The 56,855-nt window shown below is 55.2% G+C and carries 56 protein-coding genes (2 of these 56 cut by a window edge); 20 read left to right on the plus strand and 36 right to left on the minus strand.

Annotation, left to right across the window (positions count from 1 at the left end; genetic code table 11):
* Positions 1–101: the end of an EAL domain-containing protein gene (locus tag FDW97_RS02005; RefSeq protein ID WP_085049639.1), read on the plus strand. 1,486 nt of this gene lie to the left of the window's left edge; the window shows 101 of its 1,587 coding nt (coding positions 1,487–1,587); its start codon lies beyond the left edge, outside the window; it ends in the stop codon at positions 99–101.
* A gap of 2 nt (positions 102–103) precedes the next feature.
* On the opposite strand, the gene soxS is transcribed toward FDW97_RS02005, so the two are convergent.
* Entirely contained in the window at positions 104–427 is a 324-nt protein-coding gene (soxS, locus tag FDW97_RS02010; protein WP_005132611.1) for a superoxide response transcriptional regulator SoxS, read from the minus strand.
* 86 nt (positions 428–513) lie between these two features.
* Between soxS and soxR the strand changes: the two genes are divergently transcribed.
* The 3 genes from soxR to FDW97_RS02025 all read left to right on the plus strand — a co-directional run bounded on the left by soxR (position 514) and on the right by FDW97_RS02025 (position 4,733).
* Positions 514–972 carry a redox-sensitive transcriptional activator SoxR gene (soxR, locus tag FDW97_RS02015; protein ID WP_003826630.1) on the plus strand — a complete coding sequence of 153 codons (459 nt, stop codon included), beginning with the start codon at positions 514–516 and terminating at the stop codon, positions 970–972.
* 608 nt (positions 973–1,580) lie between these two features.
* Positions 1,581–2,930 carry a guanine/hypoxanthine transporter GhxP gene (gene ghxP / locus FDW97_RS02020; protein WP_038636284.1) on the plus strand — a complete coding sequence of 450 codons (1,350 nt, stop codon included), beginning with the start codon at positions 1,581–1,583 and terminating at the stop codon, positions 2,928–2,930.
* A gap of 156 nt (positions 2,931–3,086) precedes the next feature.
* Positions 3,087–4,733, plus strand: coding sequence for a Na+/H+ antiporter (locus tag FDW97_RS02025; protein ID WP_038636287.1), 1,647 nt, complete (start codon positions 3,087–3,089; stop codon positions 4,731–4,733).
* A gap of 49 nt (positions 4,734–4,782) precedes the next feature.
* On the opposite strand, the gene FDW97_RS02030 is transcribed toward FDW97_RS02025, so the two are convergent.
* A complete protein-coding gene (locus tag FDW97_RS02030; RefSeq protein ID WP_038636290.1) occupies positions 4,783–5,673 on the minus strand; it encodes a LysR family transcriptional regulator in 891 nt (296 codons plus the stop codon).
* Between the two features lie 101 nt (positions 5,674–5,774).
* Here FDW97_RS02030 and FDW97_RS02035 point away from each other — a divergent pair, with 101 nt between their 5' ends.
* Positions 5,775–6,185: a CidA/LrgA family protein gene (locus FDW97_RS02035; protein ID WP_137350593.1), complete on the plus strand. Its 411-nt coding sequence runs from the start codon at positions 5,775–5,777 to the stop codon at positions 6,183–6,185.
* On the plus strand, positions 6,178–6,867 hold the full coding sequence (locus FDW97_RS02040; protein WP_038636296.1) for an LrgB family protein: 690 nt from the start codon (positions 6,178–6,180) through the stop codon (positions 6,865–6,867). The genes FDW97_RS02035 and FDW97_RS02040 overlap by 8 nt, the downstream gene beginning before the upstream one ends.
* 45 nt (positions 6,868–6,912) lie before the next feature.
* Here the strand turns inward: FDW97_RS02040 and actP are convergent, their stop codons facing one another.
* From actP to acs, 3 genes are all read right to left on the minus strand, one after another.
* On the minus strand, positions 6,913–8,562 hold the full coding sequence (gene actP, locus FDW97_RS02045; RefSeq protein ID WP_085049641.1) for a cation/acetate symporter ActP: 1,650 nt from the start codon (positions 8,560–8,562) through the stop codon (positions 6,913–6,915).
* A complete protein-coding gene (locus FDW97_RS02050) occupies positions 8,559–8,873 on the minus strand; it encodes a DUF485 domain-containing protein (RefSeq protein WP_006688274.1) in 315 nt (104 codons plus the stop codon). Before FDW97_RS02050 ends, actP begins: the two co-directional genes overlap by 4 nt.
* A 236-nt stretch (positions 8,874–9,109) precedes the next feature.
* Positions 9,110–11,068 carry an acetate--CoA ligase gene (acs, locus tag FDW97_RS02055; RefSeq protein WP_038636301.1) on the minus strand — a complete coding sequence of 653 codons (1,959 nt, stop codon included), beginning with the start codon at positions 11,066–11,068 and terminating at the stop codon, positions 9,110–9,112.
* Positions 11,069–11,501: 433 nt separating this feature from the next.
* Here acs and nrfA point away from each other — a divergent pair, with 433 nt between their 5' ends.
* The 7 genes from nrfA (at position 11,502) to gltP (ending at position 19,667) form a co-directional block, all read left to right on the plus strand.
* On the plus strand, positions 11,502–12,938 hold the full coding sequence (nrfA, locus tag FDW97_RS02060; protein WP_038636304.1) for an ammonia-forming nitrite reductase cytochrome c552 subunit: 1,437 nt from the start codon (positions 11,502–11,504) through the stop codon (positions 12,936–12,938).
* 44 nt (positions 12,939–12,982) lie between these two features.
* The gene (gene nrfB / locus FDW97_RS02065; RefSeq protein ID WP_038636307.1) at positions 12,983–13,549 is read left to right on the plus strand and encodes a cytochrome c nitrite reductase pentaheme subunit; all 567 of its coding nucleotides are present in this window, start codon (positions 12,983–12,985) and stop codon (positions 13,547–13,549) included.
* The gene (gene nrfC / locus FDW97_RS02070) at positions 13,546–14,217 is read left to right on the plus strand and encodes a cytochrome c nitrite reductase Fe-S protein (protein ID WP_038636309.1); all 672 of its coding nucleotides are present in this window, start codon (positions 13,546–13,548) and stop codon (positions 14,215–14,217) included. The genes nrfB and nrfC overlap by 4 nt, the downstream gene beginning before the upstream one ends.
* The gene (gene nrfD / locus FDW97_RS02075) at positions 14,214–15,170 is read left to right on the plus strand and encodes a cytochrome c nitrite reductase subunit NrfD (protein WP_006688269.1); all 957 of its coding nucleotides are present in this window, start codon (positions 14,214–14,216) and stop codon (positions 15,168–15,170) included. The genes nrfC and nrfD overlap by 4 nt, the downstream gene beginning before the upstream one ends.
* Positions 15,171–15,178: 8 nt before the next feature.
* The gene (nrfF, locus tag FDW97_RS02080; RefSeq protein ID WP_137350594.1) at positions 15,179–17,392 is read left to right on the plus strand and encodes a heme lyase NrfEFG subunit NrfF; all 2,214 of its coding nucleotides are present in this window, start codon (positions 15,179–15,181) and stop codon (positions 17,390–17,392) included.
* Positions 17,389–18,009, plus strand: a complete 621-nt coding sequence (gene nrfG, locus FDW97_RS02085; protein WP_137350595.1) for a heme lyase NrfEFG subunit NrfG — start codon at positions 17,389–17,391, stop codon at positions 18,007–18,009. The genes nrfF and nrfG overlap by 4 nt, the downstream gene beginning before the upstream one ends.
* Before the next feature lie 344 nt (positions 18,010–18,353).
* On the plus strand, positions 18,354–19,667 hold the full coding sequence (gene gltP / locus FDW97_RS02090) for a glutamate/aspartate:proton symporter GltP (RefSeq protein WP_038636320.1): 1,314 nt from the start codon (positions 18,354–18,356) through the stop codon (positions 19,665–19,667).
* A gap of 53 nt (positions 19,668–19,720) precedes the next feature.
* Here the strand turns inward: gltP and yjcO are convergent, their stop codons facing one another.
* Positions 19,721–20,410 (minus strand): Sel1 family TPR-like repeat protein YjcO, encoded by a 690-nt coding sequence (gene yjcO / locus FDW97_RS02095; protein WP_038636323.1) that lies wholly within the window; start codon positions 20,408–20,410, stop codon positions 19,721–19,723.
* A gap of 90 nt (positions 20,411–20,500) precedes the next feature.
* Positions 20,501–22,648: a formate dehydrogenase subunit alpha gene (fdhF, locus tag FDW97_RS02100; protein WP_079225655.1), complete on the minus strand. Its 2,148-nt coding sequence runs from the start codon at positions 22,646–22,648 to the stop codon at positions 20,501–20,503.
* Positions 22,649–22,936: 288 nt separating this feature from the next.
* Between fdhF and FDW97_RS02105 the strand changes: the two genes are divergently transcribed.
* The gene (locus FDW97_RS02105) at positions 22,937–23,668 is read left to right on the plus strand and encodes a response regulator (protein ID WP_042312951.1); all 732 of its coding nucleotides are present in this window, start codon (positions 22,937–22,939) and stop codon (positions 23,666–23,668) included.
* Positions 23,669–23,755: 87 nt separating this feature from the next.
* Here the strand turns inward: FDW97_RS02105 and FDW97_RS02110 are convergent, their stop codons facing one another.
* The 6 genes from FDW97_RS02110 to FDW97_RS02135 all read right to left on the minus strand — a co-directional run bounded on the left by FDW97_RS02110 (position 23,756) and on the right by FDW97_RS02135 (position 29,975).
* Positions 23,756–24,760, minus strand: coding sequence for a carbohydrate kinase family protein (locus tag FDW97_RS02110; protein ID WP_137350596.1), 1,005 nt, complete (start codon positions 24,758–24,760; stop codon positions 23,756–23,758).
* Positions 24,757–25,617 (minus strand): ketose 1,6-bisphosphate aldolase, encoded by an 861-nt coding sequence (locus FDW97_RS02115; protein WP_110496213.1) that lies wholly within the window; start codon positions 25,615–25,617, stop codon positions 24,757–24,759. The genes FDW97_RS02110 and FDW97_RS02115 overlap by 4 nt, the downstream gene beginning before the upstream one ends.
* A gap of 14 nt (positions 25,618–25,631) precedes the next feature.
* Positions 25,632–26,315 carry a D-lyxose/D-mannose family sugar isomerase gene (locus FDW97_RS02120; protein WP_085049648.1) on the minus strand — a complete coding sequence of 228 codons (684 nt, stop codon included), beginning with the start codon at positions 26,313–26,315 and terminating at the stop codon, positions 25,632–25,634.
* 118 nt (positions 26,316–26,433) lie between these two features.
* Positions 26,434–27,375, minus strand: coding sequence for an ABC transporter substrate-binding protein (locus tag FDW97_RS02125; protein WP_042312943.1), 942 nt, complete (start codon positions 27,373–27,375; stop codon positions 26,434–26,436).
* Between the two features lie 88 nt (positions 27,376–27,463).
* Positions 27,464–28,459 (minus strand): ribose ABC transporter permease, encoded by a 996-nt coding sequence (locus FDW97_RS02130; protein WP_137350597.1) that lies wholly within the window; start codon positions 28,457–28,459, stop codon positions 27,464–27,466.
* The gene (locus FDW97_RS02135) at positions 28,452–29,975 is read right to left on the minus strand and encodes a sugar ABC transporter ATP-binding protein (RefSeq protein WP_069325124.1); all 1,524 of its coding nucleotides are present in this window, start codon (positions 29,973–29,975) and stop codon (positions 28,452–28,454) included. The genes FDW97_RS02130 and FDW97_RS02135 overlap by 8 nt, the downstream gene beginning before the upstream one ends.
* Before the next feature lie 114 nt (positions 29,976–30,089).
* On the opposite strand from FDW97_RS02135, the gene FDW97_RS02145 reads away from it, so the two are divergent.
* Positions 30,090–32,354, plus strand: coding sequence for a hybrid sensor histidine kinase/response regulator (locus FDW97_RS02145; protein ID WP_137350598.1), 2,265 nt, complete (start codon positions 30,090–30,092; stop codon positions 32,352–32,354).
* A gap of 69 nt (positions 32,355–32,423) precedes the next feature.
* Positions 32,424–32,753, plus strand: coding sequence for a DDRRRQL repeat protein YjdP (yjdP, locus tag FDW97_RS02150; protein ID WP_069325126.1), 330 nt, complete (start codon positions 32,424–32,426; stop codon positions 32,751–32,753).
* Here yjdP and FDW97_RS02155 read toward each other — a convergent pair.
* From FDW97_RS02155 to FDW97_RS02240, 18 genes are all read right to left on the minus strand, one after another.
* A complete protein-coding gene (locus FDW97_RS02155) occupies positions 32,750–33,037 on the minus strand; it encodes a type II toxin-antitoxin system RelE/ParE family toxin (protein ID WP_085049650.1) in 288 nt (95 codons plus the stop codon). The genes yjdP and FDW97_RS02155 overlap by 4 nt on opposite strands.
* Complete coding sequence (locus tag FDW97_RS02160) at positions 33,034–33,285, minus strand: type II toxin-antitoxin system Phd/YefM family antitoxin (protein ID WP_006688247.1); 252 nt, start codon at positions 33,283–33,285, stop codon at positions 33,034–33,036. The genes FDW97_RS02155 and FDW97_RS02160 overlap by 4 nt, the downstream gene beginning before the upstream one ends.
* 82 nt (positions 33,286–33,367) lie before the next feature.
* Positions 33,368–34,126, minus strand: coding sequence for a phosphonate metabolism protein PhnP (gene phnP, locus FDW97_RS02165; protein WP_085049651.1), 759 nt, complete (start codon positions 34,124–34,126; stop codon positions 33,368–33,370).
* 8 nt (positions 34,127–34,134) lie between these two features.
* Positions 34,135–34,569: an aminoalkylphosphonate N-acetyltransferase gene (gene phnO, locus FDW97_RS02170; protein ID WP_038636367.1), complete on the minus strand. Its 435-nt coding sequence runs from the start codon at positions 34,567–34,569 to the stop codon at positions 34,135–34,137.
* Positions 34,556–35,110, minus strand: coding sequence for a ribose 1,5-bisphosphokinase (phnN, locus tag FDW97_RS02175; protein WP_038636371.1), 555 nt, complete (start codon positions 35,108–35,110; stop codon positions 34,556–34,558). The genes phnO and phnN overlap by 14 nt, the downstream gene beginning before the upstream one ends.
* A gap of 2 nt (positions 35,111–35,112) precedes the next feature.
* Positions 35,113–36,249, minus strand: coding sequence for an alpha-D-ribose 1-methylphosphonate 5-triphosphate diphosphatase (gene phnM, locus FDW97_RS02180; protein WP_137350599.1), 1,137 nt, complete (start codon positions 36,247–36,249; stop codon positions 35,113–35,115).
* Positions 36,246–36,926 carry a phosphonate C-P lyase system protein PhnL gene (gene phnL / locus FDW97_RS02185; protein WP_137350600.1) on the minus strand — a complete coding sequence of 227 codons (681 nt, stop codon included), beginning with the start codon at positions 36,924–36,926 and terminating at the stop codon, positions 36,246–36,248. The genes phnM and phnL overlap by 4 nt, the downstream gene beginning before the upstream one ends.
* A gap of 107 nt (positions 36,927–37,033) precedes the next feature.
* On the minus strand, positions 37,034–37,792 hold the full coding sequence (gene phnK / locus FDW97_RS02190) for a phosphonate C-P lyase system protein PhnK (protein WP_038636380.1): 759 nt from the start codon (positions 37,790–37,792) through the stop codon (positions 37,034–37,036).
* Positions 37,789–38,580 carry an alpha-D-ribose 1-methylphosphonate 5-phosphate C-P-lyase PhnJ gene (phnJ, locus tag FDW97_RS02195; protein ID WP_233638396.1) on the minus strand — a complete coding sequence of 264 codons (792 nt, stop codon included), beginning with the start codon at positions 38,578–38,580 and terminating at the stop codon, positions 37,789–37,791. The genes phnK and phnJ overlap by 4 nt, the downstream gene beginning before the upstream one ends.
* A gap of 46 nt (positions 38,581–38,626) precedes the next feature.
* On the minus strand, positions 38,627–39,694 hold the full coding sequence (locus tag FDW97_RS02200) for a carbon-phosphorus lyase complex subunit PhnI (protein WP_137350601.1): 1,068 nt from the start codon (positions 39,692–39,694) through the stop codon (positions 38,627–38,629).
* Positions 39,694–40,278 carry a phosphonate C-P lyase system protein PhnH gene (gene phnH / locus FDW97_RS02205; protein WP_137350602.1) on the minus strand — a complete coding sequence of 195 codons (585 nt, stop codon included), beginning with the start codon at positions 40,276–40,278 and terminating at the stop codon, positions 39,694–39,696. The genes FDW97_RS02200 and phnH overlap by 1 nt, the downstream gene beginning before the upstream one ends.
* Positions 40,275–40,727 carry a phosphonate C-P lyase system protein PhnG gene (gene phnG / locus FDW97_RS02210; protein ID WP_110496201.1) on the minus strand — a complete coding sequence of 151 codons (453 nt, stop codon included), beginning with the start codon at positions 40,725–40,727 and terminating at the stop codon, positions 40,275–40,277. Before phnG ends, phnH begins: the two co-directional genes overlap by 4 nt.
* Positions 40,728–41,453: a phosphonate metabolism transcriptional regulator PhnF gene (gene phnF, locus FDW97_RS02215; protein ID WP_121529854.1), complete on the minus strand. Its 726-nt coding sequence runs from the start codon at positions 41,451–41,453 to the stop codon at positions 40,728–40,730. It lies immediately after the preceding gene.
* A 20-nt stretch (positions 41,454–41,473) separates the two neighbouring features.
* Complete coding sequence (gene phnE, locus FDW97_RS02220; protein WP_038636402.1) at positions 41,474–42,253, minus strand: phosphonate ABC transporter, permease protein PhnE; 780 nt, start codon at positions 42,251–42,253, stop codon at positions 41,474–41,476.
* Positions 42,254–42,333: 80 nt separating this feature from the next.
* Positions 42,334–43,350 (minus strand): phosphonate ABC transporter substrate-binding protein, encoded by a 1,017-nt coding sequence (phnD, locus tag FDW97_RS02225; RefSeq protein ID WP_038636405.1) that lies wholly within the window; start codon positions 43,348–43,350, stop codon positions 42,334–42,336.
* A gap of 23 nt (positions 43,351–43,373) precedes the next feature.
* On the minus strand, positions 43,374–44,162 hold the full coding sequence (gene phnC, locus FDW97_RS02230) for a phosphonate ABC transporter ATP-binding protein (protein WP_137350603.1): 789 nt from the start codon (positions 44,160–44,162) through the stop codon (positions 43,374–43,376).
* A gap of 132 nt (positions 44,163–44,294) precedes the next feature.
* Positions 44,295–44,741, minus strand: coding sequence for a VOC family metalloprotein YjdN (gene yjdN / locus FDW97_RS02235; protein ID WP_038636411.1), 447 nt, complete (start codon positions 44,739–44,741; stop codon positions 44,295–44,297).
* A gap of 139 nt (positions 44,742–44,880) precedes the next feature.
* Complete coding sequence (locus FDW97_RS02240) at positions 44,881–45,216, minus strand: zinc ribbon domain-containing protein YjdM (protein WP_137350604.1); 336 nt, start codon at positions 45,214–45,216, stop codon at positions 44,881–44,883.
* 538 nt (positions 45,217–45,754) lie between these two features.
* Between FDW97_RS02240 and crfC the strand changes: the two genes are divergently transcribed.
* Together crfC and FDW97_RS02250 are read left to right on the plus strand one after the other, a co-directional pair.
* Positions 45,755–48,112: a clamp-binding protein CrfC gene (gene crfC / locus FDW97_RS02245; RefSeq protein WP_085049658.1), complete on the plus strand. Its 2,358-nt coding sequence runs from the start codon at positions 45,755–45,757 to the stop codon at positions 48,110–48,112.
* On the plus strand, positions 48,109–49,002 hold the full coding sequence (locus tag FDW97_RS02250) for a diguanylate cyclase regulator RdcB family protein (RefSeq protein WP_069325135.1): 894 nt from the start codon (positions 48,109–48,111) through the stop codon (positions 49,000–49,002). Before crfC ends, FDW97_RS02250 begins: the two co-directional genes overlap by 4 nt.
* Before the next feature lie 30 nt (positions 49,003–49,032).
* Here the strand turns inward: FDW97_RS02250 and kdgT are convergent, their stop codons facing one another.
* A complete protein-coding gene (gene kdgT / locus FDW97_RS02255; protein ID WP_051594499.1) occupies positions 49,033–50,031 on the minus strand; it encodes a 2-keto-3-deoxygluconate transporter in 999 nt (332 codons plus the stop codon).
* 699 nt (positions 50,032–50,730) lie between these two features.
* Between kdgT and proP the strand changes: the two genes are divergently transcribed.
* Complete coding sequence (proP, locus tag FDW97_RS02260) at positions 50,731–52,233, plus strand: glycine betaine/L-proline transporter ProP (protein ID WP_038636419.1); 1,503 nt, start codon at positions 50,731–50,733, stop codon at positions 52,231–52,233.
* 153 nt (positions 52,234–52,386) lie between these two features.
* Complete coding sequence (gene pmrR, locus FDW97_RS02265; RefSeq protein WP_038636421.1) at positions 52,387–52,476, plus strand: LpxT activity modulator PmrR; 90 nt, start codon at positions 52,387–52,389, stop codon at positions 52,474–52,476.
* Here pmrR and pmrB read toward each other — a convergent pair.
* From pmrB to adiC, 4 genes are all read right to left on the minus strand, one after another.
* The gene (pmrB, locus tag FDW97_RS02270) at positions 52,470–53,552 is read right to left on the minus strand and encodes a two-component system sensor histidine kinase PmrB (protein ID WP_038636424.1); all 1,083 of its coding nucleotides are present in this window, start codon (positions 53,550–53,552) and stop codon (positions 52,470–52,472) included. The two genes, pmrR and pmrB, sit on opposite strands and share 7 nt — an antisense overlap.
* Positions 53,553–54,221 carry a two-component system response regulator PmrA gene (gene pmrA, locus FDW97_RS02275; RefSeq protein ID WP_038636427.1) on the minus strand — a complete coding sequence of 223 codons (669 nt, stop codon included), beginning with the start codon at positions 54,219–54,221 and terminating at the stop codon, positions 53,553–53,555. It abuts the gene before it with no gap.
* 4 nt (positions 54,222–54,225) lie between these two features.
* Positions 54,226–55,863: a phosphoethanolamine transferase EptA gene (gene eptA, locus FDW97_RS02280; protein ID WP_137350605.1), complete on the minus strand. Its 1,638-nt coding sequence runs from the start codon at positions 55,861–55,863 to the stop codon at positions 54,226–54,228.
* Positions 55,864–55,980: 117 nt separating this feature from the next.
* On the minus strand, positions 55,981–56,855 hold the 3' portion of the coding sequence (gene adiC, locus FDW97_RS02285) for an arginine/agmatine antiporter (protein ID WP_038636433.1). It continues 463 nt past the right edge of the window; the window shows 875 of its 1,338 coding nt (coding positions 464–1,338); its start codon lies beyond the right edge, outside the window — the gene reads right to left on this strand; the stop codon is at positions 55,981–55,983.

The following is a 56,855-nucleotide window of genomic DNA, read 5'->3' on the forward strand; positions in this document are numbered from 1 at the left end:
AGTATTGCCAGGGCTGGTATTTTGCGAAGGCGCTGCCGCCGCAGGAGTTCATGCATTGGATAAAACGCTCGCCCGCCATACTGACGCAGAGCGGGCAATAATTTTACAGGCGGTGGCGGTAATCGCTGGGAGTACGATCAAACTCTCGGCGAAATACGCGCGAGAAGGTTTGCTGCGATACATAGCCAAGATCCATCGCAATATCGAATATAGGCCGTTCGGTCGTCCGTAGTTCAACGGCGGCCAGCAGAAGCCGACGTTGGCGGATGTAGTCACCCAGCGTCTGACGCATCACCGTGCGGAACATTCTCTGCAAATACCACTTTGAGTAACCTGATTTTTTCGCAACCGCCTCAATGTTCAGCGGTTGATCGATATGTTCATCAATCCATTCAATAAGGGTCTGAATAATCTGCTGATGGGACATAGAGTTGCCTCTTTCTCAGTGTTCGATTCGTCGTTTTGTCTGTGGGCGAGTATAATTCCTCAAGTTAACTTGAGGTAAAGCGATTTATGGAAAAGAAATTACCCCGGATAAAAGCGTTGCTCACGCCAGGTGAAGTTGCAAAGCGTAGCGGTGTGGCGGTATCGACCCTGCATTTCTATGAAAGCAAAGGATTAATCAGCAGTATGCGCAACAGCGGCAATCAGCGTCGATACAAACGCGATGTGTTGCGTTATGTCGCGATTATCAAGATTGCCCAACGTATCGGCATTCCACTGGCCACGATCGGCGACGCGTTAGGTGTATTACCTGAAGGGCATTCGCTCAGTGCCAAAGAGTGGAAGCAGCTCTCTTCGCAATGGCGCGAGGAGTTAGACCGACGCATTCATACTCTGGTGGCGTTACGCGATGAGCTGGATGGGTGTATTGGCTGCGGCTGTTTATCCCGCAGTGATTGCCCGTTGCGTAACCCTGGCGATCAGCTTGGCGAGCAGGGGACCGGGGCGCGCCTGCTGGAAGATGATTGATTGGTTTAAAGTATGTGGCGGATATAACGGGTATAAAACTAAAGCGCCACAGAGGGCGCTTTAGTTTGGTTCCGGTCTTTGTCTTTCACTCTATCCCGTTGGTTCACGGGAGGGTTTCCCCCGACATCAACACCCCTCAGTCGAGCACGTTTGGGGAGGTTCCGGTCTGTGTTGATAATGTAAGTGTAAGCCACCCCTCTCTATTTGCCAGTAAATTGATTGCTTTTTAGCCAAAAATTTTTCCGCATCTTCATGCATTTTTTGCGCGAGCAGGCGTGAAAAATAAATGCAAATCTTGTAATAACTCAGCGAAATTTGTTGCCAGATTGCGCATTGACGATAACGTTTGCGCATCGTCTGGCTATTTCTTGCGCATTATAAGAAGAAATGAGTAAAAAGCGGCAAAGTTCAGTTGAAAACCAACGTATGATCGCTGGATAATCGTTTGCTTTTTTTTATCACCCGTTTTTTATGCGCGGAGCTAAACGTTTGCTTTTTTGCGACACCCCTATTGACGCAAAGCTGGCACATGGAGAAATCGTTTAGCAGGCAGTGGATTGTCCACCACGCATAATGACGAAAAAATAAACTCTCAGGGGATGTTTTCTATGTCTACGCCTTCAGCGCGTACCGGCGGTTCACTCGACGCCTGGTTTAAAATTTCGCATCGCGGCAGTACCGTTCGTCAAGAAGTCGTTGCCGGATTAACGACGTTCCTGGCCATGGTCTACTCCGTTATCGTGGTTCCGGGGATGCTGGGTAAAGCCGGATTCCCGCCTGCCGCTGTGTTTGTGGCAACCTGTCTGGTTGCGGGCGTCGGTTCTATTGTGATGGGCCTGTGGGCGAACCTGCCGTTGGCGATTGGCTGCGCCATTTCGCTGACCGCGTTTACCGCATTCAGCCTGGTACTGGGACAACATATTAGCGTGCCCGTAGCGCTGGGCGCGGTGTTCCTGATGGGGGTTCTGTTTACCATCATTTCTGCGACTGGTATCCGTAGCTGGATCCTGCGCAATCTGCCGCAGGGCGTTGCGCACGGTACGGGGATTGGTATCGGCCTGTTCCTGTTATTGATTGCGGCCAATGGCGTTGGTCTGGTGATTAAGAACCCGCTGGACGGCCTGCCGGTTGCGCTGGGCGACTTCGATACCTTCCCGGTGATTATGTCGCTGGTTGGTCTGGCGGTGATTATTGGTCTCGAAAAACTGAAAGTACCGGGCGGCATCCTGCTGACCATTATCGGTATCTCCATCGTCGGCCTGATTTTCGATCCGGCCGTGCATTTCTCCGGTATTTTTGCCATGCCGTCGCTGAGCGATGAAAACGGCAACTCGCTGATCGGCAGCCTGGATATTATGGGCGCACTGAACCCGATCGTTCTGCCGAGCGTGCTGGCGCTGGTCATGACCGCGGTCTTCGATGCGACCGGAACCATCCGCGCGGTAGCCGGACAGGCGAATCTGTTGGATAAAGACGGACAAATTATCGATGGCGGCAAAGCGCTGACCACCGACTCCCTGAGCAGCGTGTTCTCTGGTCTGGTAGGGGCTGCACCGGCGGCGGTTTACATTGAATCCGCAGCGGGTACGGCGGCAGGCGGCAAGACCGGCCTGACGGCGATCACCGTTGGCGTATTGTTCCTGCTGATCCTGTTCCTTTCTCCGCTCTCTTATCTTGTTCCTGTTTACGCAACGGCGCCTGCGTTGATGTATGTGGGGCTGCTGATGCTGAGCAACGTGGCGAAAATCGACTTTGCTGACTTTGTCGACGCGATGGCGGGTCTGGTCACTGCTGTATTTATCGTCCTGACCTGTAACATCGTTACCGGCATTATGATTGGTTTTGCTACCCTGGTCATTGGTCGCATTGTCTCTGGCGAATGGCGCAAACTGAACATCGGTACGGTGGTAATTGCTATCGCGCTGGTGGCCTTTTACGCGGGCGGTTGGGCTATTTGATTTTTCTTCGATGACGCTCCTGAAAGCGGGTGGCCCAGGCCGCCCGTTTTTATTTTCAGAACACACTCGTTGTCTTTTGCGATACTCTCAAGTAGATAGAATTAAGGCACGACGCCTTTATCACCAATCATAAGAAACATCGCAAACAGGGAACGCATGGAAATCTTTTTCACCATACTCATCATGACCCTTGTGGTCTCGCTGTCGGGGGTATTTACTCGCGTATTGCCCTTCCAACTCCCATTACCCCTTATGCAGATCGCCATCGGCGCCTTGCTGGCGTGGCCGACGTTTGGTTTGCATGTGGAATTCGATCCTGAGCTGTTTCTGGTGCTGTTTATCCCGCCGCTGCTGTTTGCCGATGGCTGGAAGACGCCGACGCGTGAGTTTCTGGAGCACGGGCGAGAGATTTTCGGCCTTGCGCTGGCGCTGGTTCTGGTCACGGTGGTCGGGATTGGCTTTATGATTTACTGGCTGGTGCCGGGGATCCCTCTCATCCCTGCTTTTGCGCTGGCTGCCGTGCTGTCGCCAACCGATGCCGTCGCCCTTTCCGGTATTGTGGGTGAGGGGCGCATCCCGAAGAAAATCATGGGTATCCTGCAGGGCGAAGCGTTGATGAACGACGCGTCCGGCCTGGTCTCGCTGAAATTTGCCGTTGCCGTGGCGATGGGCACGATGGTGTTTACCGTCGGCGGCGCGACGCTTGAGTTCTTCAAAGTGGCGGTTGGCGGCATCCTGGCCGGTTTTGTCGTCAGTTGGTTATACGGACGCTCCCTGCGTTTTCTTAGCCGTTGGGGCGGTGATGAGCCGGCAACGCAAATCGTCCTGCTGTTCCTGCTGCCGTTTGCGTCTTATCTGATTGCGGAACACATCGGTGTTTCAGGCATTCTCGCGGCGGTTGCTGCCGGGATGACGATTACCCGCTCTGGCGTGATGCGCCGCGCGCCGTTGGCGATGCGTTTACGTGCTAACAGCACCTGGGCGATGCTGGAGTTTGTGTTTAACGGCATGGTCTTCTTGTTGTTAGGACTGCAGTTGCCGGGCATTCTGGAGTCATCTTTGGCGGCGGCGGAAGTCGATCCGAACGTTGAAATCTGGATGCTGTTTACCGATATCGTGCTGATTTATGCCGCGCTGATGCTGGTACGTTTTGGCTGGCTGTGGACCATGAAGAAGTTCAGCCTGCGCTTCCTGAAGAAAAAGCCGATGGAGTTTGGCTCCTGGACGACGCGTGAAATCCTGATTGCCTCCTTTGCGGGAGTTCGCGGGGCCATTACCCTCGCCGGTGTGCTCTCCATTCCTCTGTTGTTACCGGACGGGAGCGGCTTCCCGGCGCGTTATGAGCTGATCTTCCTCGCTGCGGGCGTGATTCTGTTCTCGCTGTTTGTCGGCGTGGTGATGCTGCCGATTCTGCTACAGCATCTGGAAGTTGCAGACCACTCGCAACAGCAAAAAGAGGAGCGCATTGCCCGTGCTGCCACGGCGGAAGTCGCGATTGTCGCGATCCAGAAAATGGAGGAGCGTCTGGCTGCGGATAGCGAAGAGAACATTGATAATCAGCTACTGACCGAGGTGAGCTCCCGTGTCATTGGTAACCTGCGTCGTCGCGCCGATGGGCGAAACGATGTAGAAAGCTCAATGCAGGAAGAGAACCTGGAGCGACGTTTCCGCCTGGCGGCGCTGCGTTCAGAACGCGCCGAGCTTTATCATCTGCGCGCCACGCGTGAAATCAGCAATGAAACGCTGCAAAAGCTATTGCACGATCTGGATTTGCTGGAAGCGCTGTTGATTGAGAACCAATAAAAGGAAGCTCGTTGTAGGCCGGATAAGGCGTTAAGCCGCATCCGGCATTTTACGACTCCTGCGTTAACCAAAACCCTTCGCAACATTTCAGCCATGCCTGGGCGCTGTGCGACAGATACACACCTTCGCGCCAAATCATGCCCAACTGCCAGCGTAAGTCGCTTTCCAGAGGGATCCAGCGCAGCGTTTGCTTATCCAACCGCTGGCAAATCGGCTCCGGTAAAATGGCGATCCCGACGCCGGCTTGCACCATTGCCGCCAGAAAATCCCACTGCCCGCTGCGCACAGCGATACGCGGTTTTACGTTGTGCTGGTTAAACAACTCAAGCAGTTGACGGCTCAACGCGAAATCTTCGTTGTAGATAAGCAGCGGATGCTCCGCCAGCGCTTCGGGGGAAATGGAGTCGCACGTTGTCCATTGACCGGAGCGGGGGACCAGCACGCAGAGCGGATGACTGAAAAGTGGTAAGGTCGCCAGACCGCTCTCTTCTTCAACCGGCAACGCGGTCATCGCAACATCCAGATCGCCGTTCATCACCGCCTGCTGGACGGTTAAACCGCCAAATTCAGACACTTTCAGTTCCACGCCGGGATAACGCTGGCGAAAAAGGCTGATGGGGCCAGCCATCAACATACCCACCATGGGCGGGATACCGAGGCGCAATATTCCCTTGTTGAGGTGATTAATGTCGCTGAGTTCTGCTTCGAGCTGGCGGAACTCGGCGAGGATCGCCAGGCCGCGTTCGAACACGACCTGGCCGGTATCGGTCAACAACAGCCGCCGTCCGTCGCGGATGAGCAACGTGCAATTAAGCTCGTCTTCAAGGTTCTTCAACATTTTGCTGATGGTGGGCTGGGTGACAAAGAGTTTCTCCGCTGCGCGGGTAAAGCTCTGCTGACGCACCACCTCAACAAAATATCGCAGCGTTCTGATATCCATGATTATTCCTTAAGACTATGCCTGCAATGATTTTAATTCATTTCAGTCCTGGACGGGGGCTCTCTATACTGGCGCTCTCTATTTTTTAAGGACATACCCTCATGGCTGTGGCGATAAGCCGCGTGACGCCTGCCGTTATTCATCGACTCCAGATCCCCGTTCAGGTTCTGTTGTACGCAGGTCTCTTTGTTTTTGCTCAATATCTTGTCTCCTGGCTGCATCTGCCGCTTCCTGCCAACCTGGTTGGGATGGTGCTGATGCTGGCGTTGATTGTCTGCCGGGTTATCCCGCTGAACTGGATCCGCGCAGGCGCTCGCTGGTTACTGGCTGAAATGCTGTTGTTTTTTGTCCCGGCGGTGGTCGCCGTCGTTAACTATACGCAACTGCTACTGGTTGATGGATGGCGTATTTTTGCCGTTATTGCGATAAGTACGATGATGGTGCTCGGCGCAACGGCATGGATCGTGGATAAAGTGTATCGCTATGAAATGAGCAGGTTAAACCGTGAGTAATTTCCAGTTAAGCGTGCTGTGTCTGGTGATTACGCTGGGCATCTATTTTGCCAACAAGCGCCTGTATCGCCGCTTTCGTAAATTACCGCTGATGCCGTTAGTGCTTACTCCGGCGCTGTTGGTGCTGATGTTGGTCTTTGGACATATCTCCTGGCAAAACTATATTGGTGAATCGCACTGGCTGCTATGGCTGCTAGGTCCCGCAACCATTGCCTTCGCCGTTCCGGTTTATGACAACCTTGCCGTGATTAAACGTCACTGGATGTCGCTGACGGCGGGTGTGGTGACGGCGACACTGGTGGCGGTCACCAGTTCCGTCTGGTTGGCGCGCCTGTTTATGCTGCCTGATGAAATTCAGCGCAGTCTGGCGGTGCGGTCCGTTACTACGCCATTTGCGCTGGCGGCGGCAGAGCCATTGGGCGGTCAGCCGGATCTGGTGGCATTGTTCGTGGTCGTGACGGGCGTATTCGGGATGGCGGTCGGCGATGTGCTGTTTTTGCGGCTCTCTATTCGCGAAGGGATGGCGAAAGGCGCAGGTTTTGGCGCAGCATCGCACGGCGCAGGCACGGCTCGCTCATATGAGCTCGGCCAACAGGAGGGCGTAGTGGCTAGCCTGGTGATGATGCTTTCCGGCGTGGTGATGGTGCTGGTATCGCCGCTGGTCGCAAGGCTGATGTTCTGAGAAAGGCAGTAATCCTCCGGCCCGGAAGCCGGAGGAGAGGGAAGATTAGTGCGCGCGACCTTGTTCTACGCCATACCCGGTCTGGGAACGGATGAACTGAGCACGGAACTGCTCGCGTTCGCGGTTACCTTCTTCTGAGTTATCGGTGGCAGAGAAGAACCAGATCCCGAGGAACGCTACGCTGATGGAGAACAGCGCCGGATATTCATACGGGAATATGGCTTTTTCGTGACCCAGGATTTGTACCCAAATTGTTGGGCCAAGCACCATCAGCACGACGGCCGTCAGCAGACCTAACCAGCCGCCCATCATTGCGCCACGCGTGGTCAGTTTTGACCAGTACATGGAGAGCAGAATGATGGGGAAGTTACAGCTGGCTGCGATAGCAAATGCCAGTCCCACCATGAAGGCGATGTTCTGGTTTTCGAACAGCACGCCGAGCACGATGGCAACCACACCCAGCACCAGTACGGTAATTTTCGACACCTTCAGCTCTTCGCGCTCGGTTGCGCCTTTGCGGAATACGTTGGCGTACAGGTCGTGAGAAACTGCCGATGCCCCCGCCAGCGTCAAACCAGCAACCACTGCCAGAATGGTGGCAAACGCCACTGCCGAGATGAAACCGAGGAACAGGTTCCCGCCCACCGCATTCGCCAGGTGTACCGCCGCCATGTTGTTACCGCCGATAAGCGCGCCAGCAGCGTCTTTATACACAGGGTTCGCGCCAACGAGCATGATCGCGCCAAAGCCGATGATAAAGGTCAGGATGTAGAAATAACCCATAAAACCGGTGGCATAGAATACGCTTTTACGCGCTTCGCGGGCATCGCTGACCGTGAAGAAACGCATCAGGATGTGCGGTAAGCCAGCCGTACCAAACATCAGGCCGAGACCTAACGACAGCGCGGAGATCGGATCTTTCACCAGCCCGCCCGGGCTCATAATGGCGGAACCTTTCGGGTGTACCGCCATCGCTTCGGTGAACAGATTGTTGAAACTAAAGCCGACGTGCTTCATCACCATAAAGGCCATAAAGCTGGCGCCGAACAGCAACAGAACGGCTTTAATGATCTGTACCCAGGTGGTTGCCAGCATGCCGCCAAACAGGACGTACATCATCATCAATACGCCAACCAGGACGACGGCAATGTGGTAGTTCAGGCCAAACAGCAGCTCAATCAGTTTACCCGCGCCGACCATCTGCGCGATCAGATACAGCGCGACCACCACCAGGGAACCACACGCCGAGAGAATACGAATCGGACCTTGTTTCAGGCGATAAGAGGCCACGTCGGCAAAGGTGTAGCGACCAAGGTTACGCAGGCGTTCAGCAATCAGGAACAGGATAATCGGCCAGCCGACCAGGAAGCCGAGCGAGTAAATCAGTCCGTCATAACCGGAGGTAAAGACCAGCGCGGAAATCCCGAGGAACGATGCAGCAGACATATAGTCGCCTGCAATCGCCAGCCCGTTCTGGAAGCCGGTGATGTTACCGCCAGCGGTGTAGTAGTCATTACGCGAACGCACGCGTTTAGACGCCCAGTAGGTAATACCAAGCGTAAAGATGACGAAAATCAGGAACATGATAATCGCCTGCCAGTTGGTTGGCTGGCGTTGGACTGCTCCGCTTATAGCATCCGCCGCGTTTGCGGCGAAGGGCAGCGTGGCGGCAAGCGCCGTCAGGACTCTCTTCATGATGCTTTAACCTCGTGCAGAACCGCATTGTTCAGGCGATCGAATTCACCGTTTGCCCGCCAGATATAGATCCCGGTCAGGATGAAGGAGATAAGGATCACGCCGACCCCAATCGGAATACCCCGGGTGACGCTGGTTCCCGCGTGCAGCGGAGTACCCAGCCAACCAGGCGCAAAGGCAATCAGTAAAATAAAGCTGATGTAAACTGCCAGCATGATGATGGACAGAATGGTGGCAAACCGTTGCCGTTTTTCAACTAACTCCCTGAAACGCGCACTGTCTTCTATCCGCTGATAAATATTGTCATTCATCACAGAGCTCTCCAGAGGTCCCCTGCGTCTTTCGCGCTACAGGTTCGTTGGCCGCACTCGCCCACCCCAGTCACATAGTGAACTATGCTCCTGGGGATGTGCTCGCTTGCCGCCTTCCTGTAACACGAAATCCTTTGGGGGAGGGTTTTTATATTTCCCTCCCGCTCAGGGGAGGGGTAGGGATAGGATTTGTAGGCCCGATAAGCAGCGCGCCATCGGGCATTTCACGGTTATGGTTATGATGGCATCGCGATGGCCTGCTTCTCTTCGAGCAGTTTCTCAACGACGCCTGGATCGGCGAGGGTTGAGGTATCGCCCAGATTGCTGGTATCGCCCGCCGCGATTTTGCGCAGAATGCGGCGCATAATTTTGCCGGAGCGGGTTTTCGGCAGTGAATCGGTCCAGTGCAGCACATCTGGCGTTGCCAGCGGGCCAATTTCTTTGCGTACCCAGTTACGAACTTCGGCATACAACTCAGGCGACGGTTCTTCGCCGTGATTCAGCGTGACGTAGGCGTAGATCGCCTGGCCTTTAATATTATGCGGAATACCGACCACCGCGGCTTCGGCAATCTTCGGATGCGACACCAGCGCCGATTCGATTTCTGCCGTGCCCAGACGGTGACCAGAGACGTTTAGCACATCGTCCACACGTCCGGTGATCCAGTAATAACCATCTTCATCACGGCGTGCGCCGTCGCCGCTGAAGTACATATTTTTGAAGGTAGAGAAGTAGGTCTGTTCAAAACGTTCATGATCGCCAAACAACGTTCTCGCCTGGCCTGGCCACGAGTCAATAATCACCAGGTTGCCTTCGGTTGCGCCTTCCAGCGGATTACCTTCGTTATCGACAATCGCAGGCTGCACGCCAAAGAACGGACGGGTTGCGGAACCGGCTTTCAGCTCGGTGGCGCCCGGCAGCGGGGTGATCATGAATCCACCGGTTTCGGTCTGCCACCAGGTATCGACGACCGGACATTTTTCGTTGCCGATCTTCTTCCAGTACCACTCCCACGCTTCCGGGTTGATTGGCTCGCCAACGGAACCCAGGATGCGCAGCGACGAACGGTCAGTACCTTCAATCGCTTTATCGCCTTCTGCCATCAGAGCGCGGATGGCGGTCGGCGCGGTATACAGAATATTGACCTGGTGCTTATCCACAACCTGCGCCATACGCGCCGGGGTAGGCCAGTTGGGCACGCCTTCGAACATCAGCGTGGTTGCGCCGCAGGCCAGCGGACCGTACAGCAGGTAGCTGTGCCCGGTCACCCAACCCACGTCAGCGGTACACCAATAGATATCGCCCTGATGGTAGTCAAACACGTACTTAAAGGTGGTTGCGGCGTAGACCAGATATCCGCCAGTGGTGTGCAGCACGCCCTTCGGCTTGCCGGTTGACCCGGAGGTATACAGGATAAACAGTGGATCTTCGGCATTCATCTCTTCCGGCTGATGTTCCGGGCTGGCTTTCTCGATAAGATCGGACCACCACAGGTCACGACCTTCCTGCCATTCCGTTTTTCCACCGGTACGTTTGAGAACGATAACGTGTTCGACGCTTTTCACGTTCGGGTTTTTCAGCGCATCATCGACGTTCTTTTTCAACGGGATAGCGCGTCCGGCGCGCACGCCTTCATCGGCGGTGATCACCAGCCGAGAATTGGAGTCGATGATACGTCCGGCGACTGCTTCCGGGGAGAAACCACCGAAGATGACCGAATGCACCGCGCCAATACGGGCGCAGGCCAGCATGGCGACCGCCGCTTCCGGCACCATCGGCATATATATGGCCACCACATCACCTTTTTTAATGCCTAAATCCAGTAACGTATTGGCAAAACGACAGACATCGCGATGCAGCTCGCGGTAGGTAATATGTTTGCTTTGGCTGGCATCGTCGCCTTCCCAGATGATGGCGGTACGATCGCCATTTGCCTGCAGGTGACGGTCAAGGCAGTTCGCCGCCAGGTTTAGCGTGCCATCCTCATACCATTTAATAGAGACGTTGCCTGGCGCAAACGAGGTGTTCTTCACCTGGCTGTACGGCTTGATCCAATCAAGAATCTTTCCCTGCTCGCCCCAAAATGTGTCGGGTTCGTTAACAGATTGCTGGTACTTCGCTTCGTACTGCTCCGGATTTATCAGGCAACGATCCGCAATGTTTGCGGGAATAGCGTGTTTATGTATTTGGCTCATGGCTTTTGTTCTCCTTGTAGGATGTTAATAATATGTCGCATAAACGTTAAATGTAGGGGCTTTGCGAGTTTTGTTTAGTATTTGGGCGGCAGATCACGCAATAAACGAATTGTGCAAATTAGCGACAAACTGAATTTTGAAGAGAACTAGCAAAAATTGATTAATTCTCGCGATAACATGGAGTTATCTGAGAATTGTTGAAAAGGTGATCTGTCTCAGAATTAAACAAAAGAGTGAGTGGTTTGAGGGGGTAACTAACTCTAAAGTGGTATTTTACATACACTTACAATTGATTAAAGACAACATTTTCAGTGTGGTTTCTTGTTACAAATTGGGGGGAGCAATGTCATGACAGTATTCGTGTGGTTGCTGTTATGGAAAACAATAAAAGAACCGCCATTGCAGATAATGGCGTCATCTGGATGAGACCCCTATGGCAAGGACAAAATCACGCGTACGCCGTTTCTTCAGCCTGTTATTACCTTTATTATTTATCTCTGCTGTTCACGCTGAACAAACTCCTGTACCCGCAAAGACCGTCACCGTTGAAGCGAAGAATGAAACCTTCGCCCCTCAGCATCCCGATCAATACCTCTCCTGGAAAGCCACGTCTGAGCAATCAGCCCGTGAAGATGCGCTGGCAGAAGATCCGCGTCTGGTGATCCTGTGGGCGGGATATCCATTCTCGCGCGATTACAACAAACCGCGCGGGCACGCGTATGCGGTGACCGATGTACGTGAAACCTTACGTACCGGCGCACCTAAAACGGCAGAAGACGGCCCGCTGCCGATGGCTTGCTGGAGCTGTAAAAGCCCGGATGTGGCGCGTCTGATCCAGAAAGACGGTGAAGATGGTTACTTCCACGGTAAATGGGCGCGCGGCGGTCCGGAAATTGTTAACAACCTCGGTTGTGCAGATTGCCATAACACCGCGTCGCCGGACTTCGCCAAAGGCAAGCCTGAGCTGACGCTGTCGCGTCCTTACGCTGAGCGCGCGATGGAAGCCATCGGCAAACCGTTTGAGAAAGCCGGTCGCTTTGATCAGCAATCCATGGTCTGCGGCCAGTGCCACGTGGAGTACTACTTCGACGGTAAGAACAAAGCCGTTAAGTTCCCGTGGGATGAGGGCATGAAAGTCGAGAACATGGAGAAATACTACGACACCATCGCCTTCTCTGACTGGACTAACTCTCTGTCCAAAACCCCGATGCTGAAAGCGCAGCACCCAGAATATGAAACCTGGAGCGCGGGCATTCACGGTAAGAACAACGTGACCTGTATCGACTGCCACATGCCGAAAGTGCAAAACGCGGAAGGTAAGATCTATACCGATCACAAGATTGGTAATCCGTTCGATAACTTCGCCCAGACCTGTGCGAACTGCCATACCCAGGACAAAGCGTCCCTGCAAAAAGTGGTCGCCGAGCGTAAACAGGCCATTCATGACCTGAAAATCAAGGTTGAAGATCAACTGGTACATGCGCACTTCGAAGCGAAAGCCGCATGGGATGCGGGTGCGACCGAAGCGGAAATGAAGCCGATTCTGGAAGATATCCGTCACGCACAATGGCGCTGGGACCTGTCTATCGCCTCACACGGTATTCACATGCATGCGCCGGAAGAAGGTCTGCGGATGCTGGGTAGCGCAATGGATAAAGCCGCCGACGCACGTACCAAACTGGTTCGTCTGCTGGCGACCAAAGGCATCACGCATGAAATCCCGTTACCGGATATCTCTACCAAAGAGAAAGCCCAGGCGGCGATTGGTCTGAACATGCAGCAAATCAATGCTGAGAAGCAGGACTTCATCAAAACGGTGATTCCGCAGTGGGAAGAGCAGGCGCGTAAAAACGGTCTGTTAAGCCAATAACCCCATTTCGCCCCGTAAGGGGCGGATAACTCAACGGAGTGAATATGAGCGTATTACGTTCGTTATTAACTGCTGGGGTGCTGGCGTCAGGCCTGTTCTGGAGCCTGAGTGGAATCACTGCCACGCCAACGCCGCAGGAGTCGGATCAACGCTGGACGGTTACTCAGCAGCGTAATCCGGATGCTGCCTGTCTGGATTGTCACAAGCCGGATACCGAAGGCATGCATGGTAAACATGCGCAAGTCATTAACCCGAACAACAAACTGCCGGTCACCTGCACCAACTGTCACGGCCAGCCGTCACCGAACCACCGTGAAGGGGTGAAGGATGTGATGCGCTTTAATGAGCCAATGTACAATGTGGAGCAACAGAACAGCGTCTGTATGTCCTGTCACCTGCCTGAGCAGTTGCAAAAAGCGTTCTGGCCGCACGATGTCCACGTCACAAAAGTGGCGTGCGCCAGCTGTCACTCACTGCATCCGAAGCAAGACACGATGCAGACGCTAAGCGATAAAGGACGGATCAAGATTTGCGTCGATTGCCACAGCGATCAGCGTAACAATCCGAACTTTAACCCGGCGTCGGTTCCGTTGCTTAAGGAGCATCCATGAGTTGCTCTCGTCGCCAGTTTATCACCGGCGTCGGCGCGCTGGTGGCAGTGAGCGGGACGGCGGGACGCGTTGTGGCGAAGACGCTAAATATCAATGGCGTACGTTACGGAATGGTACACGATGAGTCATTATGCATCGGCTGCACGGCCTGCATGGATGCTTGTCGGGAAGTCAACAACGTACCGGAAGGCGTATCGCGTCTGACGATTATTCGCAGCGAGCCGCAGGGGACGTTTCCTGATGTGAAATATCGCTTTTTCCGCCACTCGTGCCAGCATTGCGACCATGCCCCCTGCGTTGACGTCTGCCCGACGGGGGCATCGTATCGCGATGCCGCCAACGGCATTGTGGATGTGAACCCTGATCTTTGCGTTGGCTGTCAGTACTGTATCGCCGCGTGTCCTTATCGCGTGCGCTTTATCCATCCGGTGAGCAAAACGGCGGATAAATGCGATTTCTGCCGGAAAACCAACCTGAAAGCGGGCAAACAGCCCGCCTGCGTTGAGTCATGCCCGACGAAGGCGCTGACGTTTGGTAATCTGGACGATCCCAACAGCGATATCTCCCGTTTGTTGCAGCAGAAAACCACCTATCGTTACAAGCTGGCGCTGGGCACAAAACCGAAGGTCTACCGCGTTCCCTTTAAATATGGGGAGGTGAGCCAATGACACCCGCTTCTGCATTTCATTTTGAATCACTGGTGTGGGACTGGCCCATCGCCATCTATCTGTTCCTGATTGGCATCTCCGCCGGACTGGTTACGTTGGCGATTCTGCTGCGTCGCTTCCATCCTGAGGCGGGCGGTTCGGACAGCACGCTGCTGCGCACCACGCTGGTGTTAGGGCCGGGGGCGATTATCTTCGGTCTGCTGATTCTGGTATTCCACCTGACGCGGCCATGGACCTTCTGGAAACTGATGTTCCACTACAGCTTCACCTCGGTGATGTCGATGGGGGTCATGCTGTTCCAGTTGTATATGGTGGTCCTGGTGCTGTGGTTGGCAAAAATCTTTGAAAAAGAGGTGATTGCCCTGCAGCAGCGTTGGCTGCCGCGGTTAGGGATCGTGCAGAAAGCGTTGACGCTGATAACGCCGTTCCACCGTGCACTGGAGACGTTAATGCTGGTGCTGGCGGTTCTGCTTGGGGCGTACACCGGGTTTTTGCTGTCGGCGCTGAAGTCCTACCCGTTCCTGAATAACCCGATCCTGCCGGTACTGTTCCTGTTCTCCGGGATCTCCTCCGGCGCGGCGGTGGCGCTGATCGCCATGGCGTTACGCCATCGTAGCAACCCGCACAGCACTGAAGCGCACTTTGTGCATCGCATGGAGGTCCCGGTGGTATGGCTGGAGATCTTCCTGCTGGCGGCGTTCTTCGTCGGTCTGGCGCTGGGCGATGACGGCAAAATGCGCGCGCTGGCGGCGGCGCTGGGCGGCGGATTCTGGACCTGGTGGTTCTGGCTTGGCGTGGCTGGGCTTGGGCTGATACTGCCGATGCTGCTAAAACCCTGGGCCAACCGCAGTTCGACGTTTCATGGCGTATTGGCAGTCTGCGGCGCCAGCCTGACCGGCGTACTGTTGCTGCGCTTTTTCATTCTCTATGCGGGTCAGCTAACCGTTGCGTAAGGTGATATCTGGACGTTCTCCTTCCTGAAGCCGGTTTTCTGGCACTGTTATTAAGCCTCGGGGTCAACGTGTTGACCCCGCTTGCCGTGCTGGTGGGTGTCCGCCAGCGCTGGCAGGGCGTGATGCGCCTGGCAAGCGTGGGCGTATGGACGCAGTTTGCGCTGCTGCTGCTGGCTTTTGCCATTCTGGTATTCTGCTTTCTGACCAGCGACTTTTCGGTGGTCTATGTTGCTCAGCACAGCTACAGTCTGCTGCCGTGGGGATTAAAACTGGCGGCGGTTTGGGGCGGCCATGAAGGGTCGCTGCTGTTGTGGGTGCTGTTTCTTTCCGGCTGGAGCGCGCTGTTCGCTCTGTGCTATCGGCGTGATTCTGATCCACTGTTTCCGCTGACGCTCAGCGTCCTGTCAATGGTGACGGCCCTGTTACTGCTGTTTGTGGTGGTCTGGTCCGATCCCTTCGTGCGTATTTTCCCGCCTGCTATAGAAGGACGAGATCTTAACCCGATGCTGCAACATCTTGGGTTAATCCTCCACCCGCCGCTGCTGTACCTGGGTTACGGTGGTTTGATGGTAGCCGCGGGCGTGGCGCTGGCCTCGCTGCTGCGCGGTGACTTTAACGCGCAGAGCGCCTGGGTGTGCTGGCGCTGGGCGCTGCCCGGCTGGTGCGCGCTGACGCTGGGGATAATCCTCGGTTCCTGGTGGGCCTACTGCGAGCTGGGCTGGGGGGGGTGGTGGTTCTGGGACCCGGTCGAAAATGCCTCCTTATTACCCTGGCTCTCCGCCAGCGCGCTGCTGCATAGCCTGTTTGTCACGCGTCAGCGTGGGATCTTCCTCCACTGGTCGCTGCTGCTGGCGATCGTCACGCTGATCTTATCGCTGCTGGGGACGCTGATTGTGCGTTCCGGCATTCTTGTTTCGGTACATGCCTTTGCGTTGGATAACGTGCGCGCCGCGCCGCTGTTTGCGCTGTTTAGCGTATTGAGCCTGGCGTCGCTGGGGTTGTACGCCTGGCGAGGCCAGCAAATTCGCCAGAATGCGCGTTTTGGCGGCTGGTCGCGCGAGATGCTGATTCTGGTCGCGCTATTACTTTTTTGCGCGGTGCTACTGATTGTGCTGATTGGCACGCTCTATCCGATGATTTACGGGTTGTTCGGCTGGGGAAGGCTCTCCGTTGGCGCGCCGTACTTTAACCGCGCCACCCTGCCGTTTGGGCTGCTGATGCTGCTGGTTATCGTGCTGGCAACGATCAGAAGCCGCAAAGTCTCTTTGCGTTGTCAGCTTCCGGCACTGCTGGCGCATGCCGGGGTATTGGTATTTGCGGCTGGGATCGTTTTTTCCAGCGGTAGTCGTCAGGAGATAAGCCTGAATCTGAGCCCCGGGCAGCAGGTCGCGCTTGCGGGCTACATTTTCCGTTTTGAGCATCTCGACCTGGAAGCCAAAGGCAACTACACCAGTGAAAAAGCGCTGATCACGTTGTGGCAAAATGAGCAGCGTATCGGTAGCCTGCAGCCCGAAAGGCGCTTCTATGCCGCGCGTCGTCAACAGATGATGGAGCCGGGTATCCGCTGGAATCTGATGCATGACTGGTACGCGGTGATGGGCGAAAAAACCGGACCGGACCGTTACGCCATGCGCTTATACGTGCAGACTGGCGTGCGCTGGATTTGGGGAGGAGGATTGTTGATGGTGTTTGGCGCGCTGCTGAGCGCATGGCGAGGGAGGAAGTATCCTGAGTTATTGCCTGATGGCGCTGCGCTTATCAGGCCTACGAGTGAAAAGCAGGGTAGGCCGGATAAGGCGTTCAAGCCGCCATCCGGCAGAACGATGTTACTTGTGGCTTTACTGATTTTTCTCCCTTTTGCCACCCATGCCCAGGTGGTGGACACATGGACGTTTGCCAACCCGCAGCAGCAGGAGAAAGCGCTGTCTATTGCCAGTCAGTTGCGCTGTCCGCAGTGTCAGAACCAGAACTTGCTGGAATCCAATGCGCCCGTGGCGGTCAGTATGCGCCATCAGGTTTACAGCATGGTTGCTGAAGGTAAAAGCGAAGCAGAAATCACCGCCTGGATGACCGAGCGTTACGGTGATTTCGTGCGCTACAACCCGCCGTTGAATGAGCAAACGCTGCTGTTGTGGGCGCTGCCGTGCCTGCTGTTATTGCTGGTGGGCGTGGTGGTCTGGCAGGTGAGGAAGCGTCAGCACGCAGAAGAGGATGAGCAATGAGCCAGGCCGAACATTCCACTGCGCCGTTACGTCCCATGCCCGTGAAGCGGCTGGCTGCTGCGGCGGTGCTGATGGTGGTGGCCTGCATCGGCGGTTACCTGTTAACGCCAAAATGGCAGGCGGCACGTCAGGAGCAGGCGCGTCTGGCAGACCCCTTACATGCTTTTTCTGATGAAAATATTCAGGAAAAACAGCTATTTTCTCTGCAATCGCAAATTCGTGCGAATCCGCAGGACGCAGTGAAATGGGCGCAACTGGGTGAGTACTATCTGTGGCAAAACGCGTATCATAATGCGCTGCTTGCCTACGAGCAGGCGCTGCGTATACGCGGTGAAAACGCCGAAATCTATTCCGCGCTGGCGACGGTGCTGTACTATCAGGCCGGGCAACATATGACGCCGCCCACCCGCGAGATGATTGATAAGGCTCTGGCGCTGGACCCGACAGAGGTCACTGCGCTGATGCTGTTAGCTTCCGATGCGTTTATGCAGGCAGACTACGCTCAGGCTATCTCAGTGTGGCAAAAGGTTATGGATTTAAACTCGCCGAGGGTGAATCGGGCACAGCTCATTGACTCTATTAATATGGCGAAGTTGTTGCAGAATCGGCAAAAATAAATTTGTTTTATTTGTGATTTGTATCATTTTCCCTGTTTAAAAAACAGGCAAACGAACAAGCGAGCAAAAAAAACTCATGCCCTGACTTCTTCATTTTTGAACATATTAAAATTCTTTTATAACAAAAAGTTATTCATCATTACCCCGATAAAATTGCATTTTTATGCAAATAATCAGCGAAAGGCCCTGTTCTCAGAGGGTTGCGCTGAATGCCATGCAGATGATAATGATAATAAGCGTTAAAAAACTCCATAAACGAACGCAACACAAATCATACCCTTTCAGTATGTACTATTCCCACACGCTGCATGTGGAATAGCGCTTCATCGAGGAAGTCCGTTGTTATGAAAAATTTGAAAGTCAGCCTGGCATGGCAGATTCTAATCGCTATGGTGCTGGGCATTCTGCTAGGGAGTTACCTGCATTACCATAGTGACAGCCGTGAATGGCTGATTGTAAACCTGCTGTCTCCGGCGGGCGATATCTTTATCCACCTGATCAAAATGATCGTCGTGCCGATAGTCATCTCTACGTTGATTGTCGGCATAGCCGGGGTGGGCGATGCCAAACAGCTGGGCCGTATTGGCGCCAAAACGATTATCTATTTCGAAGTGATCACCACCGTGGCGATTATCCTTGGTATCACGCTGGCGAATGTGTTCCAGCCCGGTACCGGGGTTGATATGTCGCAGCTGGCAACCGTCGATATTTCGAAATATCAGAGCACCACCGCAGAAGTACAGAGCCACGCGCATGGCCTGATGGGCACGATTTTGTCACTGGTGCCGACCAACATCGTCGCGTCGATGGCAAAAGGCGACATGCTGCCGATTATCTTCTTCTCGGTACTGTTCGGTTTAGGTCTGTCTTCTCTGCCGGCAACTCACCGCGAGCCGCTGGTTACCGTGTTCCGCTCGATCTCCGAAACCATGTTTAAAGTGACGCACATGGTGATGCGTTACGCGCCAGTCGGGGTTTTTGCGTTGATCGCCGTTACCGTTGCGAACTTCGGTTTTGCCTCCCTGTGGCCGCTGGCGAAGCTGGTGCTGTTGGTGCATTTCGCCATCCTGTTCTTCGCGCTGGTGGTGCTGGGGATCGTCGCGCGCATCTGCGGTTTGAGCATCTGGATCCTGATCCGCATTCTGAAAGACGAGCTGATTCTGGCCTACTCGACCGCCAGTTCTGAGAGCGTGCTGCCGCGTATTATTGAGAAGATGGAAGCCTACGGCGCGCCGGCGTCAATCACCAGCTTTGTGGTGCCGACCGGTTATTCATTCAACCTTGATGGCTCAACGCTGTACCAGAGTATCGCCGCTATCTTCATTGCTCAACTGTACGGTATCGATCTGTCGCTGTGGCAGGAAATCGTGCTGGTGCTGACGCTGATGGTGACCTCAAAAGGGATTGCGGGCGTGCCGGGCGTATCGTTTGTGGTATTGCTGGCAACGCTTGGCAGCGTGGGGATCCCGCTGGAAGGTCTGGCGTTTATTGCCGGTGTTGACCGTATCCTCGATATGGCGCGTACTGCGCTGAACGTGGTGGGTAATGCGCTGGCCGTGCTGGTTATCGCCAAGTGGGAACACAAATTTGACCGCAAGAAAGCGCTGGCCTATGAGCGCGACGTGCTGGGCAAATTTGATAAGACTGCTAATCAGTAATTAATGACAGATTGCCGGATGGCGCTTGCGCCGCCATCCGGCAATGCAAACCATTAGCCGTTGGCTAACTTATCAAACTCTTCGCAGCCGGTATCGAATCCTTCCATACAGCTCAGATTCAACCAGTGCAGCGCTTTCTGTTTATTCTTCTCGATAAAACCCTGCTCGCCGTTTAAGAACATCATCCCGGCCCAGTATTCGGAATAACCGGTGCGGGAAATGGCTGAGCTACGTTTGAAATACCACGTCGCTTTCTCATCGTCAGCAGGAATGCCTACGCCGTTGGCGTAAATCAGCCCGAGCAGCATTTGCGCGTCGACGGCGGAGTCATTTTCCAGATCCTCGGAGGCGTTTTGCAGCAAGGTAATGGCTTTGGGGTAATCGGTGCGGCCTGCCTGGGTGTTCACCAGAATACGCGCCAGCGTAATTTCCCCCGCCTTACTGCCCGCCTGCGTCGCTTTTTCCGCCAGCGTTTTGGCCTGAGGGTAATCCAGACTGACCGGATTGGTTATCTTAATTTGCGCCAGCAAAGCATATGCATCTGCATCACCGTTGTCGGCAGCTTTTTGCGCCCAGTATTCGGCTTTGCTTAAATCGCCTGAACTGAACCAGGTATCGGCGAGAAAATACTGCGCGCGTCGGTCACCTGCCTCTGCTGCCTGTAGATACTGGCTTCCGGGTTCAGTATCACTGGCATGGGCAAAGAATGTCACGAAGAACATCAATGCAAGAAGTTGTTTCATTTTGAGTTTTATTTAGGGTACGGAGTAGACAGTATAAAGAGATCGCGTGCATAAAAAAACGGCCTCCGAATGGAGGCCGTAGGCTCAGGCTTAACCCATCGCGCTTTCGCGCAGGCTGGCTTTCAGCTTGGTGTACTCATCAATAACATACTGCTCGGCAGCGCGCTGATCGGCAATGCGTTCAACGTTAACGGCACAGTATTTGTACTCCGGCGTTTTGGTAATCGGGCTTAAGTTCTCGGTTACCAGTTCATTACATGCCCCAATCCACCACTGGTAGGTCATGTAAATCGCGCCTTTGTTTGGACGATCGCTGACTGCCGCGCGGGTAATAACCCGGCCTTTACGTGAGTTAACCCACACCAGATCTTCATCCTGAATACCCAGACGCTCTGCGTCAGCGGTGTTGATCTGGGCATAGCCCGGCTCATCCGCCAGCGCGGCCAGCGCCGCACAGTTACCGGTCATCGAACGGCAAGAGTAGTGGCCGACTTCACGCACCGTCGACAGTACCATCGGGTACTCTGGGGTGAGTTTGTCGATTGGCGCTACCCAGTCGCAGGTGAAGAACTGCGCCAGGCCGTTCGGGGTGTCAAACTTCTCTTTGAAGAGGTAAGACGTACCCTGGTCGGCATCTGAGGTGTCGCGGCAAGGCCACTGGATATAGCCCAGTTCGCCCATTTTCTCGTAAGTGGCGCCGTAGAAATCCGGGCACAGATGACGCAACTCGTCCCAGATTTCCTGGGTGTTGTTGTAGTGCATCGGGTAGCCCATACGGGTGGCGATTTCACTGATAATCTGCCAGTCCGTTTTCAGATCCCACTTCGGCTCAACGGCTTTAAAGAAGCGCTGGAAGCCACGGTCCGCCGCAGAGAAGACGCCTTCATGCTCGCCCCATGACGTAGACGGTAAAATAACGTCTGCGGCAGCGGCGGTTTTGGTCATGAAGATATCCTGCACGATGACCAGTTCCAGATCCTCAAAGCCTTTGCGCACAGCGGAGAGCTCAGCATCGGTCTGTAATGGATCTTCACCCATAATGTACGCCGCGCGCACTTCGCCATGCGCCGCACGGTGCGGCAGTTCGCTGATGCGATAGCCGGTATGCGCAGGCAGGCTTTCCACGCCCCAGGCTTTAGCGAATTTCTCGCGGTTTTCCGGGAATTTCACGTACTGATAGCCCGGATAGGTATCCGGCAGCGCGCCCATGTCGCATGCGCCCTGAACGTTGTTCTGGCCACGAACCGGGTTAACGCCCACGCTTGGCTTACCGAGGTTACCGGTCAGCATCGCGAGGCTGGTCAGTGAACGCACGGTTTCCACACCCTGATAGAACTGGGTCACACCCATGCCCCACAGAATTGCCGCGCTTTTCGCCGTGGCGTACATACGTGCAGCCTGACGAATATCGTGCGCGCTAACGCCCGTGATATCTTCGACGGACTCCGGCGTATAGCCTTCGACAATCTTGCTGTACTCTTCGAATCCTTCCGTACGGGAGGCGACGAACGCCTGGTCGTACAGTTTTTCTTCGATGATGACATGCCCCATGGCGTTGAGCAGCGCGATGTTCGAGCCGTTTTTCAACGCAATGTGCATGTCGGCAATACGCGCGGTTTCAATTTTGCGCGGATCGCAGACGATAATTTTCGCCCCGTTACGTTTAGCGTTAATCACGTGATTCGCCACGATCGGGTGGGAATCCGCCGGGTTATACCCGAAGATGAACACTAAATCCGTGTTATCAATTTCATTGATAGCATTACTCATTGCGCCGTTACCGACCGATTGGTGCAGACCTGCAACCGAAGGGCCGTGTCAGACGCGAGCGCAGCAGTCGACGTTATTGGTACCAATAACGGCGCGCGCGAATTTTTGCATTACATAGTTGGTTTCGTTACCTGTACCGCGAGATGAACCGGTCGTCTGAATAGCGTCCGGGCCGTACTTCGCTTTGATGGCGCTCAGGCGATCGGCGACGTAATTCAGCGCTTCATCCCAGGAAACAGATTCCAGTTTGCCGCCACGCTGGCGACGGATCATTGGGGTTTTCAGACGAGGGGTCAGGATCTGGGTATCATTAATAAAATCCCAGCCATAGTAGCCCTTCAGACACAGGGTACCCTGGTTGGTTTTCCCCTGCGCCGCCTCAGCCCGGACGATTTTGCCGTTATCGACCACCAGGTTGATTTTGCAACCTGATGCGCAATATGGGCAAACCGTGACGACTTTTTTCATCGGTCTCGCTCCAGTTAATCAAATCGCGCATACGCGCTTGTCGCTTTGCTTATGCATCTTTTATGCCATGTTTTTTTCAGGGGCATTAGTCGATATTACGGGCGATTTTTGGTCAAAACTCTGACGAAAAACAGGCTGTCGTCATATTTGACGTGACGAATCTCCAATACGTGACGGTCCGGCAGTGTGACCGAGGTTATGTTTCCCGCATATCCTTGTGCCTTATCGCTGTCACTCTGTGCAGAATCAATCACACTCATTTAAGTTGGCCAGAAATGGGGAAAAACAATGAAGCCAGCCATACTGGTTGTGGATGATGACGAGGCTGTCTGCACGCTATTACAGGATGTGCTGAGCGAGCACGTCTTTGCAGTGAGCGCGTGCCATAGCGGACAGGAGGCGCTGCGCTGCATTGAGACTCAGCCGGATATTGCTCTGGTATTGCTGGACATGATGTTGCCCGATATCAACGGTCTGATGGTGCTGCAGCAGGTGCAAAAGATGAGGCCCGGATTACCGGTAGTCATGCTGACGGGCTTAGGTAGTGAGTCGGATGTGGTGGTCGGGCTGGAAATGGGCGCTGACGACTATATTGGGAAACCGTTCAATGCGCGGGTGCTGGTGGCACGGGTAAAGGCGGTGCTCAGACGCGTGGGCGTGTTGACGCCTGAAAGCGGCAGCCCGCAAACCACGGGGCTTTCCTTTAATGGCTGGCATCTGGATACCGCCGGTTGCCAGTTACATAATCCTCAGCAACTGAAGGTGGAACTGACGCAGGGTGAGTACAGCCTGCTGCTGGCGCTGGCGCAAAACGCTCGTCGGGTGCTCAGCCGCGAGCAATTGCTGGAACTGACGCGCAGCGACAGCGTTGAGGTATTTGACCGCACCATTGATGTGTTAATCATGCGGCTGCGGCGCAAAATAGAGAACAACCCGCACCAGCCAATGCTGATCAAAACCCTGCGTGGGCTGGGCTACGTGTTTGCCGCCGATGTGCAGCATCACGATAAGGCGGCGTGAGCGTGCGCAGTTGCCCGATGCGGCGTAAACGCCTTATCCGGCCTACAAAAGCGATAACGGCCCCGTAGGCCAGATAAGCGCAGCGCATCAGCCATCAGCCATAGTCGCTTTTAACTCTGTCAGCGTTTTCGCGCCATCTATCGCGTTGGCGCACAGCAGGCTTGCGCGCGCACAGGCGTGTGCCAGTCTGATGCTGTCTGCCAGCGACCAGCGCTCATGACAGCCATACAAAAATCCGGCGCAAAACGCATCTCCTGCGCCGACGCTGCCGACAATCTCTTCTTGCGCCAGTAACTGTGACGGTATCCAGATGCCGGCTCGATCCGGTTCTTCACCCCAGGCGCCTTCCGGACAGTGAATCACCACCCGCTGGCGCACGCCTGCATCCAGCAGTTCGCGCGCGGCGGTAGCGATATGGGGAATATGCAGCTCGCCGTTGGGCTGGCGAATCTCCAGCCCGCTGAACTCTCCGGCCTCCAGCTCGTTAATCACCAGATAGTCGAGATGGCGCAGGGCCGGCATCACCAGAGGCTGGTAGCGCGGGTCGCCCTTACGCGACACCAGATCCAGGGACGTTTCAAAGCCGTTGTCGCGCATTTGCGCCAGCAGCCGTGCGCTACGCGTCCCGTACTCCTCATCCGGCATGTCCAGACTGTCGAGCAGCAGCAGATAGCCAAGATGGAAGATTTTCATCGAGGTATCCAGTTGCTCAAAGGCGGGTAAGTCCAGTAGTCGATTGGCGCCGGGCGAGTGAAAAAAGGTTCGCTGCCCGCTGGGGTCGGTCATCACCTGCGACATCGACGTGGGGGCGAATGTGGTGCGCTGCACATGCTGGCGATTAACGTGATACTGCTCCAGCATCGCCATGATGTAGTCGCCGTCGCTGTCCTGACCGATTAACCCCACCGCCTGCAGCGGCAATCCGGTGTGCATTTTCGCCAGCGTCAGCAGCACGTTCAGCGGCGCACCACCCGTGGCGCGTTCGCTTCGAGTGATTTCCGCCAGCCAGCCGCGTTCCGGCCATTGCACAATTTGATGGACATGATCGACCAGCATGTTGCCTGCGGCGATAACGCCTTTGCGTTCCATCAGACCTGCCCCGCGCTGCCAAAAATGCGCATTTGTTCTGAAACGGTATCGGTAATGGCCTCTTCAATAGCCAGCAGCAGTTCGGCAAACTCGTCGTACAGCGGCTGGCGATTGGCCATCCGTGACTCTACCGCTGTCAGCGCCGCCTGCGACATGCCGGTGTAGAAGTTGATTTTGTGAATACCGAGTTCAATTGCGCGCTTGAAATCGTCATTGCTGATGCCGGAGCCGCCGTGCAGTACCAGCGGGATCGCCGCCTGCTGGCGAATAGCGTCCAGACGCGGGAAGTCTAGCACCGGTTCGCCTTTATATTTGCCGTGCGCATTGCCAATGGCGACCGCCAGCGCGTCAATTCCGGTTCTGTCGACGAAATCACGCGCCATCATCGGGTCGGTAAACAACGATTCGTCAGCATGACCGTACAGCGCGCCGCCTTCATCGCCACCCACTGCGCCCAGTTCGGCTTCCACCGAGACGCCGATGGCGTGGCACATCTTCACCACTTCGCGGGTCTGGCGGATATTTTCTTCATACTCCAGCGTGGAGCCATCGAACATCACTGAACTGAAACCTAAGCGTAGCGCCCGCACCACTGACTCAAAGTGCAGGCCGTGGTCAAGGTTCAGCACCACCGGAATGTCGTGCCTGGCGGCTTCAAATTTGACCGCTTCGACCAGAGAATCCAGCGAGATATATTTAAAATGTACTTCGGCGATGTTGATAATGAACGGCGAACGTTCCTGTTTAGCCGCGGCAAACAGGGCGCGCAGGAAATGTGAGTCCAGAACGTTAAACGCGCCTAAAGCATAGCGGTGCTCGCGGGCATGGGCCAGGCCATCGGCGAGGGATATTAACGGCATAATGCGCTCCTTGGTTAGCGGAACAGGCGATACTCGTTACACAGCACCAGCTGCGCCGGTTCATCTTCTTCAATGTCGTTATAACGGGTGATAGGTTGCAGAAAATGGTTATCGTGGTCGTCGTCATTAACAGATGAGACCTCGCCAACCAGCACGTCGCCAAAACCTTTTTCCGCCCAGAAGCTGTGATACAGGCCCGGCGGCAGGCAGATGCTCTCCCCCGGCGTCAGGCGTAGTTGGCTGCCCGCGGCATGGGTTTGCCGACAGCCATCAATCACCACGTTCACGTCGCTATCCTCTGTTTGCTCCCGGAGCCCCGCATTCCACAGTTCCACAATTAAATTACCGCCGCCACGATTGATAATATCTTCGCGTTTGCGCCAGTGAAAATGCATCGGCGTGACCTGCGCCTCGCGAACATGCATGATTTTCTCGGCGTAGCATTTCTCGTAAGGCATACCTTTCGGCGAACCATTACGCAGGGTGAACAGCGTTAACCCTTGCGCGGCGAAATTGTTGCCGCCAAATGCGGTGACATCCCAACCGAGCTTAAGGTCGAAAACTTCGCTCCAGGCAGAGGCATCAAGCTTGCGCCATTGGGTCGGCGGGAAACTGGCGAAAGGGGGGAGGTGCACGTCGTGCAGAGAAAAAAACTGGCGCGTGTGGCCAAGGATTTCGTTTATTGCGGAGCGTTTCATCGCAGAATTCTCCTTAGAATAATGCCGGATGGCGCTGCGCTTCTCCGGCCTACAAATTGATACCGATCTTGTAGGCCGGAGAAGGCATTTTGCCGCTATCCGGCGTTGCTGTGGCGGGTTATTTCACCGTCCAACCTTTATAATTGGCAACGTTGTTTTTATCGATCATTGTCACCGGGATCAGCACGGGCTCTTTTGGGGCGGGTTTCCCCTGCAGTATGTCATAGCCGATTTCGACCGCTTTGGCAGCCATCACCTGCGGATCTTGTGCTGGCGTCGCCACAAATAATGAGTTTTCGCGCTTCAGCGCCTCTTCACCGTCTGGCGATCCGTCGACGCCGACAATAAAGAATTCGTTACGCTGTGCCTGTTTTGCCGCCAGATCGGCACCGATCGCCGTGGGATCGTTAATGGCGAATACACCGTCGATCTTCGGATTTGCCGCCAGCAGCGCGGTCATGATCTCCAGCCCGCCCTCGCGGCTGCCTTTGGCGTTTTGGTTATACGACAGCACTTTGATGTCCGGATGGCGTTTGAACTCGGTCTGGCAACCTTCCACACGGTTCTGGACGGCGGAAACCGGTGGTCCGTTGATGATGACGACGTTGCCTTTCCCTTTCAGACGGTCGGTAATGTATTTGCAGGCCATTTCACCCGCCTGAGTGTTATCGGAGGTGATGGTCGCGTCTGCGCCTTCCGCCGCCACGTCAACGGCCACCACCACAATCCCGGCGTCTTTCGCGCGTTTTACCGCCGGACCGATGCCTTTGGAGTCCGCGGCGTTAAGGATGATCATGTCGACTTTGGCGGCAATAAAGTTGTCGATCTGCGACACCTGTTGCCCGAGATCGTAGCCGCTGGAGACCAGCGTCACTTTGACGCTATCACCCGCCAGCTTGCGTGCTTCCAGCTCCGCGCCTTTGGTTATTTGCACGAAGAATGGGTTCGCCAGGTCGCCCACCGTAACGCCGATCGATTTCAGTTCTTTTGCCTGCACAAACGGAGCTGCAGCAAGCAGTGCGCCAGCACAGAGCGCGGTCACTAATGGCTTCAAACGCATACTCGTTTCCTCACGTAGGGTATTGTTGTTATACGCCTGATGGCGCTGCGCTTATCAGGCCTGCGAAGGGGTAGGCCAGTAAGCTTGTCTATGCACTTTGATGATGTCGGGTACGGTATTTGTCGATCAGCACCGCTATGATGATCACCGCCCCTTTGATCACCAGTTGCCAGAAATAGGAGACGCCCATCAGCGTCATGCCGTTGTTGAGCGTAGCGATGATCAGCGCCCCCACCAGCGTGCCGGTGATGGTGCCGATCCCGCCGACAAAGCTGGTGCCGCCGAGGATTACCGCCGCGATGGCGTCCAGCTCGTAACCCATACCTAAGTTGCCGTTGGCGCTGTACAGCCGCGAGGCGCTCATCACCCCGCCCAGACCTGAAAGCAAACCGCTGATGCCGTAGACGAACAGCAGCACCAGCCACACTTTGATCCCGGTTAAGCGTGCGGCCTGCATGTTGCCGCCGACCGCGTAGATATGAACGCCGAGCGTGGTGCGGCGCAGAATAAACCAGCACACCACCACCACCGCCAGCGCAATGATTACCAGCCACGGAACCGGGCCGAGATAGTTGTTGCCGATCCATTCAAAACTGATGTTGGAGTTAATCACCGTGGTGCCATCGGCCAACAGATAGGCCGCGCCGCGCAGCGCGGTATAGGTTCCAAGCGTGACGATAAACGGCGGAAGCCCGGCAAAAGCCACCAGCGCACCGTTAAACAGCCCCAGCACCAGGCCGAGCATCAGCGCCGCCGGAATCGACAGCATGGCAAACTCAGGAATAAGAGAAACGACCATCGCCGCAACGGCGGTGGTGCCGAGAATCGAGCCAACTGAGAGATCGATCCCGCCGGTCAAAATGATGAAGGTCATGCCAGCCGCCAGCACGATGTTGATCGAGGCCTGGCGGGTAATATTCAGCAGGTTGCTTTCGGTGAAAAAGTTGGGCGCGATAAAGCCAAATACCGCCACAATCAGGATCAAAATCGGCAAGATACCGACTGTTTGCATCAGATCGCTCATCAGCATCTTTTTTGCGGTGGTGGATTTCGCCACCTGCTGGGGAGTGGTTGGATTATTCATGGGGCACCGCCTGATGATGGGAGTCGTTCACGCCGGTCGCCAGCGTCATAATATTTTCCTGGGTAATACTTTGTCCGTTCAGCTCGCCGGCAATGCTGCCTTCGCGCATGACGTACACGCGATCGCTCATGCCAACGACTTCCGGCAATTCGCTGGAGATCATCAGGATCGCCACGCCTTTGCGCGCCATGTCGTTCATGATCCGGTAGATCTCGCTTTTCGCGCCAACGTCTACCCCACGCGTGGGTTCATCGAGGATCAAAATGCGTGGGCCGATCGCCACCCAGCGCGAGATCAACAATTTTTGCTGATTACCGCCGGACAGCCCACCTGCGCGTACCTGCGCGTGCGGAACGCGAATGTTGAGCAGTTTGATAGCGTCATCGGAAATGGCCTGCGCCTTTTTGCGATCGAGCATACCCCAGTTGGCATCGCGCTCCAGCGTCGCCATGGTGATGTTCTCTGCTGCCGCCAGTTCTAAAAACAGCCCTTGTTCTTTGCGGTTCTCGGTCAGAAAGCCGATGCCGTGATCAATCGCCTCGCGCGGGGAGTGGATCACCACCGGTTCACCGTCTACTTCAATCATGCCGCCGACGGCTTTACGCACGCCAAAAATCAGCTGCGCCAGTTCGGAGCGCCCGGCGCCAACTAACCCGGCGAGGCCGACGATCTCCCCGGAGCGCACCAATAAGCTGCACGGCTGGACTTTATGACCGTCGGTCAGGTGGTGGACGTTGAGGCGCGCTTTACCTAAGGGAATATCGCGCTCTTTGTTGAACAGATCGCTTAGCGGACGGCCCACCATCATGCGCACCAGTTCAGGGGCGTTGAGCTTGTCGCGGGTCAGGCTACCGACGTATTGCCCGTCGCGCAGGACGCTGACGCGATCGGAGAGTTCGTACACTTCGGCCATGCGGTGGCTGATGTAAATAATCGCCATCCCTTCATCGCGCAGGCGCATGATCAGTTCGAACAGGCGGTGGGTTTCACGTGAGGAGAGGGCGGCGGTGGGTTCATCCATCACCAGAATGCGGCTGTTACGGTGCAGAGCGCGGGCGATTTCCACCTGCTGCTGTTCGGCGATAGTCAATGTCATCACGCGATCGCTGGCCTTAAACTGGGCGCCGAGTCGGTCGATGACTTTCTGCGACTGCAGCACCATCTCTTTACGCTGGACCAGACCGCCGCGCGACAGCTCGCTGCCAAGAAAGATATTTTCCGCCACCGTCAGGTTGGGCGCCAGCTGCATCTCCTGGTAAATCAGCGTGATGCCCGCGCTGAGCGCATCTTTTGGCCCACGAATGTGGAACGGCTGACCGTCAATCAGGATCTCGCCGCTGGTGGCGGTGTAGGCGCCCGCGAGGATTTTCATCAGCGTGCTTTTCCCCGCGCCATTCTCGCCCATCAGGGCATGAATCTCACCCGGCCAGACGGTTAAATCGACCCCTTTCAGCGCGTAAAATTTGCCAAACGCTTTGGCAATGTTGCGCATCTCCAGAACCGGTGTCCTGCTCATAGCGGATCTCCTGTGGGGTGGCCGATATCAGCAGTCCATCACAGGAATGTAAATGCAAAATGTCAGAAGCCGTTCATATTTGTCATATTGCGATTTTTCTTCACGGAGCGTGATATGCCGCAACCGGGACGTCACTTTTTCGCCAGTGCGCGCGGACGATTACTGTTCTTCAATCTGCTGGTGGTGGCGGTCACGCTGATGGTGAGCGGCGTGGCGGTGCTGGGGTTTCAGCATGCCAGTCAAATTCAGGAGCAGGTACAGCAGCAAACCGTTGATGACATGACCGGCAGCATGAACCTGGCGCGTGATACGGCGAACGTAGCAACGGCGGCGGTGCGGCTGTCGCAGGTTGTCGGCGCGCTGGAATACAAAGGTGAAGCGGAGCGGTTGCAGGAGACCCAGCGGGCGCTGAAGCATTCGCTGCAACAACTGGCTGGCGCCCCGCTGGCGCAGCAGGAGCCGGTGCTGGTCGAGCGTATTATCCAGCGCAGCAATGAGTTACAAAGCAGTGTGGAAGGTATGTTGCAGCGCGGACAGCGGCGGCATCTGGAACGTAACGCGCTGCTCAGTTCGCTGTATCAGAATCAAAGCTATTTGCGCCATCTGCAAACGCTTACCGGCGCGCAGGATGACATGCTGCTGGGGCAAATAGACCGCTTGATCGTTGCCGCCATTGAGACTCCCACGCCGCGATCGGTAGTGAAACAACTCGACAGCGTGATGACCGCGCTGCCTTTACATCACTCCAGCCCGTTGATAAGCAGAATCCTCAACGATTTCAATCAGGAATTGCATAAGCTGGAGCCGCTTTCTTCCGCGCTGGAGCAGAGCGATCTGGCGATCAACTGGTATATGTTTCATATCAAAGCGCTGGTGGCGATCCTTAATAGCGATATCAATCAATATGCCTCGCAGGTGGCGCTGATTTCTGAGCAGCGGGTGGCGCAAAGCCATCAGGAACTGCAATCCGGCGCGTTGTTTATTATGGTGTTTGCGTTGCTGGCCGTAGTGATTACCGGTTTTGCCGGTTGGTATATCTATCGCAACCTCGGCTCTAACCTGACGGCAATTTCGCAGGCGATGACCCGGCTGGCGCACGGTGAATCGGACGTCAGCGTTCCGGCCCTGCAGCGGCGCGATGAGCTGGGCGAACTGGCCCGCGCTTTTAGTGTCTTTGCCCGTAACACCGCTTCGCTGGAGCACACCACCCGATTACTCAAAGAAAAAACCAGCCAAATGGAAATCGACCGCACCGAGCGCCAGGAACTGGAAGAGGCGCTGCTGCACAGCCAAAAGCTGAAGGCGGTGGGGCAACTGACGGGCGGATTAGCGCATGATTTCAATAACCTGCTGGCGGTGATTATTGGCAGTCTGGACCTGGTGAACCCAGACTCACCCGATGCGCCGCGGGTCAATCGGGCGCTTAAAGCCGCCGAGCGCGGGGCGCTGCTTACCCAGCGGCTGCTGGCCTTTTCGCGCAAGCAATCTTTGCATCCCCACGCGGTGGAGCTGAAAACGCTGCTGGAAAACTTGGGCGAACTGATGCGTCATTCGCTCCCGGCCACGCTGACGCTGGAGATTGAAGCCCAGTCTCCCGCCTGGCCCGCGTGGATTGACGTCAGCCAACTGGAAAATGCCATTATCAATCTGGTGATGAACGCCCGTGACGCCATGGACGGGCAGGCGGGCACGATTAAAATCCGTACCTGGAACCAGCGGGTCACGCGCAGCGATGGGCGTAAGCAGGATATGGTGATGCTGGAGGTCGCCGACCAGGGCTGCGGGATGTCGCAGGAGGTGAAAGCTCAGGTCTTTGAACCGTTTTTCACCACCAAACAGACCGGCAGCGGCAGCGGGCTGGGGTTATCAATGGTCTACGGCTTTGTACGTCAGTCCGGCGGGCGTGTGGAGATTGAAAGCGCTCCCGGGCAGGGAACGACGGTCAGGTTGCAGCTTCCTCGCGCCGTAGTACCGGTACAGGCTGAGGCAGAACCGATAGCGGAACACGCGGCTAATAGTGGTGAAAAACTGGTGCTGGTGCTTGAGGACGAGGCTGATGTGCGCCAGACGTTGTGTGAGCAATTACACCTGCTGGGCTACCTGACATTAGAAGCCGCCAACGGGGAACAGGCGATGCATATGCTGGCAGCTTCATCCGAGATTGATATTTTTATCAGCGACGTCATGCTGCCCGGTGGTTTAAGCGGCGTGGATGTGGTTAATCATGCCCAGGCACATTATCCGCAACTGAACATCCTGCTGATGAGCGGTCAGGATTTGCGTCCGGCCCATAACCCGGCGCTGCCGGATGTGGCGTTATTGCGTAAACCCTTTACCCGCACAGAACTGGCGCAAGCGCTGCGGCATTCGCGTAATTGAGATTCCTCCGCTACTCGCGCAAATTCGCTTTGATTACCGTGGAGTGAGTTTCTTGATGAGGCTGGTTTTATGCAACGCTCGGCGACATTCTTACTTTTCTCTCTGCTGATGATGACCACCGTTTCGGCGCAGGCGGATATTATCGATGATGCCATCGGCAATATTCAGCAGGCGATTAACGACGCATACAAACCGGACAACGGGCGGGATTATGATGACGCTCGTGATGAAAGCTGGCAGCGTCAGATGAGTGACGATCGGCGCAGGCAGTATGATAATCGCCGTCGCCAGTTTGAAGACCGACGTCGCCAACTGGATGACCGTCAGCGTCAGCTTGATCAGGAACGACGTCAGTTAGAAGACGAAGAACGCAGAATGGAAGAGGATTACGATCGTTAGCGCAATCTTTCGCTGGCAAGGTTATAGACTTCACTACGCTCGCGTTTACCGACGGCAACGACCGCGATGACCAGGGTGTCGTCAATAACTTGATAAACAAGACGAAACCCTGAAGTTCGTAGTTTGATTTTATAGCAATCTTTTATTCCCCTGAGCTTTGCTGAAGGGACATGCGGGTTTTCACAGCATTTCTTTAGTTTTTTGGCAAACTGCTGCTGAATAGCTTTATCAAGTTTTTGCCACTCTTTCAGCGCATCTTCCCTGAACTTTACCGTATAACTCATAAATAGCTGTCCAGGTCCACATCCACCAGGGGTTGTTGGCTACGTTCATGGACTAATTTAACCAGTTGCTGATCGTCCAGCGCATCCAGCATTTTTTCGTAAAGCTCTGCTGGCACACAATAAAATGCGGGCTGGTTACGGTTCAGGATGGCGACCGGAAAGCCATCTCCTGCGCTGACAGTTGCCATAGGATTTTTTTTCAACTCACTCACGCTGGCGGTGGTATCGCTTAAGATGATATGCGGCATAATGGCTCCTAAAGACCGTTTAACTGGTCTTAATATAGGACGCAAAAGACCTGTTAACAAGTCTTATTATGGTGTGTGATCGCTAATCCAGCACAATCTCCATCCCGTCATATCCTGCTTCGATGCCTGTCGGCAGCGGATTTTCCATCAGCCACAGATCAAACTGATGGCTGATATGCGTCAGGATAACCCTTGGACAGCGGATAACCTCGTTCAGCGCGATGACGGTATTGAGATCGCAATGATTGCGCGGCGGTTCGGCGCGCGGGGCATGGCTGCAGTCGATGATAATCACCTGCGGTGGGTTATTGTGGAGAAACTTCTGCGTCTTATCGGGAAGCCCGGCGGTGTCGGAGAACCACGCCACCCGGCTGTGCGCGGTCTCGAACAAATAGCCAAACGTCAGCTTTGAATGGTTGAGCGGCAGCGGCGTTACCTGCAACCCTTGCAGGTCAAATACCACGAACGGCGCAACGGTATGGCTAAAATCGAGAATACCGGGATGCTTAAACAGATCGTCGCAACCCTGCTCATCCGGTGGACCGTACACCGGGATGCTCGCCCCCACGCCCCAGCGCAACGGAAACAGTCCTTGCACATGATCCATATGATAGTGGGTCAGCAGAAATTGCTGAAAGCTGCCCGCTGGCCAGTCGTCCATCAGATGCGGGATCCCCGCGTCCAGCAGGGTTACCGCATGATTGAATTTGACCACCCCGCTACAGGGGCGTCGACGGTATTGCGCCTGTACGCGCGCCCGCTGACAGGCCGCGCAGCCGCAGCCAAATGCCGGCACCAACTGCGCGCCGCCGGTTCCCGTCAGCGTAATGGTCAGACTCATGGCTCCCCCTACAACGGTTTGGTGAAGCGGAAATGGCTCTGGGTATAGCCTTCGCGCTGGTAGAAACGGTGCGCGTTAAGGCGTTGGGTGCTGGTGGAAAGCTCAGTCATTTCTGCGCCAGCTTCGCGTGCGGTGGCTTCGGCCCAGGCCAGTAGCTGACTGCCTACCGTTAATCCTCGCGCCTGTGGCATCACCACCAGTTCCTGAATCTCGCCAATCCAGTTGGCGTGGTGCAGATGAAACTGCAGGTGCAGACCGATCAAGCCGACGACTTCTCCGTCGAGCAGCGCCAATTGGTAGTGCATATTAGGATCTTGCAGATTCGCGGCGTATCCGGCGCTAAAGGTCTGGCGATCGAATTGTCCCTGCTTGAGTTCACAGATAAGCGCGTAAACCGCATCGGTATCGTAGAGCGTGGCGCGGCGTAATTCACAGACAGACATGTTTCTTCTCCTTGCGTCCCATCAGGGCGAGCAGTGTATCGACAGACTGTAGCAAACTGCCATCATTGTTGAGGACGTGGCAGTCATACGGCGCGTAGCGGGCCGCGCGTTCAAGGCGGGCGGCGATTTCCGTTTCACTCTCCCGCCCACGCGCCTGCAGACGCTGGCGTAGAATCGCTGGGGAAACCTGTAAGCAAATAGGAAGTAACGACGCGCCATAACGAGCCTGCGCTTGGGGCAGATGGGCGCGCGATCCGTTGACCACCACATCAAAACCGGCGTGCAGCCAGAGGTCAATCTCCACGCCCACGCCGTAGTAGAAGCCGTTTGCATGCCAGCTCAGCGCCAGCAGATTCTGCCCGGCGCGGGTAAAAAATTCTTGTTCACTCAGCGCAATATGATTTTCATTCCCGGCGTTAGCGGCACGGGTGATGTATCGATGCGCCACCAGCAGTTGCGCGGGTTCCTGCAGGCGGAGTTCCGCCAGCAGACTGTCCTTACCAGAGCCGGATGGCCCCATCAGCCAGATCAGTTTCCCCATAGTCAGAATACCCTTTTGCCCTGACGCCAGACGTGGTCGATATGGATGTTGCCGCCTTTGCGATGTGCCAGCACCAGATCCGCCCGTTTACCTTCGGCAACAACGCCGCGATCGTCGAGATTCAATGCCCGCGCCGGATTGCGGGTCACCAGACGAATCGCCTGCGGCAGCGTAAAGCGGTTGGCGTCGTCATCCGCTACGCGAAATGCCGCGTCGAGCAGGCTGGCGGGGTAGTAATCGGAGGAGAGAATATCCAGTAACCCCAGCTCAGCCAGCTTATGCGCCGCCACATTGCCGGAATGAGATCCTCCGCGCACGATGTTTGGCGCGCCCATCAGCACGTTCATTCCGTGCTGGCGCGAGGCTTCAGCCGCCGCGAAAGTGGTAGGAAATTCGGCGATTACGCTGCCAAGTTGGTGCGATTCCAGCACATGTTCGCTGGTGGCATCGTCATGGCTCGCCAGCGCGATATTACGTTCGCGGCAAAGCTGGGCGATGGCGTTACGATTGGGCTGTGACCAGCGTGCGGCGAGGGCCAACTGTTCTTCTTCATAGCGGGCCATCTGCTCGTCGGTGAGCGAATATTTGCCCTGATAATACTCGTGGTACTTTTCTCGATTGGCGAACTGGCGCTGGCCCGGCGAATGATCCATCAGTGAAACCAGCGTCACCGGCTCGCGCCCGACCAGTTTTTCAAACAGCGGCAGGGTGGTGTGGTGCGGCAGTTCGCAGCGCAGATGCAGGCGGTGTTCGGCGCGATTGACCCCGCGTTTTTGCGTCTCTTCCACGGCGTTGATCATCTTCTCCAGATTTTCCAGCCGATCGCCGCCGTCGCGCACGTCGCCAATCGCCACCGCGTCCAGCACGGTAGTAATGCCGCTGGCGACCATAAGCGCGTCATGGCTGCTCATCGCCGAGTGGGCAGGCCAGTCGACCTTCGGGCGCGGGGTGAAGAATTTATCCAGATTATCGGTATGCAGCTCAATCAACCCTGGCAGCAGCCAGCCGCCTTCGCCGTCTAAAGCCTCCGGCAGACGGCTCTGGGTTTCGGCAAAGGCGCGAATAACCCCGCCCGCAATTTCCAGCGATCCTTGCACCACTTCATCTTCCAGAACCAGCTTTACATTGTTGATAATCATGCTGTTGTTCCCATCAGGTGCAGACGGTCCGCTACGCGGTCGCGCACGGTTTGATCGTGAAAAATACCGACAATGGCTGCGCCGCGGGCTTTCGCCTCTTCAATCAACGCCACCACGGCAGCGCTGTTTTTGGCGTCCAATGAGGCGGTCGGCTCATCGAGCAGCAAAATAGGGTAATCGACGATAAACCCGCGGGCGATGTTAACGCGCTGCTGTTCGCCACCGGAAAAGGTCGATGGCGCCAGGTGCCACAGGCGTTCCGGTACGTTGAGACGCGTTAACAGGCTGGCGGCTTTCGCGGCGCATTCTTCACGGGATACGCCGAGATCCAGCAGCGGCTGCATCACCACATCCATGGCGCAGACACGGGGGATCACGCGCAGAAACTGGCTCACCCAGCCGATGGTTGAACGGCGAACTTCCAGCACTTTGCGCGCCGGGGCCTGCACCAGATCGACCCATTCATCGCTGTGGCGAATGTGGATGTGCCCTTCATCCGGCAGGTAGTTGGCGTACAGCGAACGCAGCAACGTGGATTTACCGCTGCCCGAATGACCGTGCAGCACCACGCATTCGCCGCTTTTCACTGCCAGAGTGGCGTTTTGCAGCACTGGCAGACGTACGCCGTTTTGCTGGTGGAGCACGAAGGTTTTACTGACATTTTCAACGCGAATCATTTTTGCCTCGAGATTTCTTGCCGGATGGCGGCTGCGCCTTATCCGGCCTACAAAAGTGCGATCCAGGTAGGCCCGATAAGCGCAGCGCCATCGGGCACAACAAAAAATCAGTTCTGCAATACGGACGACACCAGCAGCTGGGTATACGGATGATGCGGATCGTCGAGCACGCGGTCGGTTAACCCACTTTCCACTACCTGACCCTGCTTCATCACCAGCAAACGGTCCGCCAGCAGACGCGCCACGCCCAGATCGTGGGTGACAATCACCACCGCCAGATCCAGTTCCACCACCAGGCCGCGCAGCAGATCCAGCAGTTTGGCCTGTACCGATACGTCCAGCCCGCCGGTGGGTTCATCCATAAACACCAGCTTCGGGTGGGTGACGAGGTTACGGGCGATCTGCAGGCGTTGCTGCATGCCGCCGGAGAAGGTGGTCGGCAGGTCGTCGATACGTGAGGCGGGGATCTCCACCTCCTCCAGCCAACGCTGCGCGGTGGCGCGAATGTCGCCATAGTGGCGCGCGCCGGTGGCCATCAGGCGTTCGCCGATATTGCCGCCTGCGGAAACCTGACGGCGCAGGCCATCCAGCGGATGCTGATGCACCACGCCCCACTCGGTGCGCAGCAGACGGCGGCGGTCGGCCTCGTTCATGTCGTACAACGAACGGTTCTGATACAAAATTTCACCGTTCTGTGGCGTCAGACGTGAAGAGATTGATTTCAGCAGAGTGGTTTTGCCGGAACCGGACTCGCCGACGATGCCCAGCACTTCGCCAGGCCACAGGTCAAACGAGACGTCGCTGAAGCCTTTGCCCGGCGCGTAGAGATGAGTCAGGTTGTTGACTGAAAGCAGCGGTTGCGTCATTTGCTGAGAGCCTCGCTCTGTTGGCGGCAGTAGTCGGTGTCGGAACAGACAAACATGCGTTTGCCGGTGTCATCGAGCACCACTTCATCGAGATAGCTGTGGGTAGAGCCGCAGATGGCGCAAGGCTCATCCCAGCTCTGCACGGTAAACGGGTGATCGTCGAAATCGAGGCTCTCTACGCGGGTGTAAGGTGGAACGGCATAGATGCGCTTTTCACGACCAGCGCCAAACAGTTGCAGGGCCGGCATCATGTCCATCTTCGGATTGTCGAATTTCGGGATGGGCGATGGGTCCATGACGTAGCGGTTATTGACCTTCACCGGATAGGCGTAGGTCGTGGCGATATGGCCGAAGCGGGCGATATCTTCATACAGTTTCACCTGCATGATGCCGTACTCTTCCAGCGCGTGCATGGTGCGGGTTTCCGTTTCGCGCGGTTCAATAAAGCGCAGTGGCTCAGGGATTGGCACCTGGAAAATGATTATCTGATCTTCCACCAAGGGTGTTTCCGGGATGCGGTGGCGGGTCTGGATCAGCGTGGCGTCTTCGGTACGTTCCGTCGTCACCACGCCCGTCACGCGTTTGAAGAAATTGCGGATCGACACGGCGTTGGTGGTGTCGTCTGCGCCCTGGTCAATCACCTTCAGCACGTCCGGTTCGCCAATCACGCTGGCGGTAAGCTGAATGCCGCCCGTGCCCCAGCCGTAGGGCATCGGCATTTCGCGTCCGCCGAACGGCACCTGATAGCCGGGGATGGCTACCGCTTTTAAAATGGCGCGGCGGATCATGCGTTTGGTCTGTTCATCAAGATACGCAAAGTTGTAGCCGGAGAGGTTAGCGGTCACGGGCGGCCTCCTGTTGCAGGCGTTTGAGCAATTCCAGTTCGGCCTGGAAATCGACGTAATGGGGGAGTTTGAGGTGCGATACAAAACCCGCCGCCTCGACGTTATCCGCATGCGCCAGCACGAACTCTTCGTCCTGCGCCGGCCCCGTGACCGTTTCATCGTATTCGGCCGCCTGTAAGGCACGGTCCACCAGCGCCATCGCCATCGCTTTACGTTCGCTCATGCCGAACACCAGCCCGTAGCCGCGGGTAAAATGGGGAGATTCGTTCTCTGGCGCGACAAAGCCGTTGACCATTTCACACTCCGTCATCAGCAGTTCGCCGACGTTCACCGCAAATCCCAGCTCTTCCGGTACGGTTTCCAGCGCGACGTAGCCGCTGCGGATCTCGGCGGCAAACGGGTGGTTGCGTCCGTAACCGCGTTGGGTGGAGTAGGCCAGTGCCAACAGATAGCCCTCGTCGCCGCGCATCAGCTGTTGCAGGCGTGAGGCACGCGAGCACGGGTAAACCGGCGGCGTGCGAGTGATATCATCGGGTGCGTCGCCGTTATCTTCTTCGCGTTTTGCCAGCCCCTGGTTTGCCAGCAGGGAAAAGACGTGCGGGGAGGCATCCTGCGTGTTATCCACGCAGCGCAGCGGCGGCGTTTCACCATTGGCCAGCAGGGTAAAATCCAGCAGGCGATGGGTGTAATCGTAGGTTGGACCTAACAGTTGCCCGCCGGGAATGTCCTTGTAGACCGCGGAGATTCGGCGTTCAAGGCGCATTTCCGCACTGTTTACCGGTTCGCTGACTGCCACCTTTGCCAACGTCGTGCGATAGGCGCGCAGCAAAAAGATGGCTTCGACGTTATCGCCGCTGGCCTGCTTTAGCGCCAGCGCCGCCAGTTCGCGGTCGGCGATGCCGCCTTCGGTCATCACCCGGTCGACGGCCAGGTTCATCTGCTGTTCGATTTGCGCGACGCTCAGTTCGGCAATGGTCTCCTCGCCCCGGCGTCGGTTTTCCTGCAGGGCGTGGGCGCTGGCTATCGCCTTTTCGCCCCCTTTGACAGCGACGTACATCAGCACACCTCCACATGAGCCGTTCGCGGAATAGCCAGCAGGCGTTCGCCGCAGGTGAGGATCAGATCGACCCCCAGCGGGAACGGATGAGGGCGTTCGGTGAGTTCGTGAATCAGGCATTCCGGCAGCTGCGGCGCGATCATGCGTTCCTCGGCGATACCGGCGCCGGTCAGACGCAGCATGCGTCCGCCGCTTAAGCCAGAGACCTGAACAATCAGCGTTGCGCTGGTCTCTGGCGCGACGGCGGAACCGGCGGAGAGGGCGTTTAGCTGTTCGCTGCTGATGCGTTCGTCGGCGACAGCAAATGCCGCCAGCTGTGGCTGATCCACCAGCGGCGCGTTGGTATGAAAACGCAGATTCTGCCGGGCAATATCGTTATCCATCGACGGCGCCAGCCAGACCGGCGTGTCGCCATCAACCAGCGTCAGCAGCACGCTGGTGGTTGCCAGGCCCAGCGGCTGCCAGCCATGTTTCAGTTGATGCAGGGCGACGATCACGCCCGGTTCACTCATGGCTTTCAGCAGGCGACGAAAGCTCTGCTGCGCATCCTGAACGGGTAAATTAAAAGCGGTTTGTAAGGTCATGCGTTATCTCCGCGTACCAGCGTGAAGAAGTCGACCCGGCTGGCGTTGATTTCGGCACGGCGTGCGCTAATCAGCGCATCGCGTTCCGCTTCCAGCGGGACAATCAAGGTTTCCATTAAGCTTTGGAAATGCGTTTGTTCCTGCAGCAGGGCGTCAATTACCGCGCACTGCTCGGCATGGTGTTTGTTACGTCCCAGCAGGTAGCTGTAACCCAGCGTGCCGCTCGTCAGGCGCACCACCGCGCGGGTGAGCGTGGTGTCGCCAGCAAAGAAGCGATTGCCGGTACCGCCCATGCGGGCCTGGATTTGCATCAGTCCGCATTCCGGTGCGCGGATAAGTTCATAGTCCGGCGTCAGTTTGAGCGCGTTGATGCGGGCGTTCAGCGCATCGGCATTGCTGTAAGCCAGCGCGCGCATCCAGCGCTGGCGGGTGGCGGTATCGAAATGCATTCAGTGCTCCATAGTGAATTCGATCATGTCGGCGCGGGTCAGGCTGACGGAGTATTCCGCCGCCTGCTCTTCGCCTTCACGGTGGTTCAGGGTGCGCACGCACAGCAGCGGCGCCATGTTGGGGATTTCCAGCACCTTGCTCTCTTTGGCCTGGGCCCGGCGGGCGCTGATGCGTGTTTGCGTGCGCAGGAGCGTCAGACCGGACTGTTCGCGTAAGTAGTCATGCAACGAACCGCTGGTAAAGCCCTGCATAAGCGGCCACAGCGTGAGGTCGGAAAAATAGTGGTCGATTTGGCACAGGGCGATGCCGTTAACCCGGCGCAGAGTGCGCAGGTGAATCACGTTGTCGCCTTCGTTAATGCTGAGCGCGTCGGCAATATGGCTGGAGGCCGGGCGCAGCACCGCCAGCAGTTTTTCGCTGGTGGGGTGGCTACCCTGGTCCAGCAGGTTCTGACTGAAACGCGCCTGGGCATTGAGCGGGTAATCAAACGGGCGCATCAGCACCAGCACGCCGACGCCCTGGCGACGTTGAACCCAACCGCGCTCAACCAACTGGTCAATGGCGCGGCGCAGGGTGTGGCGATTCACCTCGTAGCGCGCGGCAAGCTGCTGCTCGGCGGGCAGATAGTCCCCACAGCGATAATGTTGACGAAGCTCCTGCTCAAGTCTCGCGGCAATTTCCTGATAACGCGTTGGATAACTGGTCGGATGTGTAGACAAGTGCATAGCAATCAATGCCTCGTTAATCAGATAAAGTGCTTACGCAAACGCTGGGAAAGGAAATCCAGCAGGCTGACGGTGACGATGATTAACACCATCAGGGCGCAGGTTTGCTGGAACTGGAAGCCGCGGATCGCCTCCCATAAGGTCACGCCGATACCGCCTGCGCCCACCATGCCGACCACCGTGGCCGAGCGAACGTTGGACTCAAAACGGTACAGCGAGTAGGAGATCAGCAGCGGCATCACCTGCGGCAAAACGCCGTAGAGGATCTCTTCAATTTTGTTGGCCCCGGTGGCGCGAATGCCTTCTACCGGACCCGGTTCAATGGCTTCTACCGCTTCGGAAAGCAGCTTGGAGAGCACCCCGGTAGTGTGGATAAATAGCGCCATCACCCCGGCGAACGGACCTAAGCCGACGGCGACCACGAACAGCATGGCGAAGACCATTTCGTTGATGGCGCGGCAGGCGTCCATCGCTCTGCGCATCGGCTGGTAAATCCACCACGGCACGAGGTTATCGGCGCACATCAGGCCGAAAGGAATCGACAGCACCACGGCGAGGGCGGTACCCCAGACGGCGATTTGCAGGGTGACGGCCATTTCACCGAGATAGTCCTGCCACTGGCTGAAGTCCGGCGGGAAGAAGTCGGCGGCGAAGGTCGCCATATTGCCGGAATCCTGGATCAGCGTGAGCGGAGCCATTTCGGCACCTTTCCACGAGACCACCAACACGGCGAGAAGAATGGCCCAGCTCAGTAGCGAGAACCAGCTACGTTTGGGCGGGGCGACGGTGATGGTTTGCATGTTTAGCTCCGTTGGTACGTGTGTTTGCGTGGTAGGCCGGATGGCGCTGCGCTTATCCGGCCTACAATCCGGTCTACAAATCACTGCACCGCTTTGGTGACGCTGGTCATAGCGCCCAGCGCGGCGGTCAGACGGTCCAGATCGTCGAGCTGCGCTTTCAGCGCCGAGGTTTTGCTGGCTTTCTGTTCCTCGTTCAGCCCTTTGTTGTCCTTCACGCCCTGCATCTCTTTAAACAGCGCCAGTTGACGAATTGGCACCAGTTGCAGGTCGCTGGAGGCACGGAACGGCGCCCAGCCCAGGCGTTCAAGTACGGTTTTCTGTTCCGGCGTTTTGCCGTAGTTCATAAAGAAGTCGTACACCTTGTCCTTGGTGGTTTCGGAGAGGTTTTTACGCCAGACGATCGGATCGCCCGGGATCAGCGGTGACTTCCAGATCACCTTCAGTTCTTTCAGTTTTTCCGGTGCGGAAGTTTTCAGTTTGTCGAGGTTTTCGGTGTTGTTGGTGGCGACATCGACCTGCTTGTTGGCAACGGCCAGCGCGTTGGTTTCGTGTCCGGCGTTAACGGTGCGTTTGAAATCACTGGCGGAGATGTTGTTTTTGGCGAAGACGTAGTAACCGGGGACGAGGAAGCCGGACGTGGAGTTGGGATCGCCGTTGCCGAAGGTCAGATCTTTACGTTTGGCGATCAGATCGTTCAGGTTGTTGATCGGACTATCTTTGTTAACGATCAACACGCTCCAGTACCCCGGGGATCCGTCGGCGGCGACGGTCTGGGCAAACACTTGTCCGTTAGCGCGATCCACCGCTTCCATTGCCGAGAGGTTGCCGTACCAGGCGATATCGACTTTGTTAAAGCGCATTCCCTGGATGATCCCGGCGTAGTCCGGGGCGAAGAAGGCGTTCACTTTTACACCCAGTGACTTTTCCATGTCCTTCAGGAACGGTTCCCACTGCGGCTTCAGGTTTTGCTGTGATTCGGTCGAAATAATGCCAAAGTTCAGCGCTTTTTCCTGCTCTTCGGCATGGACCGGGCTGAGCAGGGTGCTGAGACTAAACATGCTGGTAAAGGCCAGCGCGGCAACTGTCTTATAGCTCATTTCCATTCCTCATTGTGGGGATGTCAGGCAGCCTGCGCGTTCTGTGCGACGCGGTTCATGCTGCGGTAGAGATGGTCAAATCGATCGTTATCAAAATGCTGGCTGCTGCCGTCAAAGAAGACGTTGCCCTGGCGCAGCGCGACGATGCGTTCGCAATAGCGCAGGGCGTAATCCACCTGGTGCAGCGTGACGACCACGGTGATGCCGTCGGTCTGATTAATGTCGCGCAGGGTATCCATTACGATGCGTGCGGATTCCGGGTCCAGCGAGGCAATAGGCTCGTCGGCCAGGATCACTTTGGCCTGCTGCATCAGCGCCCGGGCGATAGCGACGCGCTGCTGTTGCCCGCCCGAAAGCGTGGAAACGCGCTGATACGCAAAGTGCGCCATGCCAACGCGGGTCAGCGCCTGGAGCGCGCGCTGTTTCTGCTCCTGACTGAACCAGCTAAAACAGGTGCGCCAGAACGGCGTGCTGCCGAGCGCGCCAATCAGGACGTTCTCCAGTACCGTCAGACGGTTAACCAGATTGAACTGCTGGAAGATATAGCCGGTGTGGGCGCGACTTTGGCGGATATCGCGTGCCAGCCGACCTTCGTGTTGGACGGTGCGACCCAACAGCTCAACATGGCTACCGGGCGATTTATCCCCGGTGATCAAACCGCTTAAATGACGTAAAAGGGTGGATTTGCCGGAGCCAGACGGCCCAAGCAGAGCCACCATCTCACCGGAACAGATGTTCAGATCAACCGCATTGAGCGCCTGATGCTGGTTGAAGGATTTGGAGAGTTTCTCGACGCGGATAATCGTTTGCATGATGCGGCCTCCCTAAAAAAGTGGCCCCATCGTGGCGGATCAATGTGACGTTTTCGTTAAGGGATGGTTACTCAACGATGAAGAGTTGAGCGATTTTTGATGACAGTACGGGAGGACAAGCCTCCCGTTGGATTACTCGGTAGGTTGCTGCTGTTTGACGACGTTGATCATCCACGGTACGCCATACTGGTCGCTCACTTTACCAAAACCGTGGGCCCAGAAGGTTTCCTGCCAGTCCATTTCGATTTTTCCGTTTGCCGCGAGGTTATCAAACCAGCGCTTGCCTTCGTCGACATTTTGCGTGTCGAGCACCAGCGTAAAGCCAGAGTAGTGGGCATTTCCATCGGGGGCGCTATCGCTCATCATAATGTCGCTGCCCGCAACACGCAGGTTGGCGTGGGCGATAGCGGTATCGGGGAATTTCATTCCTGAAGGGCAACCTTCTTCACTGTCCTGCGCCGATTTGGGCATTTCACCGAAGTTGATTTTGTAGAGCAGCTCGGCGCCTAATGTTTTTTGGTAGTAGGCGATGGCGTCTGCGCAGTTGCCTGCAAAGGAGATATAGGGACTTAACGGCATGATCTTTACCTCAGGTAAAAGAAACCAGTTAAGTGTAGTTAGCGTCTGCAAAAATAAACCAGGCGGGAAGTATGAGCTTCCCGCCTGGCAGATGAGCTGACACAGGCCTGATTAGCGCAGCGCCATCAGGCAATTTGCATCAGTTCTTTTTCACAAACTCTGATTTCAGCTTCATTGGGCCAAAGCCATCGATTTTGCAATCGATGTTGTGATCGCCTTCCACCAGACGAATGTTTTTTACTTTGGTACCGATCTTCAGCATTGAAGAGCTACCTTTTACCTTCAGGTCTTTCACTATGGTAACGCTGTCGCCGTCGGCCAGCAGGTTGCCGTTAGCATCTTTAACGATAAGTTCGTCGCTGTCCTGAGCCGGTTCAGCATCGTTCCATTCGTGAGCGCATTCCGGGCAGATGAACATGCCGTTATCTTCGTAAGTGTATTCGGAGTTGCATTGTGGGCAGTGTGGTAATGACATGTGGATTTCCTCAAAAGTCAGCAGGGGCAAATGCGCCCAAAAAATGGCAGATTGCCGAAAAAGGCCGCAATTATACATAAAATCCCTGCTTTTGTCGGGACTACTGCGTGATAAAGCAAAATGATCTGCTGTAAAGATCCTTTGCTTTCACAGCAATGAAGTATGGCGCAATATTTTTTAAGGGAAATTGCTACGCCAGGTTATTTAAGATAAGGTGAGGCGAAATAACTGATATTTATAGGTAACACCGCTTACGGGTGTCTACGTCCTGATGGTTGAATATCTCCTGGCCCCTTAATTTTAGTAGGGGAATTCAGCGGGTATTCTTTAAAACTGAACTACGCTGTTTATCTTTCTTACTTATTACATAAGTGAGAGGCATCAGGCCAGCGGTTATATGCCAAATTTATTTTAATAATATCAATTGGTTGTTTCGATTTTAATTATTTCCACACGTAATTATAAAAGCCGAAAATCTATAAATAAAACGATTAGGCTAAATAAAAGTAATGCCATTTGCGTTAAGGAAAAATTTTCCATGCACACACAGACAATATATGAATTAAGTCAGGAAGCGGAACGCTTGCTGATGCTCTCTCTTGAACATCTCCGGCAATTACAAAAATTGCCCATCACGTCGTTGGATGATGTCGCGCTGCAACATGGAGAGCATAGCAGACAGGTTGTTCAGCCCCTGCATTTCAGCGCGCGTGGTATGGATGCCCAGCAGGCGACGCTTAATAATGAGCTGCGCAAGATTACGCGTCTGGAAATGGTGCTGGCCATCGTTGGCACCATGAAAGCGGGAAAATCGACGACGATTAACGCGATTGTCGGCACAGAAGTTTTACCTAATCGTAATCGTCCGATGACGGCGTTACCGACGCTTATTCGCCATACGCCGGGGCAGAAAGAGCCGGTACTGCATTTTTCGCATGTCGCGCCGATCGAAGCCTTAATGAAGGTTTTACAGCAGCGCATGCGGGCATGCGATCGCCAGCGTCTTACGCAGACGCTGGAAATTGATAAGGATATGAACGTCCTGCTGCAGCATATTGAAAACGGCGTGGCATTTGAACGGTATTATCTTGGCGCACAGCCTATTTTCCATTGTCTTAAAAGCCTGAATGACTTGGTGCGTTTGTCAAAAGCGCTGGAGGCTGATTTTCCTTTTGCCGCCTATGCCGCGATTGAGCATATTCCGGTTATCGAGGTCGAATTTGTCCATTTGGCCGGACAGGCAAGCTATCCGGGGCAATTAACGCTGCTGGATACGCCGGGGCCGAACGAGGCCGGACAACCGCACTTACAAAAAATGCTGAATGAACAGCTGGCGCGGGCTTCTGCGGTCCTGGCGGTAATGGATTACACCCAACTGAAGTCGATTTCTGATGAGGAAGTCCGTCGGGCGATTATGGCGGTCGGGAAAACAGTGCCGCTGTACGCGCTGGTCAACAAATTCGATCAGAAAGACCGCAACAGTGATGATGAAGAGCAGGTGCGGGCTTTGATTTCCGGCACGCTGATGCAAGGCGGAATCACCCCTGAACGGATCTATCCGGTTTCCTCGATGTGGGGCTATCTGGCGAACAGAGCGCGTCATGAGCTAACCACCCGCGGGCGGTTGCCGGATCATCAGGTGCAACGCTGGGTACAGGATTTTGCCGAAGCGGCGCTGGGCAGGCGCTGGCGTACCACCGATCTTGAGGATACGGAGCACATCCGTCATGCCGCCGATTTACTGTGGGAAGATTCGTTGTTTGAGCAGCCGATCCAGAACGTGATTCATGCCGCTCACGCCAATGCTTCGCTGTATGCGTTACGTTCCGCGTCGCATAAGTTATTGAACTATGCGCAAAGCGCGCACGAATATCTGGAGTTTCGCGCCCACGGATTAACGGTGGCCTATGAAAAACTGCGGCTGAACATTACGCATATTGAAGAGGATATGCAGCAGTTACAGGTAAGTCAGGGGCGAGTGAGCGATGAAGTTAACCATGAAGTAGAACTGGCGCTCGCATCTGCCGCGACCTATCTCAATGAGCAACAAACTGAGATTCTGTGCGGCATCAATACGTTTTTTGTCAAAGAAAACGTCCTGATGATGTCACCGCACGGCCAGGGATCAGGCGCTATAACGGCTGAAATGGCGGGTGAAATGCTGGTGCTGCATGACGAAGGGCAGGCGAAAATCGTCTTAGATAAAATGCGCTCGTCCTGTGAAGGGGTATTGCTGGCAGCCCAGGAGAGTATTAGCCGGGATTTAGCGCTACGTTTTGAGCAGCTTGAGTCGACCCTGTCCCGGGCACTCAATGACGCTATGCGGCCTATTGAATTGCGGGTGAAAGAGGAGCTGAATCACGCTGGATTTCGTGCGCGGATCCGTTTTCCGGCCTTTCATGCGGCGATGTTTAATTTTAATACCCGCCAGCTATTTAATGAGGCTATTGAACAGGATATTCCGGCGGAAAATACGTCGTCTACTGGCGGTGTGGTGCGTGACACTTTCTCCCGTTGGCTGAACCAACCCAACTGGGGATGGAATGATTATGTCGAAACAAAAACGCGTTATCTCATTGATATGGGCGCGCTGCACAAGAGCCTTGTGCATTACGTTACCCAGTTTTGCCAACAAATTCGTAAAGCTTTGGTTGCTCAGGTCGATATTTCCGTTACGGCAGGCATGGCCACGTTTTTTGCTGATTTTTCGCTGTGTCTGGCGCAATTACAGGCGAGCCTGCGTGAGAGCCTGACCCTGCGCCAGCAAAATGAGTCTGCGGTGAATGCGTTGAATGAACAATTACAGCATCGCATTACGACGGCGGCATGGCTTTATGAAGATTCCCGCTTGCTGCGCGACGATATCAACACCCTTTTTGCAACTGAGCACACATGACTAACGTGTTACTGGAAGGCCCCGGGCGGACGCTGGAGTGTGTCTACCCGAAGTTTATGGTCGATCTGGTTCAAGGAGATGAAACCAAACGTTCCGGCGGTTTTCTGCAACAGCAGCAGCGGCTGCGTGCGCGCCTGACGCAGGAGGTGCTATCCCAGACGCAACTGCGGGCGTGGGTGATGGCGGGAGTGTCCAGCGAGCATCTGGTGATGCGTCTGAAGCTGGTGGAGAAGTTGGCGGGCATGATCGACCCGGGCCATCTGGCGCTGGTGCGCATCGCCGAACGGCTAATGTTTTTGCAACAGACCGAACATCCGCGGGGGCTGTCCACCCCCGGTCTCATACAGCAGATAAATTCGCTTACAGACTGGTTCACTCAACGCGGCGCGTATAAAGAGAAGGCATTGACGCAACGCGGCCTGACGGTTCAGGCGGGCGAGCACAGTGAGCAAATTTTTACCCGGTGGCGGGCTGGGGCGTATGACGGCTGGTCGTTACCCGGACGCTGTTTTGTCGCGCTGGAAGAACTGCGCTGGGGAGCTTTTGGTGACGCCTGCCGATTAGCGAATGCCGATGTGGTCTCAATGCTTAAAGACAATCTGCGCATCATGGCAGCTCAGACGCTGGCAGACAGCGTGAATGCGGCGCCCGCTACGCGTCATTATTATCATCATTGGCTCAGCGCGCCGACGGTTGGCGGCTCGGGCGAGCACAACGATATGTTGAGTTGGTTAGGCGACTGGTGTGATGCGCAGCGCCATCCGGTGAGCTGGTCGGTGACGCAGCGATGGCAGAATGTGGCGTTGGGAATGCCGCGATTGTGTTCGGCGAAACGGCTGGCTGATGCGATGGTTGAGGAGATTTTTGCACCGTCCCCACTCATCAATTGAGCAGGGACGGTCAGTGGGGCTAAGGCAGAGTTAGTGGTGCAGAGAGTCTGCCGGGGTAGCCGCCGTCTCGTTGGCGACCAGGTTTTTATTAAAGCGTTTGGCATACAGCGCGGTGATAATTGGCACCAAAATGGCGGTGACAATCACGCTGGCGGCGACCAGCGCTGTGGCGGAGGCGGCAACCGGTTCAAATGCCGGGTTAATCTGGGCGATAATCACCGGGTTTGCCACCGCAGCGCCTGCCGCAGAAGAGGCTGCCACACCTGCCGTACCGTTCCCGCCACCGATAACGCGGTCAGCAATAATCAGCGGGATACCGGTGATAACGATAACCGCGACGCCCAGCAGAATACCCAACAGACCGGTATCAACGATGACGCTCAGGTTAATGGTGTTGCCCAGCGCAAAGCCGAAGAACGGGATCAGCACCGGCGTGGCTTTGCTGAAGAAAGAACGCAGATCGTGATCCAGATTACCCAGCGTAAAGCCAATCAGGAACGGTAATACCGCGCCGATAAAATGGTGTGGCTCGAAGGAGGCCAGGCCCGCTGAACCAAGGATCACCATCGTCATCAACGGACCGGATTCCAGAGACATCAACACAAATGCGCCGGACTCTTCTTTCGTTCCGTACTGGTTCATCAGGCTGGCGTACAGACCACCGTTGGTCATATCCATCGCGGAAACAATTGCCAGTACCGAAAGTCCCGCAAAGAACCCGGTTTGAATACCGGTATCAGGAATAAATGACGCGGCTATCATTGCCACAACCCACGCCACGGCTATTTTGGTGATAACCAGCGTACCGGACTTACGTAATACTGTACCGGTTGCCCGTAAATCAATAGATGCGCCAATACAAAAAAACCACACTGCCAGAATAGGCACCGTTCCGCTGATCATACCTTTGGTAAACGAACCGAAATACGCGCCGGTATCGGGAGCCAAGGTATTTAACACTGCGCCTAATAACAGGGGAATCAACATCATTCCGCCGGGGATGCGTTCAATCGTGGCTTTAATTTTCATAAACGTCCTCATATCTTGTCGCAGGCACTATATGCGCAAGGAGTTAAAAATTAATAAATTCAAATGGTTACTAAAATTTCTTAACAAAGGTAATCGCTATCTCTTTGTTTTATAGAATCTAACGCGGCATACGTTGAGCATGTTGCTGCTCCCAGGGATATTGCGTCTGGAATTAGTTTGCATTCATGGGAACGTTGATTCAATCAAAATAAAACGATGTTTTAGTTATCTTCATCACATATTCCGCGCAAAAGTTCTCAAGCGCTGTGATTATTAAAAAAGCTGTGATCTTTTTGTGAAGGGATTAGGTGATTTTTTTGCTAGCAGAATAATAGTGACCGCTGTGATTGTTGGCGCAATAAAGCGATTTATTCTTGTATTTAATTGTCAGTAAATCGCAAGCATGACATGTAAAAAAGCTGACTCAGAATGACCTTATTTACGCAGGTTGACGAAATGAAATACCATGTGTGAAGTTGATCACAAATTTAAACACTGTTAGGGTAAAGAGGTCATTAACCGCCCAATCAGGCGTCAACAGGTTCGGTTGTACTGCTCGTTTCCAGCCAGTGTAAGTAAACCTGCTACGCTTGTTACAGGGATTGCGTCTGTGCATTCCCCGCTCGGCGATGACCTTAGCGCATGTTGCGTTAGGAGCGTCGAACTGTGCGCGACAGGGCTAAGTCTAAGAGGACTGGTATGCTAAAAAGGAAAAAAATAAAACCCATTACGCTGCGCGATGTCACCATCATTGATGACGGAAAATTGCGAAAAGCCATTACCGCGGCGTCGTTAGGTAATGCGATGGAGTGGTTTGATTTTGGTGTTTATGGGTTTGTTGCTTACGCATTAGGTAAAGTGTTCTTCCCGGGGGCTGACCCCAGCGTGCAGATGGTTGCCGCGCTCGCCACCTTCTCTGTTCCCTTTCTGATTCGACCGCTTGGCGGATTGTTCTTCGGTATGCTCGGCGATAAATACGGTCGTCAGAAGATCCTCGCTATCACCATTGTGATTATGTCGATCAGTACCTTCTGTATCGGTCTTATTCCCTCGTATGCCTCGATTGGTATCTGGGCGCCGATTCTGCTGTTGCTGTGTAAGATGGCACAGGGGTTCTCGGTCGGCGGAGAGTACACCGGGGCGTCGATTTTTGTCGCGGAATATTCGCCTGACCGTAAGCGTGGATTTATGGGTAGCTGGCTGGACTTCGGTTCGATCGCCGGGTTTGTGCTGGGCGCGGGCGTGGTGGTTCTGATTTCAACCATTGTCGGCGAGGCAAATTTCCTTGAGTGGGGCTGGCGTATTCCGTTCTTCCTGGCGCTGCCGTTAGGGCTGATTGGTTTGTATCTGCGTCATGCGCTGGAAGAGACGCCGGCGTTCCAGCAGCACGTTGATAAACTGGAACAGGGCGACCGTGAGGGCCTGCAGGAAGGTCCGAAGGTTTCGTTTAAAGAGATTGCGACCAAACACTGGCGTAGCCTGCTGGCGTGTATCGGTCTGGTGATTGCCACCAACGTTACCTATTACATGCTGCTCACCTATATGCCGAGCTATCTGTCGCATAACCTGCATTACTCTGAAGACCACGGCGTGTTGATTATTATCGCCATCATGATTGGTATGCTGTTTGTGCAGCCGGTGATGGGTCTGCTCAGTGACCGCTTCGGTCGTCGCCCGTTTGTTATTATGGGCAGTATTGCGCTGTTTGTGCTGGCCATTCCGGCATTTATCCTGATTAACAGTAATGTCATCGGCCTGATTTTTGCCGGGCTGCTGATGCTGGCGGTGATCCTCAACTGCTTTACCGGGGTGATGGCGTCAACGTTACCGGCGATGTTCCCGACGCATATTCGTTATAGCGCGTTGGCGGCGGCATTTAATATCTCGGTCCTGGTTGCGGGTCTGACGCCGACCCTGGCTGCCTGGCTGGTGGAAAGTTCGCAGAATCTGATGATGCCTGCTTACTACCTGATGGTGATTGCGGTGGTTGGTTTAATTACCGGTATCACCATGAAAGAGACCGCAAATAAGCCACTGAAAGGGGCGACGCCTGCCGCTTCGGATATTCAGGAAGCGAAAGAGATCCTTGGTGAGCACTACGATAACATCGAGCATAAAATCGAAGATATCGATCAGGAAATTGCGGAATTGCAGCTTAAGCGTTCGCGTCTGGTGCAGCAGCATCCGCGTATTGATGAGTAATCAGCTTTCAGGCCTGCGGGTAGCGTTGTACTCAGTAGGCCGGATAAGGCGCCAACTGCCATCCGGCGCATTATGTTGATCTATCACAGCGACTTAAGGTTGGCTTAATATCCTTCAGGCAAACTCTCCTCCATAGTTTCGGAGGAGAGTGTCATGAAAACCCGCATTTATGAAAGTTTAACTGCCCTGTGTAGCGTGCTGATCGTCAGCAGCTTTTTGTACGTATGGGTGAGTTCTTACTGAGCTTTCGCTAATTCCACCCAGGCGCGAGTGCCGCTCGTTCCCTGACGATTCTGCAAATAGAAATGCCCGTGATGTAGCTGGGTGATCCGACTGACAATGCTCAGCCCCAGCCCAATGCCGCCAAAACGGCTGTCCATCCGTACAAACGCTTTGCTTAACTCCCCGCATTTACTTTCATCAATGCCTGGACCTTCATCTTCGACGGCCATGACGGCATCATGTTCGGTATTCAGGCCGATCGTAATAGTAGTGCCTTCCGGGCTGTAACGGTGGGCGTTCTCTACCAGATTGCGCAGCAGCATGCGTAACAGCGTTGCGTCGCCACGTACGACAACGTCCGCCGCGCTTTGCGGGAGGAGCAGCGTCTGCTGGCGCTGGTCCAGCATGGTGCTGAGTTCGTCATAGGAGGGCAGAATCACGTCCTCCAGCAGTTTGACATGTTGGTAGCTTCCGGCCGAAAACGACTGCCCGACGCGGGCGAGTTGCAGCAGTTGCGACACGCTGTCCATCATTTGGTCAAGGCGGGCAATTAACGGCGAAACGTCGACTTTATGGGTTTTGGATAATAATTCCAGATGCAGGCGAACGCCTGACAGCGGCGTGCGTAGTTCGTGGGCGACATCGGCGGTAAATAAGCGTTCGTTTTCGATAGTGGTGGTCAGCCGCGTCACCAGCTCGTTGAGCGCTGAGACGACCGCCTGTATCTCAACGGTTGAACTGTGAATTTCAATGGGGGCCAGGTTATCGGCTGCCCGCGCTTCTAACTCTTTTTGCAGATCCGCCAGCGGGCGAGTAATACGTCGCACTGCCTGGTAGCAAATCAGCAGCGTCAGGCTGACCATAAAGATGCCGGGGACGATCAGGCTGGCGATGGCCTCGCGGATCTCATGCATGATGTGGCGATCGTTGTTACGGTTATCGCGCAGCGCCTGCTCGAATAACTGTATTTGCTCAGTACTTTCGTGCCACAACCAGAAGGTGCTAATGAGTTGAAAGACCAACAGAATTAGACCTATCGTCAGTATTAACCGTTGGCGAAGAGGGAGCGGTCGTTTTAGATATTGCAGCAGCTTCACTTAGCTTTCCTCAGTGGCGACCAGCATATAGCCAAATCCCCTGACCGTGCGGATACGTGATTTCCCCACTTTATCGCGCAGATTATGGATGTGGACTTCCAGCGTATTGGTCGACGGTTCGTTATCCCAACTGTAGATGTCGTTATACAGAATTTCCCGGTGAACCGGACTGCCAGCCTTGAGCATCAGGCGCGACAGGAGCGCGTATTCTTTCGGCGTTAAGATAATCTCTTGCCCGTCCATCCACACCTGGCGACGACCGATATTCAGCGTCAGGTTACTGACAATTAACTCACTTTCACCCTGATTGTTATGACGACGCAGCAGCGCCCGGATGCGGGCGTGCAGTTCTTCCAGCGCGAACGGTTTGACCAGATAGTCATCTGCACCCACGTCCAGCCCGCTGACCCGGTCTTTCACCGTATCGCGGGCGGTGAGGATAAGCACAGGTACGGTGTATTTTTTCTGCCTGATCCGGTTCAGGAAGTGCAGACCGTCTTCATCCGGTAAGCCGAGATCCAGAACCACCAGACTGTAATGTCCGGTCTCCAGGCATTGTTCCGCTGCCCGGGCGGTTGATACGCCGTCGCAGGCATAGCCTTCTGTTTGCGCGGCGAGTATCAGTCCCTGTAATAACAACGTATCGTCTTCAACAATCAGAATTTTCATTCGCTTAGCCTCCCCGGCAGGGTTGCAGAATATCATCTGCCGCCTGATATTTCTGTGTTTGCACGCCCGTTAATCCCAGCAGAGTCGAGAACAGATTATCCTGTGAGAAATCTTCTGAGCTTGCCCGTTTTTGCAAACATGTCTGAGAGACCTGATAGCGTTGCTGATAATCTTCTGAGAGCCACAGCAGCATCGGCACATGTTTTTGCGTATCTGGCGCAATCGAATACGGCAGGCCGTGCAAATAGACGCCATTTTCCCCTAAGGATTCACCGTGATCGGAAAGATAGACCAGGCTGGTGGTGAAATTATCCTGATGCTCTTTCAGTATATTGATTGCTTTATCAACAATATAGTCAACATAAAGAATCGTGTTGTCGTATGTATTGACCAACTGTTGCTGGGAACAGGTCTGGATCTCGTTGGTGTCGCAGGTTGGCGTAAATTTCTTGAACTGCGCAGGATAGCGGTTGTAATAGGTCGGACCGTGGCTGCCGATGGTGTGCAGCACAATCACGCCGTCACCTTGCAGATTATTAATGTACTCTTCCAGCCCGTGGAACAGGACGTCATCATAGCATTCACCATCAATACACTGTCCCGGCAGGTTCAGCTTAGTCATATTCTGGTGCGGCACCCGATCGCAGGCTCCTTTACATCCACCGTCGTTATCATTCCACAGCACGTTAATTCCCGCCCGCTGGATGATGTCGAGTACGCCTTCCTGATGCTGCGCCAGTTCTTCATCATAGTGCGCGCGCGGCATATCGGAGAACATGCAGGGCACAGATACCGCCGTGGCCGTACCGCAGGACGTAGTGCGCGGGAAATAGACCACATTATCTTTTTCCAGTAGCGGGTTGGTCTGGCGCGCATACCTGGACAGGGAGAAGTTGTCGCCGCGGGAGGTCTCGCCGAGAACCACAATCGTCAGGTTTTTACGCTTTTCTTTTACCATCAATGGATTGCGATGCGCATCTTCGCCAATGCGTACCAACGGCAGGTGGGCTAGCCTCTGGTGCGAATACCATGATGACGTCGCCACAATGCTGTTGGATGGGCTGAGGGATTTCACCAGTTCTTTGTTGTTGCGAAACAGTGAGGCGTAATCTTTATAGAAGAACGCGGCGACCAACACGATCAGCAACGCGGAGATCAGAATGTTCGCGCCACGGAACAACACGCTGCGCAGCACTGGAGTAATAGGCTTGATTCTTATCCAGCAGGCAATCAGCGCGGCCAGAATACCGCTCACCCCGAGCGTAATTACCATTCGCGGCGTCATCAGGGCGAAGGTTTCGGCGGGCGTGGTGTCCATCATATTGGCAATCATCGAGCGGTCGATGATGATGCCGTAGGTCATGATGAAATATTGAGCCGATGCGCCAACCAGAATGAAAACGCACGCCACCAGGCGGTTAAGCCACAGGAATGAGGCCAGCGTCAGCACGATGTTCATAACGCTGAAAGCGACAACCGGCATTGATAAAAACACCAACACGTTGCGCACAGAATCCAGGGGCAGGTCTTGCAGCACTTGTTTATAGAACGCAATGTTCAGAAAAGTCGCAAGATAAAATGAGAGCAGCAGAAGCCAGCTGATTAACCCGAGAGTGGGCCTTTTAAACAGGTGCTTTAACATTAAGGGGGATTCCATCGACTAAGTGGTGCAGATCCTCTCAAAGTAAAATTAAGCCAACCTTAAGTTCTTAAGATTGGCTTTTTGCAGGATGGCGGCTATTCACCAGTGCCGCTGACGTTAACTATTTTTTACCGGGGCATCTAATGGATAGGGGTTTTTATGGATCCGGTTGTAGTTAAGTGCGTACAGCGCGGTAATAATCATCAGTGTGACGAACGACCACATCACCTCTTTGGCGCCAGAACCGATCACTGCCCAGATGCAGTAGACAAAGGCGATAAAGGTTACCGCCAGATACAGCGGGCGCGCTTTGCCGAAGTGACCATGACCGAGCAGCAGCAGCGCAGCGCAGGTGTACAGATATGGCACCAGCGTGAAGATGACCGAAACCGAAGAGACCAGACCAAACTCTTTTGCGGCGTTCGGCGACATGCTGCTGAACTGGAAAATGGTCATCAGGATACCGACGATAATTAACCCGGCCACCGGGGTACCGGCTTTGTTAACGCGGGCAAAAATCGGCGGGAACAGCCCGTCATCGGCCGCCGCTTTGGCAGTTTGTCCGGCCAGCAGCGTCCATCCGCCCAGTGAACCAAGACACCCGGCAGCGGCGCAGAAGGAGACGATCGCGCCAGCGGTGTCGCCCAGCGCCATTCTTGCGGCATCACCGAACGGCGAGGCCGAAACACGCAGCGCAGCGTTAGGGATCATCCCCATAATCGCCGTTGTGGAGAGCACGTAACAAACGGCGGCAATCAGCACCCCGCCAATGGTGGCGATAGGCACGTTACGTTTGGGATTTTTAACCACGCCTGCCGCGACGGAGGCACTTTCCACCCCGATAAATGACCATAAGGTCACGTTCAGAGTGCTTTGAATTGCGCCGAAGGTATTCATACCGCTGACGTTCCAGGCCGCCATATAGGTTTCACCGCGGAACCAGAACCAGCCGAAGACGGCAATCCCAACAATCGGCACCAGCGCCAACACCG

The organism is Citrobacter sp. wls708, from assembly GCF_005281255.1.
Taxonomy (GTDB): domain Bacteria; phylum Pseudomonadota; class Gammaproteobacteria; order Enterobacterales; family Enterobacteriaceae; genus Citrobacter; species Citrobacter werkmanii.

Bases quoted from the DNA above. Each gene is read 5' to 3' on its own strand.
- soxS (WP_005132611.1), bottom strand. From the start codon at position 427: ATGTCCCATCAGCAGATTATTCAGACCCTTATTGAATGGATTGATGAA.
- soxR (WP_003826630.1), top strand. From the start codon at position 514: ATGGAAAAGAAATTACCCCGGATAAAAGCGTTGCTCACGCCAGGTGAA.
- ghxP (WP_038636284.1), top strand. From the start codon at position 1,581: ATGTCTACGCCTTCAGCGCGTACCGGCGGTTCACTCGACGCCTGGTTT.
- FDW97_RS02025 (WP_038636287.1), top strand. From the start codon at position 3,087: ATGGAAATCTTTTTCACCATACTCATCATGACCCTTGTGGTCTCGCTG.
- FDW97_RS02030 (WP_038636290.1), bottom strand. From the start codon at position 5,673: ATGGATATCAGAACGCTGCGATATTTTGTTGAGGTGGTGCGTCAGCAG.
- FDW97_RS02035 (WP_137350593.1), top strand. From the start codon at position 5,775: ATGGCTGTGGCGATAAGCCGCGTGACGCCTGCCGTTATTCATCGACTC.
- actP (WP_085049641.1), bottom strand. From the start codon at position 8,562: ATGAAGAGAGTCCTGACGGCGCTTGCCGCCACGCTGCCCTTCGCCGCA.
- FDW97_RS02050 (WP_006688274.1), bottom strand. From the start codon at position 8,873: ATGAATGACAATATTTATCAGCGGATAGAAGACAGTGCGCGTTTCAGG.
- acs (WP_038636301.1), bottom strand. From the start codon at position 11,068: ATGAGCCAAATACATAAACACGCTATTCCCGCAAACATTGCGGATCGT.
- nrfA (WP_038636304.1), top strand. From the start codon at position 11,502: ATGGCAAGGACAAAATCACGCGTACGCCGTTTCTTCAGCCTGTTATTA.
- nrfB (WP_038636307.1), top strand. From the start codon at position 12,983: ATGAGCGTATTACGTTCGTTATTAACTGCTGGGGTGCTGGCGTCAGGC.
- nrfC (WP_038636309.1), top strand. From the start codon at position 13,546: ATGAGTTGCTCTCGTCGCCAGTTTATCACCGGCGTCGGCGCGCTGGTG.
- nrfD (WP_006688269.1), top strand. From the start codon at position 14,214: ATGACACCCGCTTCTGCATTTCATTTTGAATCACTGGTGTGGGACTGG.
- nrfG (WP_137350595.1), top strand. From the start codon at position 17,389: ATGAGCCAGGCCGAACATTCCACTGCGCCGTTACGTCCCATGCCCGTG.
- gltP (WP_038636320.1), top strand. From the start codon at position 18,354: ATGAAAAATTTGAAAGTCAGCCTGGCATGGCAGATTCTAATCGCTATG.
- yjcO (WP_038636323.1), bottom strand. From the start codon at position 20,410: ATGAAACAACTTCTTGCATTGATGTTCTTCGTGACATTCTTTGCCCAT.
- FDW97_RS02105 (WP_042312951.1), top strand. From the start codon at position 22,937: ATGAAGCCAGCCATACTGGTTGTGGATGATGACGAGGCTGTCTGCACG.
- FDW97_RS02115 (WP_110496213.1), bottom strand. From the start codon at position 25,617: ATGCCGTTAATATCCCTCGCCGATGGCCTGGCCCATGCCCGCGAGCAC.
- FDW97_RS02120 (WP_085049648.1), bottom strand. From the start codon at position 26,315: ATGAAACGCTCCGCAATAAACGAAATCCTTGGCCACACGCGCCAGTTT.
- FDW97_RS02125 (WP_042312943.1), bottom strand. From the start codon at position 27,375: ATGCGTTTGAAGCCATTAGTGACCGCGCTCTGTGCTGGCGCACTGCTT.
- FDW97_RS02130 (WP_137350597.1), bottom strand. From the start codon at position 28,459: ATGAATAATCCAACCACTCCCCAGCAGGTGGCGAAATCCACCACCGCA.
- FDW97_RS02135 (WP_069325124.1), bottom strand. From the start codon at position 29,975: ATGAGCAGGACACCGGTTCTGGAGATGCGCAACATTGCCAAAGCGTTT.
- FDW97_RS02145 (WP_137350598.1), top strand. From the start codon at position 30,090: ATGCCGCAACCGGGACGTCACTTTTTCGCCAGTGCGCGCGGACGATTA.
- yjdP (WP_069325126.1), top strand. From the start codon at position 32,424: ATGCAACGCTCGGCGACATTCTTACTTTTCTCTCTGCTGATGATGACC.
- FDW97_RS02155 (WP_085049650.1), bottom strand. From the start codon at position 33,037: ATGAGTTATACGGTAAAGTTCAGGGAAGATGCGCTGAAAGAGTGGCAA.
- FDW97_RS02160 (WP_006688247.1), bottom strand. From the start codon at position 33,285: ATGCCGCATATCATCTTAAGCGATACCACCGCCAGCGTGAGTGAGTTG.
- phnP (WP_085049651.1), bottom strand. From the start codon at position 34,126: ATGAGTCTGACCATTACGCTGACGGGAACCGGCGGCGCGCAGTTGGTG.
- phnO (WP_038636367.1), bottom strand. From the start codon at position 34,569: ATGTCTGTCTGTGAATTACGCCGCGCCACGCTCTACGATACCGATGCG.
- phnN (WP_038636371.1), bottom strand. From the start codon at position 35,110: ATGGGGAAACTGATCTGGCTGATGGGGCCATCCGGCTCTGGTAAGGAC.
- phnM (WP_137350599.1), bottom strand. From the start codon at position 36,249: ATGATTATCAACAATGTAAAGCTGGTTCTGGAAGATGAAGTGGTGCAA.
- phnL (WP_137350600.1), bottom strand. From the start codon at position 36,926: ATGATTCGCGTTGAAAATGTCAGTAAAACCTTCGTGCTCCACCAGCAA.
- phnK (WP_038636380.1), bottom strand. From the start codon at position 37,792: ATGACGCAACCGCTGCTTTCAGTCAACAACCTGACTCATCTCTACGCG.
- phnJ (WP_233638396.1), bottom strand. From the start codon at position 38,580: ATGATCCGCCGCGCCATTTTAAAAGCGGTAGCCATCCCCGGCTATCAG.
- FDW97_RS02200 (WP_137350601.1), bottom strand. From the start codon at position 39,694: ATGTACGTCGCTGTCAAAGGGGGCGAAAAGGCGATAGCCAGCGCCCAC.
- phnH (WP_137350602.1), bottom strand. From the start codon at position 40,278: ATGACCTTACAAACCGCTTTTAATTTACCCGTTCAGGATGCGCAGCAG.
- phnG (WP_110496201.1), bottom strand. From the start codon at position 40,727: ATGCATTTCGATACCGCCACCCGCCAGCGCTGGATGCGCGCGCTGGCT.
- phnF (WP_121529854.1), bottom strand. From the start codon at position 41,453: ATGCACTTGTCTACACATCCGACCAGTTATCCAACGCGTTATCAGGAA.
- phnE (WP_038636402.1), bottom strand. From the start codon at position 42,253: ATGCAAACCATCACCGTCGCCCCGCCCAAACGTAGCTGGTTCTCGCTA.
- phnD (WP_038636405.1), bottom strand. From the start codon at position 43,350: ATGAGCTATAAGACAGTTGCCGCGCTGGCCTTTACCAGCATGTTTAGT.
- phnC (WP_137350603.1), bottom strand. From the start codon at position 44,162: ATGCAAACGATTATCCGCGTCGAGAAACTCTCCAAATCCTTCAACCAG.
- yjdN (WP_038636411.1), bottom strand. From the start codon at position 44,741: ATGCCGTTAAGTCCCTATATCTCCTTTGCAGGCAACTGCGCAGACGCC.
- FDW97_RS02240 (WP_137350604.1), bottom strand. From the start codon at position 45,216: ATGTCATTACCACACTGCCCACAATGCAACTCCGAATACACTTACGAA.
- crfC (WP_085049658.1), top strand. From the start codon at position 45,755: ATGCACACACAGACAATATATGAATTAAGTCAGGAAGCGGAACGCTTG.
- FDW97_RS02250 (WP_069325135.1), top strand. From the start codon at position 48,109: ATGACTAACGTGTTACTGGAAGGCCCCGGGCGGACGCTGGAGTGTGTC.
- kdgT (WP_051594499.1), bottom strand. From the start codon at position 50,031: ATGAAAATTAAAGCCACGATTGAACGCATCCCCGGCGGAATGATGTTG.
- proP (WP_038636419.1), top strand. From the start codon at position 50,731: ATGCTAAAAAGGAAAAAAATAAAACCCATTACGCTGCGCGATGTCACC.
- pmrR (WP_038636421.1), top strand. From the start codon at position 52,387: ATGAAAACCCGCATTTATGAAAGTTTAACTGCCCTGTGTAGCGTGCTG.
- pmrA (WP_038636427.1), bottom strand. From the start codon at position 54,221: ATGAAAATTCTGATTGTTGAAGACGATACGTTGTTATTACAGGGACTG.
- eptA (WP_137350605.1), bottom strand. From the start codon at position 55,863: ATGTTAAAGCACCTGTTTAAAAGGCCCACTCTCGGGTTAATCAGCTGG.